The following is a 55,678-nucleotide window of genomic DNA, read 5'->3' as shown; positions in this document are numbered from 1 at the left end:
CGATGAGGATCTGGTCGTAGGAGCGGAGCGTCGCGTCCATGATCGGCTGGTTGCGGGCCAGCGTGATGGCGTTCGTGCCCAGGACCATGACCTTGTCCGGCAGCCGCGAGCGGGCGGCGTCGCTGAGCGCCGGGAAGTCCCGGTGCACGGTGGGTTCGCCGCCGTTGATGTGCAGCTGCTGGAAGGGGATGGTCTCCAGCCGGGTCAGGATGGTGCAGAACAGATCCAGGGACATGTTCTCGCCCTGGGCGCCGTCGGCGAAGATGCAGAAGTCGCAGTGCCGGTTGCACTTCGTGGTGATCTTGACCTTCGCCGTTTTGAGAGTGCGAGGATCCGGCGCACGCGCGGGCATGGCGAATCTCCTTGGGTCAGAGGTGGACGTCGTCGGGCGTGAGGCTGAGGAAGTCCTGGACGGTGGTTTTCTGCTGGTGCCAGCGCGTGAGGGTTGCGCGCAGGGTGTCGACGGTGGTCGGTCCGGTGGGGATCAACGCCGCCATCCGGGCGGCCAGCCGCTGGGCGGCAGTCGCCTCGTCTGCCGCGAGCACGGTCAGGGTGTGCGCGGCGGAGCGAAGTTCCTTCGCCTCCCGCCGGATCAGATACTCGGTCGCCACGCCGGGCGGCGGGTCGAGGTAGTAGAGCCAGCGGGCGACGCGTACACGGAGCATTCCGGCGGTCATCACCCAGTCGGTACGGGCGTGTTCCTGGCCCTGGCCGTCGGCGCGGTCGCCATCGGGAACGCGGCGCATGGCCGCTTCCAGGGCGACATGGGCCGCGCGGAGCAGGTGGCGCGGACTCCGTGGGCGGGTACCGGAGAGATGCTCCGGGCGCCGGAGGAACAGCTCGGCGTATCCATCCAATCCCTCCGGCCGCCACTGGGTGAGAGCCGCCGTCTTTCCGGGGCAGCGCGTCCGTGTCGCGAGCGCGGCGGCGGCGAACCAGCAGGGAGCGAGGTAGTGCCAGGCCACGCAGTGGCGCCGGTACGCGGCTATGTCCTCGACCACGTTGTCCGTGCTGTCCGCGGCCAGCTGGTACCGGCCGCCCATCCGGGCCTGGAGGATTCCCCGGTAGAACCGCTCGTCGACCGCGCACCAGGGCGCCATCTGGGCCTGGGACTTCCAGCGCTGGAAGTCCCGGGCGCTCCCGCTGATCAGCGACCAGGTCGCGAGTTCGGGCGCGGAGACGAGTCGCCGGTCCGCCTCGGTCACGGTGAACGCGAAGCCGGGCGGGTGCTCCAGGAGACGTCGATGGGAGACCTCCCGGCCGACCGCGGCGGCGTGTGCGGCGGCCAGGCGGTGGTTCCACTCTTCCCAGTCGGCAGGTGCCTGGGGCAGGAGGACGCGTACGTCGATGTCGGAGTGCGGAGCCAGCAGGTCGGCCGGCTGCCACTTGTGGGTGAGCATCACGGCCCTGACCCCGTGAGCGTCCAGCTCCCGTTCGTACAGAGCGCCGAGTCCCTGGTAGAGAGGCGGCGCGTCGACCACGACCATCACCGTTCCCCGGTGGAGGCGCGGGCGCAGGAGGGGCCGGCCGCTTCAGTGGGGATGACGGGGAGCAGGGGCATGATCGGAGTGCCTTCGGGACGCTCCATCCGGTCCCAGCGCAGGTCGTAGTCGACGTAGTGGAAGCCCTGCCAGGCGTCGTTGGTGTTGCGGTCGAGCATGGCCTGGAAGAGGTGGGCGAAGGCGTCGCCGAGGGTGCCGTCGGCGAGGTGGGGCTTCAGGGGGATGTCGCGGTTGTGCAGGATGCAGGGTCGTGCCACTCCGGTGGGCGTGATCTTGATTCGGTTGGCGTCGGAGCAGGTGGCGCAGCTGGAGTTGGAGATGAAGCCGATCGACCCTGCCCAGCCGTCGGGACGGAGGTACTGCCCGGGGCTGCGGACGCCCAGCTGGTCCCGGGAGACTTCGCCGGCGTTCGCGAACCACTCCTGGAGGCGGTCGCGGACCTCTGCCTCGGTGATGAACTCGGTGTCGAACAGTGCCTGGGCGGGGCCGATGTTCTGGAGTTCGATCAGGCGGACGGCGACGGGCAGGTCGCGGGCGAGTTGGGCCACGGTGAAGGCGTCGTCCAGGTAGGTGCGCTGAAGCACGCAGTTGATCTTCACGCGCAGGCCGAGGGCGAGGGCGGTGTCGAGGGTGCTCCGGGTGGTGCGCGGGTCGCCGCCGCCCATGATCGCGGCGGAGCGCGCCGGGTCGAGGCTGTGGAGGCTGAGGTTGAGGTAGGTCAGGCCGGCGCGGTGAAGCTGTTCGACGCTCAGCCCCCGGCGCAGGTTGCCGTGGCTGGTCATGCCGATCGCGGTGTCGGGCCCGAGGCCGTCGGCGAGGCCCGCGATGACGTCGAGGATGTCGGCGCGGAGGGTCGGTTCACCGCCGGAGCAGTGTGCCTTCCTGATCTTCCAGGACCCGGCCTCGGTGGCGATGGCCGCGTAGTCGGAGGCGGTCAGGGGCCGGTCCTTGTGCCCGTAGTCCGGCATGCACCGGGGCTTGCAGAAGACGCAGTCCAGGTTGCACAGCGAGTTCAGGGTGAAGGCCAGGTAGGGGTGGTTGCGGCCTGCGGCGGCGAAGGCGGCGGCCAGGTCGTCGTGGTCTGCGGTGGGCATTGGTCAGCCTCCTACGAGCGGAGAGCGGGTGGCGGGCGCCTCGGCCAGGCCGTTGAGGGGCTGGCCCGAGAGGTAGCGGTGCAGGTTGTCGGCGAAGAACGCGACCGCCTCGTCCATGTACGCGCGGCAGAACACCGAGCTTTTCGGGGTGAGTACGACCCGGGGGTGGAGCCGCAGCGGATGGCGGGCGGGCAGCGGTTTCGGATCGAACACGTCCAGGGCCGCGCCGCGCAGGTGGCCGGTGTCGAGGGAGGCCAGGAGGGCTGACTGGTCGACGGTTGCCGCGCGGCCGAGGTTGAGGAAGAGAGAGCGGGGCTTGCACGCCGAGAAGAGGTCGTGGCCGAAGTAGTGGTCCTTCGCCGGGGTCGCGGGCAGCAGATTGACCACTACGTCGGCGATGGACACCGCCTGGTGCACCGCCGTGGTGTGTACCCACGTGATCCCGCCCTCGGAAGCCGCAGGTGGTGTCCGGCGTACGCCGATGACGTTCATGCCGAAGGCCCGAGCGGCCTGGGCGAGGTGGCGTCCGACGCTGCCGCAGCCGACGATGGTCATCGTCGCCCCGGCCAGGTCGAAGAACTCCTCGGCCAGGTCGTCCTTCCACCAGGCACGGTTCCGCTGGACGCGCTGGCTGATGAACAGCCCGCGGGAGAAGCCCAGGACCAGGCCCATGGCGTGCTCGGCCATGGGCTTGCCGTGGAAGCCGTAGGAGCGGGTCAGGGCTACCCCGACGGAGTGCGCCTCGGCGACGGGCAGATGGTTAGTGCCGGCGGCCGGGGAAGCGATCCACTTCAGATGTGGGGCGCCGAACAGCCATGAGGGCGCGAATCGCCACCCGAAGTAGACGTGTGCGTCGGCCAGCTGGTGCGGCACGGCCTCCTCGGTCGCCCTGCGGAACTCGATGCCGGGGAAGGCGGCGGATAGTGCACGCTCGTGCTCGGAGGACAGCCGCCAGAAGGAGTGCGGGGACTCCAGGCTGATGAGCACCACCGGCTGGTTCATCGCGTGCGGCCCTCCGCGGTGGCTGGCTGCGCCAGCGCCCAAGGGGCGATGCGGTCCATGACGGAACCGATGCTGGCGTCGTAGTCATGGCGGGTGCGCACCAGGGCCGCCCCGGCGCTCCGGAGCCGATCGCGTTCCCGCGGCAGGACGGTCAGGGCCCGCTGCAGGGCGGAGGCGAGGGACCTGGGGTCTTGCGGTGCGGCAGTGAAGCCGGTCTCCCCGTCGATGACGGTCTGTGCCAGGCCGCCGGCAGTGGTCGCGACCACCGGGCTGGCACCGGCTGCGAACGCCTCCAGGGGTATCCGGCCAAAGGGCTCCTCGCGAGAGGGAACGATGACCGCGCGCAGGGCCGGGCTGTGCAGCCAGGCACGGATCGCGGGGGTGAAGCGAGTGATCAGAGTCGCGTCCAGGTCGTGCGCGCGGATGTGCGCCGCCAGGTCCTGCTGGTACGAGGAGGGGCGCTGGTGTTCCTCCGAGGTCACGGCAGCCAACAGCAGGTGAGGAACGGGGACACCGCGTTCCTTCAGCAGGCGCAACGTCTCCAGGAGGTCTTCGAAGCCTTTCGTCGGAACCGCGCGGCCCATGGCGAGAAGGAATCCGGCGCGGGCCTTGAAAGGCAGAGGCAGGGCCATGGCCGGCCTGCCCATCTCTTCCCGGATCAGCCCGTTCGGGAGGTTCACGATGCTCGCCCGAGGGACGGCGTAGTTGACGACGAGGTGGCCTCGCATGTGGGAGGAGATGGCCCCGACGCGTCCGCCTCGGCGGGTCGCCGCTCGCAGGGCGTCGCGCTCCCAGCGGACGCGGGAGACATCCTTGGGCCGCGTCAGCGCGGTCGCGGAGCGGGGTACGAGCAGCAGGTCCGTGGTCGGCGACGTGTAGGGGGCGAGCCCGAGGAACGGGATGTCGAGGCCGACGAGGAGGCACCGGCTCGCGCGGGCGGCGATGCGCATGGCCGCCTCGCCCGCCAGGTCGCACAGCTGGATCGAACCGCGGACCGAGTCCGGTGGCGCTTGGACCTTCGGGATCGTGATGACCTCGGCCTCGGCCTGTCGCAGCATCTGCCGCACCTCGCCGGCCCACCGCTGATTGTGCGCTCCCGCGGTCTCCGGCACGTGTGGGGTGATCACTGAGAGGCGGCCTGTCGGCAGGAGCCGGACCAGTGCCGTGAGGAAGGCGCGGTTGCTGAAGCCGGTGCCTGACTCCGCGCCGTAGAAGCCCTCGTGGAGAGCGACGACGACCCTGGGCTGGCGAGCGGCGTCCGGCCCAGCCGTCGGCGGGGGTGGTGGAGTCGCATGGTCGATGCGCACTGTGTGGTGCCTCCTTGGAGGACGGGTTTGGGCAGGCGTGGACATCAGGCGCCGGCGGACGAAGAGCACGGCCTGTGGGTGAGTCGGCACCAGGCACGAGAGCCGTGGGTGCCAGTGGTCAGCGACCAGGCGTCGGCCAAGGCATCGACGATGACCAGTCCCCGTCCTGATTCGGCCTGCTCGTCGGGAGCGGCAGGAGAAGCGGGTGCGGGTCGGGAACAGCCGCCGTCGGTGACGGTGATCTCGACCTCCAGGCCGCCGCTGGCCAGACTCCTGCGGTCGACGCACAGAACCAACGGAGGACTGCCCGAGACGAAGGCGTTCGTCGCGAGCTCCGATCCGATCAGGCGGGCATCGGCAAGTACGTCCGTCTCCGTGCCGCGCAGCGCCAGCGTCACGGCGCACCGGGCGACCTCGGCCGCTTCCGGTCCGTACGGCAGATCCGTGATCAGGGTGGTCGTGCCGTCTCCAGCGACAAGCCCGCGTCCGGGGGCGGAGGTTGGTCGTCCGGCGTCACGGTCCAGCACACCGCCCGGTCGACCTGGGGAGGTGCTCGTGTGCTGTCTCAAGGCCCACCTCTTTCTCCGTCGGCTCGGAAGACGGGCGCCTCCGCCGGGATCCAAGAACACAGGAGAGGGACGGTCAGACAGGACCCGATCAGTGGGTCAACTCGGTCAACTTCCATGCGACGGTGGTGAATCGTCCGTCCAGGGGCATCACCATGGGGCCCGCGAAGTGATGGACGAACCACTGGAGCGAAGGGTGGTCGCACGTGGCACCGCAGACAGGCGAGCCCAATGTCGTACTGGCGGGGTGCCTCGACGAACTCGGGTGGAGCCCGAAGGCGCTCGCTCGCAAGCTCAACCGAGTGTTCGGCGCGGGGACGGTGGCCGAGTCGGCGCCGTACCACTGGCGGGACGCCGGCTCCCTGCCGCGCTCGCCATTGCCGATGATGGCCGCCTACGTGCTCTCCCAGGAGCTGGGTAGAAATGTCTCGGTGGCCGAACTCTGGCAGGGCCGTGTGGGCGACTCGTCAGCGCTCGTCGCCGCGGACACGGATCTCGCGCGACCCTGGACCGTGCAGGGCATGGAGGCGATCGTGGAGGACTGGGTGATGGGAGGGCTCGTCGACCGGCGCCGGTTCCTCGCGATCTCGGGCGCGGGACTCCTCGCGATCGTCGCCCAGTACCTCGACGGCACCGCGGGACGCGGTCAGTACACGCCCCGAATGACGTCGTCGCTCGGCACCGATCCGCTCGTGGACCAGGTCGAGCAGCACCTTCCCATGCTCCAGTTGCTCGATGACGAGCACGGAGGGGCACGTCATCTGCCCTACGTCGGAGCACAGTTCCGGGCTGTCGGGCTGCTGATTCGCGAAGGCGGCCACTCTCCGGCTGTCGCGAGCCGTCTGATCCGCGCGCTCGCGGAGATCGGCCAGCTGGCCGGCTGGATGGCCTTCGACGCGGCCGATCACGGACTGGCGCAGCGCTACTTCGTCACGGCGCTCCGGGCCGCGCATCAGGTAAACGATCTTCCCCTGTGCGCCCACATCCTGGGCGACCTCTCCTTCCAGGCGGCGAGTCGAGGACACCCCGCGGACGCCATCGCCCTCGGAGAGGCCGCCCGCCGTGCGAGTGACGCCGCCCCGCTGGCCGTCCGGGCGTCAGTCCTGTCCCGGCTCGCCTACGCGTACGCCGCCGCCGGCCGTGACAACGACTTCGCCCACACTCGTGGCGCTGCCCGCGAACTGATCGCAAGCCGGGACGGCGGCCAAGAAGAGCCCCGCTGGATGTACTTCCTCACCGACAACCACCTGGACTGTCAGGCCGGTTACGGCCTCATCCAGATGGGTCGTGCACAGCAGAAGGCGGAGAGCGGAAAGAAGAGCCGCCGCTTCCTCGCCCAAGGGACCGAGATGCTCAGATCCGGGGCGTACGACGTCCCGCGCGGCGACCCCAGCCAGCGCCGAGCCATGTTCGAGGGAGCCTGGCTGGCCCTGGGCCACAGCGCCCACGGAGACCTGGAGGCAGCCTGCGAGATCGGCCAGATCGCCGCCGACCGCCTCGATGTCGTCCGCTCGCCTCGCAGCGCGGCGCTGCTCCGCCAGCTTGCCGCCGACCTCCGCCGCCGACAGCGCAACCCTCACGTGCGCGGCTTCCTGCCAGCCCTGGAGGACGCCCTCGCCCAACACGCCCCATCGACGCAACCCGGCCGTTAGGGTCAGGGTCATGACCGCAGGGGAGCGCGTTGTCGTTGTCGGGGCTGGGGTGGCTGGGCTCACCACGGCCGTTGTTCTCGCCGAGGCCGGGGCTTCGGTGCACGTGATCGCCGAGCAGGTGCCGGGGGTCACGTCGCTGGCGGCCGGGGCGATGTGGGGGCCTTACCTGGTCGAGCCGAAGGACAAGGTCGACCAGTGGGGACAACGGTCCCTGGAGATCTTCCGCGAGCTGGCCCAGGACCCGGCGACGGGCGTCCGGCTCACCAGTGGCATCGAGGCGTCCCGCACGGCCGAGGCCGCGCCGGACTGGGCCACCACTTTGCCGGGTTTCCGACCGTGTGAGCGGGCCGAACTTCCGGCCGGGTTCACGGCGGGTTACCGGTTCACCGTGCCACTGATCGACATGCCCACCTACCTCGACTACCTCCTGCGCCGGCTCCGCGATGCCGGGGGCGTGGTCGAGCGGCGACGGCTGACTTCGCTATCGGACGCCGGTCCGGCTTCGGTGATCGTCAGCTGCGCGGGCCTTGGTGCACGCGACCTGGCTCCGGACCCCGACCTCCGGCCCATCCGCGGCCAGCACGTCGTCGTCACCAACCCCGGGCTGACCGAGTTCTTCTCCGAGGACACCGGCCTCTCGCCCGATCTGCTGTGCTTCTATCCTCACGGCGACACCGTCGTCCTGGGCGGCACAGCGATCGACGGCGAGGGCGATCTGGCCCCCGATGACAAGGCGGCGGCCGGTATCCTCGCCCGCTGCGCCGAGGTCGAGCCCCGACTCGCCCAGGCCCGTGTCCTGGAGCACCGGGTCGGCGCTCGACCGACCCGCGCCACGGTCCGTGTGGAGGAAGAGGTGGGGGAGGACGGCACCGTGGTCGTGCACAACTACGGGCACGGAGGTGCTGGCGTCACTCTGTCGTGGGGGTGCGCTGAGGAGACTCGGGATCTGCTGTCGATCGCGTGATCTGCACGTGGAGGAACAGACGTTGCGACGTCCGCAGCGCGGGATCGCTCAGGGCGCCCCGACACGCTTGTAGCCGAACCACAACCGGCCACCGGTCTGCCCGAGCACCTCGTCCACGACGGCCACGAGGGTCTCGACTCTCCCGTCCAGTACCTCCTGTAGGCCGTGGTGGAGGCGTGTGCTGAGCCCTGGCGCGGTTGTCTCAAGGCGGCGTGCCAGCCACTTCCCACCGCCACCCCACGAACCGCCAACGGCCAGTGCCAGCTCACCGGTGCGTCGCACCAGTTCGGTCGCGATGAACAGGCGCTCGCTCTGGTCGTCGCTTCCCGCGAGGTCGTCGAGGAGGTCGGTGATCGCGTAGCGGCGGTCGTCGATCTCTTCCGACGACACCGGGGGTGGTCCGGCGGCGGTCAGCTTCCGGGCCTGTGCGGCGAGGCGGGCTCCGAGTCCATCGGTGTCGAAGAGCAGCAGCCCGTCGGCACACATCCACAGCAGCGGCGACCGGCGCTTGCGCAGCTCCCTTTCGACGTAGGCGTGCCACGTCGCCTCGGTGTGAACGAACATTTCCACCGGCCAGTCGGCGTACTGGAGGCTCGCCCGGTAGGGGGCTGGGGCTCCGTGGAGCAGGACCACGACGTCGAGGTCCGACGTGGCCGTTCGGCGGCCCGTCACGACGCTGCCGCCCAGGAACGCGGCGCGCGCTTCGGGGTGCTGTTCATCTACGACGGCGCGTGCGGCCTCGATCGCCTCCATGGGGCAACTATCAGCACTGCCCACACCGGGCGCACGCCGTTTTCCGCAGCTGGACAGTGAGGTCTCGCGCTCTGCGTCTCAGTTCGCCGGGGGCAGACAGCAAAGATCCACGAATGACTGGTCAGCGCCGCAAGGGCATGTGAACCTGGACGACCTTCTGGCAAAAAGACCAGGTCAGAGAGGTGATTACTCGTGACTGCGGCACCCCAGGGCCCCGGATTCTCCACCAGCGTCGAGGCCCTGCGGCTGCGTGAGTGGCTGCTCGGACCAGGCCAGGCCACGCTCGTGATGGATCAGTTCTCCGCCGACGACTTCCACCTGGTCGTCGACGACCGCGCGGACGTACACGTCAACTCGAAGGATGGATCCTTCTATCTCGGATGGTTTCCGTCCGGCCGTCCTGGGACCGACGGGTTGGGGTGGAAGATCGCCGTCACCGGTACGGCCAAGGTGCGCGGCTACCAGATCTTCTTCGACACCGAGACGCCGGCCGATGTCGTCGCTGCCGCAGTCGCACGCGTGCTGGAGACCTCCCAGCAGCTGTGACTGCCAGAGGCTCCAGCCCCTCGGGCACCCTCGACGTCCGCGCTAGCGGCATCAAAATCACCAAGCTCTTGGAGGCGTTCCTGCATCCCGACTTCCCGATCGGCCCACCCAGCCCGGCGAACGTCCCGTCCGCGTACTGGGTCGGTCCACGGCACCTGGCCGGTGACGACGGACGCCTGTACGACGCCGTCGCCGATACGCTCGCCGGCCTCGGCTGGACGAGCCTGACGATCGTCCGCGGGCGCCAGCAGCCGGACGAGGCGCTGGAGGACCGACAGGTCCTGCGCAGCACCGTCCTGCACATCAGTCCCGACTCCCTGCGGTGGGCGCAGTGGGTCTTGCCGGACGAGCCATTCCACCTGGGGAACCTGCCGATCGCCTGGCAAGTGTCCGCTCGTTCGGACCTGCGCAGCCCGCTCGCCCAGTGGTCGGCCTACTTCACCCCCGAGGTCCCCGGAGAGGTCCTCGGCACCTTCCTCACCGCGCTCGACGCCCGCGATCAGCCTGCCCTGCCGCTCGGTGGCCCCGAGCTGGTCCTCGACGCGGTTACGGCGCACGGGTGGCTGCGGGACGTCGACCAGCCCGGCACGGGCGCGGTGGACCCGACGTTCGCCTCCCACGTCCGCCTCGGCGAGGTGCCGCCCCTCATCCAGGACGGCGACCCCCTGGCACTGGTGGCTGAGGCGGACGAGGCGGCCCTGGCCGGGTGGCAGGCGTGGGCGGAGCCGGTGCTCGGAGCGGGCTACCTGTGGGCGGCGTCCTTCGGCCCCAGCGTGCCGCACGACCTCGTCGCCGCGTTCGTCGGCTCCCTCAGTTCCAGTGCGCCGGTGCTGCGCCGGGTCCTGCCGAAGAGCACGCGCGACCGGCTCCTGCGCGCTCCAGCCAGCTGAGGGCTATCCAACGCATCGAAGCCGGGCCTCCCCTCGGGGAGGCCCGGCTTCATGCTGCTATGCCTTGGTCGACGTCCTCGTGGCGTCACGGCCTGGGGTTGCTGGGAGCGGTCCGTCCCCGCGCCCGGTGTGTCATTCAATGTGACGAGTCGTACCGGCTATCGCTTGGCACGCACCCGCCTCTGTGTCAGATGCCGGCTCGGTCTCGGGAGCCGGTAACTAGCGCGTTGGGCACGCGCCGGCGTGGGGCCCAGGGTCAGAAGGCGTAGGGGGTGAAGGGACGGACTGGGTCGACGATGAGCCCGAGGAGGTGATCGAGCTCGGCTCGCTCGTCCTCATTCATGAGCTCGACGGCGTTGCCGAGCCTCTTCACGGCGAGCCGCTCCCAGAACGGGGCCAGAAACTGGTCGAGGGCATCCGGAGCTTCGTCCATTGAGCGCAGGTAGTCCCGGTATCGCTTGAGCTGTATCTCAATCTCTTCGAATTCGGCGCGAGTAGCCCTGCGGAGGAGGCTCAGCTCGTCCTTGCTGAACGGGCGTCCGTCGAGGTGGTACCACTTGCTGGTCTCACGCTGGCGCTCGACGTCCGTGTCGCAGAGTAGGACGACGATCTCCGGTCGGGCTTGGGTCTTGGGCATACGGGTGCTCCTCATGGGAGTGGGTGGGTGGAGGCATCAATGGTCCGGAGGATCGCCGTTTTGCCCAACCGGCGATCGTCGGCTATGTTGCGCCGCTTTCCGGTCAGCAGCGGCGGCTGGAATGCTTCACAGTGCCCTGCGTCAGCGGCGTGCTGGGCGCCGAGGGCCCCTGGCGTCCACTGCCTCGGGCGGGCGTCTCGTGGGGACTTTCGGGCAGGGCGGGCAGGTGGGCGCTGCGTCGCAGGCGCCAGACGAGGACATCGCTGATGGAGGTCGCGGTGTCGACCTCGCGCCTCCGGGCAGCGTCAGCCAGCAGAGCTGCCAGGTCGTGGCCGGCTCTGCGGGCGTCGTCGAGTGTGGCGGCCAGGGCAGGCCAGCCGTCCTCTGTCCGGATGCGTTCGGCCAGCTCCGGCAGCACCTGGTGGAGAAGGTCGGCTTGCCGTTGCCGAACACGCGGGGCCATACGGCGGCCTCGCTGTGCGAGGGCGGCCATGGATTCACCTGCGGCGGCCTGGTAGGCGGCGCGCAGATGTTCGGCGGCTCGTCGGGCTGCTGCGGCCTGCTGGCCGTGGTGCTTCTTCGCGTGCCAGTTCGCCGCGGCCATGGCGAGGAAGAACGCCATGTCGATGAGCATCGCGGTGGTGGCGCCATCTTCCCCTCGGCCCAGGGCGGGCCCGCTGTGGACGAGATCGCGGGCGGCCTGGCGCAGGGCCCGGTCATGCCCACGTGCGGCTCTCACGTGGGAACGGCTGGCCCGCTCGAACGCGAAGGCTGCCTCGCGGAGTTCAGCGCGGGTGTGGGCGGCGGAGGTCTTGGCGAGCGCGTCCAGGATCTCGCCCGCCGCGGCGATCTGGGCAGCTGCCGTGCCGTCGTCGCCGTGGTCGATGATCATGAGGGCCTGCCAGGTGGCGGCGGAGGCTCGGCGCCGCGCGAACGCGGGGCCGGTCACGTCCGGCAGGGCAGGCCGCTCCGGCCCTGAGCCGTCCGCCGAAGCGGCCTCCGGGGGCAGCGCCCAGCGTTCACGGATGCGGGGCAGGGACAGATCGGGCGCGAGCGTGGAGCCCGCGTAGAACACCGGCTCCTTCTCACCGTTGCGGTCGTCGGGCAGGGCGACCTTGTAGCCGAGCAGGTCGCCGGAGGGCGCGATGCGCTTACGGATCAACAGACCGGCGGCGGCCAGCCGGTCGAAGAACTCCTCCGTGGAGGCGGTGCCGGCGACGGCGCGGCGCACGGTCTCACGCAGTTCCTCACGCGCGGTGCGCTCGCGGTCTTCCCGTTGGGCTTTGTGGCGTTCGGCGCTGGTGGGCCGCTGGGCGGCGGTGCCGTCGCCGGCGTGGAGGCGGCGCAGCCCGTAGTCGTTCTCGATCTTGCGGGCTTCGGCCTGGGAGCGTCTGCCGTCCTGGCGCAGGCGGGCCTGGCGGCCGTCCTCGCGGACGATGGTGGCGATGATGTGGATGTGGTCGTCGGCGTGCCGGACGGCCGCCCAGCGGCACGCGGCGTCGTCGCCGTCGGGGGCGATACCGGTGGCGGCGACCATCCTGCGGGCTATCTCGCCCCACTGCTCGTCCGACAGGATCGGGTCCTCGGGGGCGGCGCGTACCGACAGGTGCCACACGTGCTCGGCGGGCCGCCGGCTCTCGGGCAGGGCCATGACCGGCTGGTCGAGCAGCCGCTGGAGATCGCCGTACGTGGCGTCGGGGTCTCGGCCGGGGTCGGGGGCAAGGCCGTCCCATGCGGCCACCAGGTGCGGGTCGATGTGCTCCTCGTGCGTGCCGGGCCCGTACAGGTAGTGGAGCAGGCCGATGGTGCGCGTGCCCCTGGTGTGGACGCGCGGGATCACGCAGCCGTCCTGTGGTCCAGGTGCTGCTGGGTGAAGGCGTCGACCCGCTTGGCGGCGTGCTGGACGGCGGCGAGGACGGCTGCGGCCTGCGGGGCGTCGGCTCCGGAGTTCAGCGCTTTGGCCACCTGGTTGAGGTTGTTGCCGATCTGCCCGAGGTGCCGCCGCAGCGCGAACAGCTCCTGCAGCATCTCTTTCTCACCCGCGATGTTCGCGGCGGTGCGGTTGAGGTCGCGGGCAGCGTTGAGAGCCGCGCGGGCAAGGAACCCGGCGACGCTCATATGGCACTCGGCGGCTGCTCGGACGAGGAGTTGGTACTCGTCGTGGTTCATGCGGCAGCTGGGCTGGCGCACGCGTTTCTTCTTGTCGCGCAGACGCTCACGCTGCTGCACACGGGGCTTCGACGAAGAGGCGTGAGCGCAGTCGGTGCTGTGGCACGTGCGCGGTTCCTCCCTCTCAGGATGCGATCCGCCCTCGGTCGCATCCTCAACGATCGGCGTCCCCCGGTGCCGATCCGCTCCTGCCACTCCCGGGGCGGGAGAGGCAGGAGCATTGCTCCCGACGGGAGCAATGCTCCTGCACCAACTTGCTCCCGATGGGGCAGGGGTGATCAGCAGGGATTCCCCGTGGGGCATGGGCTCTTCGTGGTGCGGGGCGTGCATGGGGCCCTTCGGGTCGGGGTCTGGTCGGAAGTGCTGGTGCTGCGGGGATCAGCGGAGTGGATCGCCGGCTGCGGCCTTGAGCTGGGCCTTGAACTCGCGGACGACTCGTCCGACGCCGTCGCTGGAGACGGTGTAGCCGGCGGCGCGCAGGGCGTCCTCGACCCGGTCGCGGCCGACGCTGCCGGTCTCCTCGTGCATGCGGCGAGCGTGCTTGAGGATGACCTCGTCGGAGGCACGGGCTTTGCCGGCGTCGCGCTTCTTCCGGGCAGCCCCCTTCCGTTCGCGCTTGCCCGACACGCTGCCCGAGCTGTTGCCCGTGCGCGGTCGGCTGTCCTGCGTCTCTGCCCGTGCGGGCAGCCCGGGCACCGGGCGGGCAGGCTGCGAGCGGGCAGCCGGAGGCACCTCGTCGTCCCCCGGGTCTGATGGGTGCGGTCGGGCAGCGTCCTCTGCCCGCGGCAGTGCTTCCGGGCGGGCGGCGCGCGGGCGGTTGTGCCCGGATTCAGGGGCAGGGGACGAGGCCGGGATGTGCCAGCGCGGCGGCAGTGTGATGAAGGCGAGGCCGAGGGCCTGCTTGCGGGTGGCGAGCTTGCGCAGCAGCAGCTCGTCCTGGAGCGGATCTCCGTCGACGCCGGCCCGCTCCAGCGCCTGGTGCAGTCGCTCTGTCAGGCGTCGTTGCCGTCGCTTGCCGCGCTGTCGGTCGGTCATCGACTCGGCGCGCAGGATCAGGGCGACGGCTTCGCTCAGCGCGCGCTCGCGGATGAGGCGGGCGGCATCGGCGTCCTGGTCGGCGATGCCGAGGCGGGCGAGCAGGCGCTCGCGGGCCTGGCGGACGAGGACGGCGGCCAGGCCGCGCGAGGCGGCGTCAGGGGCGCGGTGGCGCAGCTCGATGCCCATGGCCAGGTGCCACAGCATCGCGGCCATGACGGGGCCGACGAAGGCTCGCACGGTGCCGCCGACGAGCCCGGACTCGGCGTAGGCGGGCAGAACCTGGACGGCGGTGATGACCCAGGTGAGTGTGCCGGGCAGGCCGGGAGCCCGCTTCGGGCCGTTCAGGTTCTGCCGCGCCATCAGGGCGGTGGCGAACAGGGCCAGCTCGGCGGCGGCGAACATCGCGACGCGCTCGGCGGTGCCGTCCATGTCGAGGTAGTCGGCGGCGAACCGCCAGCTGGTGTCCGCGCTGTAGGCGGTGCAGCCGAGCGCGGCCATGGCCGCGATGGGCACCGCGACGGTCCCGCGCCAGCGTTTGCTGCCGGGCGGCCGGCGGCGCTGCTGGCGAATCAGCCATCCGGCGAGCAGGCCCAGCAGCACGAGAGAGATGAGGAGCGCCAGGGTTGTCACCGGGGAGGTGACCCAGTCCGGGCGGAGCGGCGTGCCGCTGTTCCGGGTGGCCAGGGAAACGAGGGTCAGAGAAGGCAGGAGGGTCTCCAAGGTGTAGAGGAACCGGGGAGGGCCGGACGATCACGGCGGAGCGTTGAGCGGTCCTGCCGCGCGGGCCGGCGCAGGCCAGGCGTGAGCGCGCGCGGCGCGGCGAGGCAGGTGGGGAGGCCGGTCAGGCGGAGGGCGCGGTGCGGCGTCGTCGGTCGGGGCCTTTGAGGATGACGCGCTCGGTCATCTCGGCGAGGCGGGAGGCGACACGGTCACCGAGGGCGACGCGTAGCTGCTCCGTCGGGAGGTTGGTGGTGATGAGGGTGGGGAGCATGTGCTCGTACCGGAGATTGATGAGCCGGTAGGTGAGCTCCTCGGTCCACTCGCTGGTCTTGGCCGCACCGAGGTCGTCCAGGCACAGCAGCGGGCAGCGTGCCAGGGTCTGCAGTTCACGTTCGGCGTCATGGCCGGCGCGTGGACGCAGGCGAGCGTGGAAGTCGGCGGTGGTGGTCGCCTCCCAGCGCAGGCGGACGCCACGGGCGAGCAGGGTGCGGATGGCGCCGTACGCCTGGTACGTCTTGCCCGTGCCCGTGGGGCCGGCGATCAGCAGCGACGGGCCTTCGGCGATGCCCGGCCCCCCGGGGCCGGGGCGTCCGGCGCGGGCGATCTCGTCGGCCCAGGCGGTGACCTTCGGGTGGTCGGCCAGGGCTCGGCGGTATCGGGCGGGGATCCTGGCGTCGGCGAGTTCCAGCGCGGTGACGGGCTCGGCGTGCCCTTCCTCGACGGCGGCGGTGGCGAGGTCGATGCCGCGACTGGCAAGGATGCCGTTGAGCCGGTCGGCGAGCGGGCCGACCCGGTGGGGCTCGCGGGTGAGGGTGGCGGTCAGAGGTCACCTCCGTAGGCGGCTTCGACATCGACGGGGTTTGTCCACGCCCTGTGGACAACCGGCGCGGCGGGGGCCGCGTTCATGGCTTCGTGCACGAGGCTCGGCAACGTGCTGGGGTGTAGGCCCTTGGCGCCGTGCAGTCCGAGTCCGGCCCGGATGTGATCGGGGGCTATGCCCTCGTCGAGCAGCTTGCGCGCCTGCTGGCCGAGATGGCCCAGGACGTCCTTGGGTGGCCGGTGTGTGCAAGCGGCGGCGTACTCGGCGATGAGCTGGTTGGCCGAGACGGTGCGAGGTGCGGGGGCGCTCGCGCCCCCCGAAGGGGTATCTCCTAGATCCATGATCCTAGGTCCTAGATCCGGACCGTGAGGCGTCACCGCTCCCGCACCGAGCCCTCCCTGCTTCCTCACGGAGGACTCCGTGAAATCGTCCTGGCCTGCAGGTTCGCCATTCGGAGCGGGATTCACCGCAGGGTTGCGTACTTGCCCGGAGCCCTCACGGAGGGCTCCGGGAGACAGCGGTGCGGGCTCCGTGACGCCAGCCTCCGCAGTCGGCGCATCAACGCCGGGCGCGGTGTGAGCCGGCGTGTCGTGGTGCGGGCAGGCTGGAAGGCGGCTCGCGCTGGGGCGGTTGATCTTCTGATGCTGCCGCCAGGTGACGATGTGCAGGTAGCGCTTGTCATCCGTGCCCTTGTAGCGGCATATCAGCCCGGCGTCGTCGAGCTGGGCGAGGTCCTGCTCGACGGCGGAGGGCGTGTGTTCCGGGCGCAGGACCCACAGTTGCCCGGCGATGATCGCGGCGTGGTCGCGGTGGCGGCCCTGGTCGTCAGCCTGGGTGAGCAGGCCGAAGAAGGTGCGCTCGGCGGTCAGGGAGACGGCGGCCAGGGACTCGGAGACGAAGGCTTCGGGCTTGATGGTGCGGATTCGTGCCAAGAGGGGCGGTCCTCACTCGGTGGCCGGTGGGATGGGTGCCCACGGTTCACCGTCGGTCGGGGGCGGAGACGGGTGTGAAGGGCGGGAATGTACGGCCGTTGACGCGGGAGCGTTGATGGCCGCTCGCGCTTTCCGGGGTGTCGTCAACATAGCCACACCCACGGCGCGCAAGTCCAGCCCTATCCGGCGCAATCTCTCACGGCAGAAATGCCGCTGGAAATCGAATCGGCGAGGGCGGTGCGAAAACGGTAGGGCACGATCGGCGGTTGACCAAATAGTTGCCCCGCACCCCGAGCCAGAAGGATCACATCGGGAAGCCGTTGACGTCCTGCGAGCGACGAAGCTACAACACAACACCCCACGTCAGAGAGGGTCTCTGGTGTTGGGACCCGTTCGGGGATCCGGCCTTGCGCAGCACCCCGACCGCCTCGCTCACCGATTGAGCGCGGCGCAACATAGCCGACGATCGCCGGTTAACCAAACCGGCGAATGCACGCTACAACTGGAGCCATGGCAGCACGATCTCTGGAAATAGGGCCCGCAGGAATGCTGGCGGCTCGCACCATCGAAATCCTCCGTACGGAACGCGGCCTTGGGCAGCGCCAACTCGCCGCACGATGTACCGCTTTGGGCCGTCCTATGTCCAACACGATGCTGTCCCGCATCGAACTCGCCAAGCGGCGATGCGATATCGACGACCTCGTCGCCATCGCCGAAGCCCTGCAGGTATCGCCCCTCGCCCTCCTCCAGGGCCCGGGCGCCACCTGAGTCGCCCACGCATCCCCGCCGCCCTCGCGACCAGGAGCCGCCCCCTTGCACCGACCCACGCCCGCGCCCGTCCCCCACAGGCCGTCCGACGCCCCTCCACCCCGCCTCTACCGCCCCGAGGAGATCGCCGACACCCTCGGCTGCTCGGCCTGGTGGGTCAAGGACCGCGCGCGACGGCGCCTGATACCGCACACCCGGGTCGGCCGCGCCTACCGCTTCACCGCCGAGCACCTCGCCGAGATCATCCGCCTCTACGAGGAGCGGCCGGCGCAGCCCGCGCAGACAGCCGCCCGGGCGACCGAGCCGCTCTCCGAGCCCGGTACGCAGACCGACTCCGCGCAACGTCGCCGCCCCGCCGTGGCGCCGGCGACTCGCCTGCGGGCCCGCCCGCCGCGTCGACAGCAGCAGTACAGCACTGTCGCGTGACCCGATCGCATCTGCCGTAGCCGAGGACAACCAAGAGGGGACAGCGGGACTTGGGTTTCGCGGAGAAGCGCGGAAACTACTGGCGCGGCCGGTACAAGGTCGCGCCCGGCAAGCACAACACGGTCGTCGACGAGAACGGCAAGGCGATCAGGTTCGCCACCAAGGGCGAGGCCCAACGGGCAGCGGCCGAGGCCGAGAACAAGTACCGTCGCGGCGACTGGCGCGACCCGGCCCTCGGCCAGGAGACCTTCGGCGAGTACGCGAACCGCTGGTACGAGGCCCAGGACCTGGCCGCCTCGACCATGCAGAACTACAAGCGCCACATCGAAGAGCACCTGCTCCCCGAGTTCGAGGACAAGGCGCTCGCCGGCATCCTGCGCACGGACGTCGACCTGTGGGAGAAGAAGGAGAAGGCCCTCTACGCGGCCTCCAGCGTCAAGACCTGGCGCTCGACGCTCCACCTGATCTTCGAGGACGCGATCGACGAGGGCCTGATCACGTCCAACCCGGCTGCTCGGCGGCGGGGACGGGGTAAGCGCGCCGGCCGCTCCCGAGACCGTGGTCCGGAGAAGGTGGTCACCGACGCGCTCGGCATCTTGCTGACCGCCGAGCGCGCCGCCCTGCTCTCCGGCCGTGACGACGAGTTCGTCGCCGTGGTCCTCAAGGGGTACACCGGCATGCGCTGGGGCGAGATCGTCGGCCTGGAGACCGCGTTCGTCCGCCCTGGAGCCGTCCGTGTCGAGTGGCAGCTGTACGAGCTCGACTCGGGGGAGTTGGTGCGCTGCCCGCCGAAGGACGACAGCTACCGCACCATCGACTCGATGGACTGGCTGTCCGCGCTGGTCGCGAACCACATCGCCCGCACGAAGCCCAAGCCGTGCCCCTGTCACGGCAAGACCTACGTCTTCCGAGGACAGGGCGCGGCGCGTACCGGGGGCCACCAGGGCGCGAAGCTCGTCGACGTCGCCCGTCGTGCCGACGTTTCGACCGGCACGGTGTCCAACGTGCTCAACCACCCCGAACGCGTCACCGAGGCCACGCGAGCGAAGGTCGAGCAGGCCATCGCGGACCTCGGGTTCGTGCGGGGCGGATTCGTGCCGGAGCATGCCGCCCACTGGCGCAGGAACGGTTTCGCAACCTGGCTGTTCACGCCGGCGGTCTCCGGCTGGTACCCGAAGAAGGCGCCGCAGGAGCCACGGCCGGTGCCCTTGCTCGGCGAGCCGTGGCCCGGCGTCCCGGCCCGGGGACGGGGTGCCAGCGATCGGGCTGACGCCTGCTGGCTCCCGATAGCCAAGGGGCTCACGCCCCACGGCCTTCGCCACACCCACCGGACGATGATGGAGGACTTGGGAACCGAGAAGGTGCTCATGGACGAACGCATGGGCCACATCGACGGCTCGGTCTCGGCGCGCTACGCCCACGTCACCTCAGGCATGCGCAAGCGCCTAATGTTCGGACTGGCCCAGCAGTGGGAGTCGGCGCTCGATGCCCGGCTGGCGATGTGTCCTACGTCACCGGTGCGCGTCCTCGATGGACTTCTGCGAGCGCGCCAGCGAGCGCTTCAGTAGTCAGAAGTCGAGTGGCGGATCTGGTGAGAAATGGGCCTCGAACGAAGCGCGGTCGAGGCCCACATCATGCGCTGTCCTTGAGCGCCCGAACAGCTACCAGCGCCGCTCGGCCCGTACAACGAGCCCTCCACCGTGCAGTGCAAGGCCCACGCCAGGGCCAAGCCGAAGGACTCGCGGGGCTCATGGCTAGTCCGTCACCCTGCTCGGTCACTCGTACCTGTACTCCAGGATCACGGCGGTTCAGGGTGGCCTACAGCGACCCAGTCACGGCGATCACCTCAGTCTGGCGACGCGGTCGAGAGATTGCGGCGCCAGGGAGGCCGGACTACATGTAACCAAGCTTCTCCAATCGGGCTCCGAGCCTTGCCGCAGCGGCCTCGTTCTGCTTCTCCAGATCCATGAGGGAGGTCTCGTATCGGTCGCCCCATGAGCGGTAGATATCGACCAGTCCCTGTCGTTCCGCGGCAACGAGCTTCTCCACTCGGGAGCGGAGATCCTCACCAAGAACGTCGAGCACTCGTTCGCGCGCCAGGTTCTGGGGGAGATACGAAGACCGCCCGCCGTCGGCCGTGGCCCATCGATCGATCACCCCAGAAAAGCCCCGGAGGTCCAGGCTTCTGAGGTCGTCGTGCCGGTCCGACCACCATGCCGCGAAGGCTCCGGTCAGCTGGTACCGGTCCAGAATCCGCGCCGACAGCAGTTCCTCACAGAAGGAAGCCATAAGCCGGGGACGCAACATCAACAGCCGTGCTGTGCCCGCTAGCTCGGCAATGCGTGATGCCGTTTCCTCCCACCAAGAACGACAGCGGTCGATGAACTCTTCCTCTCGGGCAGCAGCGAGGACCGAGATGCGTGCTGCGGTCGCCTCACAGCCGTCGCTCAGGAAATCGAGATAGCCGGAACCTTTCAACGCGAACAGGTCAGCGAGGTCGATGCCGTGAGCGTGGAACTTCGCCATTTCCACATCAACTTCGCTTCTTGGCACACCACCGAACAGTGCCGCGCGAACGTCCAGCGGTGGCTCGGGGGGCGGAGTGGTGTCCACGTAGCGCCGGATGTTGAGGTTGAAGTCGTTGTCCGCGATCTCCTCGAGCGAGACCGCCCGTGCGAATCCGGGGATGTCCGCCCACTCGCGGAAAGCATTCACGATCTTCTCAATGTTCTGCGGCTCCAGGTGGTTCTGCGACCGCCCCGTGACCAATTCGCGCTCGGCGTTGATGAACAGCACCTGGCCGCGCTGATCCGCTGGTGTTCCGTTCGTGCCCCGCAGAACCAGGATGCAGGCGGGGATGGCCGTGCCGTGGAAGACGTTCGGGCCAATACCGATCACTGCTTCGAGCCGGGCGTCCTCGACGATGCCTCGGCGGATCTCCGCTTCTGCTCCACCCCGGAACAGCACACCATGCGGGGTGACCACTGCTCCGATTCCGTCCGGGCGGAGTGTGGCCAGCACATGCTGGACGTTCATCAGGTCGGCGATCTTAAGCTGCCCTGATGCCCCGCCGTACTTCATCCGCTCCGGGTGCCTCATCTCCTTCTCGGAGTACTTGATCGAGAAGGGAGGATTGGTAAGCACACGATCGAAGCGTCTGACGCGCCCGTCCTCCCCTGAGTGAAGTGGATCGGTCAGTGTGTCGCCGCAGAGCACCGAACTGTCCGTGATGCTGTGCAATAGGAGGTTCAGCCGGGCCGTGGACCACGTTGCGCCGTTCACTTCCTGCCCGAAAAGGGCGAGGCTCGCGCCGTCCCCGCCGTGCTCGTCGACGTACTGCCTGGCCTGGACGAGCATGCCTCCCGAACCGGCGAACGGGTCGTAGACCGACTGCCCCTCCTCCGGTCGGACCAAGCGCACCATCAGCCGGACCACAGAGCGGGGGGTGAAGAACTCCCCACCCCGTTTCCCCGCGCTGTCAGCGAACGCGCTGAGGACAAAGTCATAGGCACGACCGACCTCATCGCCGAACTCCAAGTTGTCGTCGCTCAGCAGAATGTGGTCGAAGTGATCGACCAGTGCCTTCAACTCGGCACGGCCCAGCCATCTGTCGAAGTCGAGAGCCTCGAAGACACCCTTCAATACCTCAGGGTTGCTCCGCTCGAGTTCCCACAGGGCTTCGTTGAGTACGTGACCCAGCGCCTTGCCCTCGTAGCCGATGATGTGCGACCAGCGCGCCCGCTCGGGCACTCGGAGAATACCGGGCTGGTCCGAGGCCCGCTTGAGGACCAGCATTCCGGAGATGACATCACGGTACTGCGAAGCATCCATTCTGCCTCGCAGGATGTCGGCGGCGCCGAAGAAGGCGCTTTCCAACTGCGCGACGGTAAGGGGACTCACCTGTGCCTCGTTCCTTGAATCAGCTCTCCGAAGATGGCCGGCCGTAGTGCCTCAAGGCGGTCGGCCATCAGCCGCTGGATCCTGATCCGGGCGTCGACATCGGCCAGGGCCTCGACGACGGAGCGCTGCCGGTCCAGCGGCGGAACCGTGACCGGCAACTCCTTCAGCATCGTGGAGTTGAGCGACGGGACGGTACCCGGGAGGGACTGTCCCAGCAAGGCCCGTTGCACGGGCGGATAGGACAGATATGACACGAGGTACGCGGGCAGGACGAACTCACGCCGGGGCCTGAGGCGCAGACAGGACGAGCTGTAGAACCATGTGGCGTGTTCTTCCTCGATCAACGCCAGCCGACCGAGCGCCCCTTGCCGCACGACGAGGAGGTCGCCTTCCCGCAGCGCGAACCGGGAGAGCCGCTTGGCCTCACTCCACGGCACCCGGCGCAGCCGCCGGGTATCCACCGTGTGGTGATCGGTGAGATCCGGCGGCGATATCACCGGCACCCCGTCCGGACCGTCTTGCAGGCTTTCCAGCAAGGAACCGGACGGACCGGCCGTCACCTCGCAAATACTCCCGAGGGGGACCTGGCCCCGAGTCATGGACTCCTCCTCTCTGCGCACACTCCTCCGTCTCTCTTCCCGGCACTCACGCTTTGCTGTGCTCCCTACGCGCCAGCGGTGGGGGCGCGGCGTGTATGCGCACCGTGCCCCCACCGCCGACAATCAGGCGACGCGCGTCCAGTGCCGCATGGCAGCCCGCAGCAGCTCCTGCACGGCAGCGGCCAGCAGAGTCGTGACGACCGCGATCAGCGCCGCCGTGCCGTGCCCCACGAGGGAGGCACCGAACACGGCCACGACGATGATCACTACGAGCGGCACCACGGCCGCTCTGGCCCGAGGCGGGAGGGAACGTGCATGATGGACATCGACAGTCCTCACGAGGTTGTCCTTTCTGTCTTCGCACACTGTGCGGGGTCGGTTGAGCCGCACCCCCTGCCGGGCCTGGAAACCATGCAGGGTGGTGCGGCAGTTCACGTGTCACACGCTGTTGCCTGCGGTGCCGGACTAGGAACTGCACGCTTCCCCTGCCCCCACCGCGCACGAAGTCCGAGCCGTGCCCGCCCCTCGATGACTTCAACCGTACATTCGCGGAGCTAGCTTCGCAAGCAACGTCCGGTCCAACTTCCCTTCATTGATTGGCGAGTTGATCCATCCCTGCCTGGTCGGCGCGGAAGGGTCGCTGGGTGGCCGAGTTGACGCCGCCACGTCCGCCGGTACATCCCATACGCGGCCTCGGAGATCGTCGGGTCCAGTTCGAACTGCGCCCACGACTGCTGACCCATCGCTCCCCTGTGCGCGGTGACCGGTGCCGTCAATGCACATGTCCCAGATACTGTGGGGGAGTTGCCGAGAGGGGGTGGGGGTTCGGATGAAGCAGGGCGATGCCGAGTACCTGTCTGCGCTGGACGGGACGATGGAAATCCTTCGGCGCTGGGCACGAGAGGGCCGTACCGACGGCTGGTACAAGTCCCTCAGCGAAGAACTGAAGGCGAAGGGGCACAATGTCCATTACCGCGGCCTGATCATCAGCCTCTTGCTGGGTGACGCCTGCCGCCGAGACAGTCAGGGGCTTGAGCCGATGCTCTCGTCCATCGTGATCCTCAAGGCAACCGGCAGGCCCGCCGGCCAGTTCTTCGAGTTGGCCAAAGGGGCGCCGTTCTACCGGACGGCCGCGGAGTGGACCTGGGAACAGGAGCGCTCTCGCGTCTTCGCGCGCTATCGCGAGCGCTGATCGGTGTCGGCGTCGCTGCCGGAGTACTGCCGACGTGGCCTCGCACGGCAGCCCAAGATCTGACTCTTGCTGCTGATGGTGTGCCGAGATCGCAGGGTCGACGGCATGCGTTTGAGCACATCCCTCCGGACCCACCGGGAGGCGGAGCGACAGAGGAACTGGCGACTGGCCGAGGATGTCGGAGGAGTTCGACGGCCGCAGCAGGTCGATGGGCTCGGCGCAAGGAATCCGGGAGCCGCCGGGGAGTCGGATCCCGAACTTGGCTCCCAAACGGCTCCCAAAACGGCCCCCGGAACCACTCAGGGGCCCGACCCGCTAAGCGGATCAGGCCCCTGACCTGGTACTACGGCGTCGGGGTGGCGGGATTTGAACCCACGACCTCTTCGTCCCGAACGAAGCGCGCTGCCAAGCTGCGCTACACCCCGGTGTCGCTGCTGTCGCGGCGACGACGTTTACTCTAGCCCACTGGTGGCCGGAGACGAAATCCGGTTTTCCGGCGGCGGCGCGACGGGTCGGGGCGGACGTGGTCGGCGAGGATCAGGAGGAGGGCCAGGCCGAAGAAGGCCAGGCCGAGCAGGAGTGCGTTGGCGAGGGCGCTCTTGTAGCCGAGGTGGGCGACGTCCAGGAACGGGTACAGGTAGCGCGCGTCCGCGGTCGGTGGGAGCAGCGCGCCGCGGGCCAGGGTGAAGATCAGGTACGCCAGGGGGTAGAGGAGCCAGCGCGTGGCGTGCTGCAGGCTCAGGGGGGCCGGGCGGGTCAGGAGCAGCCAGTCCAGAAGGGCCGCGATCGGGGTGACCGTGTGCAGCACCTGGCTGGCGAGTGCGGACCAGATCGTGGGCCTGTCCGTCATCGAGAAGGGGCCCGGCTCGTTCACCAGGAGCACGTGGTAGACCAGGCTCGCGATCAGCGCGTAGAACAGGGTGCCGCCGGTGATCAGCGGGGGCAGCGGGTAGCGGGCCGTTCGGGCCCGCCAGGCCGACAGGGCGAAGGTCAGGGCCAGCAGCACGTTGGCCTGGATGGTGAAGTAGCTCAGGACCCGGGCGGGGCTGCCGAGGGTCAGGTCCATGGCCACCGCTGCCGCGGCCGTCAGCGCCACCAGCAGACGGTAGCGGGCCGCTACGGGGCGGCGTACGGGGGCGACCACGGCCGCGGCGGGGACGAAGGACGGTGCCAGGGTCGGCTTGCCCGGCACCGGGGGGAGGTCCGGGATCTCCTTGGGTATCGGCGTGATCATGCCCTCACGCTAAGCGGGTGGGGCAGAAGGGGCGATACGGGATGGTCCGGGCGGGGTATGGCTGGGGTTACGCCTCGGGCGATGCCTCCCTCTCCACCAGCGTCAGCAGCGTCGCCTCCGGCGGGCAGGCGAACCGTACCGGCGTGTAGCGGTTCGTACCGCAGCCCGCTGACACGTGCAGGTACGACGTCCGGCCCTCCGCCGTGTGCCGTGACAGGCCCTTCACCCGGTCCGCGTCCAGGTCGCAGTTGGTGACCAGGGCGCCGTAGAAGGGGATGCACAGCTGGCCGCCGTGGGTGTGGCCGGCCAGGATCAGCGGATAGCCGTCCGCCGTGAACGCATCCAGGCTGCGCAGATACGGCGCGTGGACCACGCCCATCGAGAAGTCCGCCGAGGAGGACGGGCCACCCGCCACGCGCGCGTACCGGTCGCGCTTGATGTGCGGGTCGTCCAGGCCCGTCAGCTCGATCTCCAGGCCCTCGATCTTCAGGGTGCCCCGGGTGTTCGTCAGGTTCAGCCAGCCCGCCGCGTCGAAGCTGTCGCGCAGCTCCTCCCAGGGGTTGTGGATGGCGCCGACCACCGGCGGGTTGCCGTTCAGACCGTGGTGGCCCCTCACCTTCTCCACCAGGTAGCGGGCCGGGTTGCGGAGCCTGGGGCCGTAGTAGTCGTTCGAACCGAAGACGTACGCCCCCGGGAACTCCATCAGCGGGCCGAGTGCGTCCAGCACCTCCGGCACACCCTCGGTGTCGGAGAGGTTGTCCCCGGTGTTGATCACGAAGTCGGGGCGCAGGCCCGCCAGTGAGCGCAGCCAGCGCTGCTTCTTGCGCTGCCCGCTCACCATGTGGATGTCGGAGACCTGCAGGACGCGGAGCGGGTGCGCCCCCGGGGGCAGCACCGGGACCGTCACCCGGCGCAGCCGGAAGGAACGGGCCTCGAACCCGGCCGAGTACAGCAGTCCGGCGGCGGCAACCGCCGTGATTCCCAGGGGTACTCCGTATCGTGCGCGCATACGACACATGGTGTCAGAACCGGCTGCCGCCCCGCGTTCACCTGTGGACGACCCCGACCCGGCGCGGCCTGCGATCGGCACCGACGGTCCCGGTCGCCCACCACGCCCTGGAAATGTACGGGCAGTCGCCTCACCGCACCTGCGACAATCAGAGGCATGACCACGCTCAAGTCGAAGCTGCAGGAAGACCTCAACGCCGCGATCAAGGAGCGCGACGAGCTCCGCTCCTCGACGCTCCGGCTGACGCTCGCCGCGATCACCAAGGAGGAGGTCGCGGGCAAGGAGAAGCGCGAGCTCTCCGACGAGGAGGTCACCAAGGTGATCACCCGTGAGGCGAAGAAGCGGCGGGAGGCCGCCGACGCGTTCGCTCAGGGCGGTCGCGCCGAACAGGCCGAGCGGGAGAAGGCGGAGGGCGAGGTGCTCGCCACGTACCTGCCCAAGCAGCTGTCCGACGACGAGCTGCGGCAGATCGTCGCGCAGGCCGTGGAGGAGGCGAAGGCGGCGGGCGCCGAGGGCCCGCGCGCCATGGGGCAGGTCATGAAGATCGTGAACCCCAAGGTGGCCGGCCAGGCGGAGGGCGGCCGCGTCGCCGCCGTGGTCAAGCAGCTTCTCGCGAGCGGCTGATCCGGCCGCCTGCTCGCAGGCACATACGTCGACGGGGGCGCCCCTCACCCAGAGGCGCCCCCGCTGTCATGAAGGGGCTACCCCCTTCGCCCGCCGGGGCCGTTCCCGTTGCCGCCGTTGCCGTTGCCCTGGAAGAGGCCGTCGGGGAAGGAGAAGGTGGGCGTGGGGATCTGGCCGCCCGTGGTTCCGCCGGTGTCGGTCGCCCCTCCGGTGGGCAGGCCGCCGATCAGTCCCCCGATCGTCTGCCCGCCGTTGCCGTTGCCGTTTCCGTGGCCGTTTCCGTTCCCGTTGTTGTCGCCGTTGCCCTTGTCGCGACCGTGGTCGTCCGGGATGTCGACGAGGTTGAAGTCCGGGGCCGGCTTGCCCGCCAGCGCACCCGTCATCATGTCGCGCCAGATCGGGCCCGGGACCTGGCCACCGAAGACCTTGTCATAGCTGACGCCGCCGATGGTGATGTGGGTCATCTGCCGCTTGTGCGCCGGGTCGCCGACCCAGACCGCGCCCGCCATGTTCGGCGTGTAGCCGACGAACCAGGCGGCGTACCGGAAGTCCGTCGTACCGGTCTTGCCGGCGCTGGGACGGCTGCCGAGTCCGGCCTCCGTACCGGTACCGTCCTCGACGACGCCCTTCAGGAGCGTGTTGACCGTGTCCGCGGTGGTCTCCGACATCGCGCGCGAGCACGTCGACTTCGGGACCGGCAGGGACTTCTTCTCGTTGCCGACGGTCTGCGTGATCGACTCGATCGCGACCGGTGTGCAGTAGGTGCCGCGGTCGGCGAAGGTCGCGTACGCGCTCGCCATGGTCAGCGGCGACACCTCCTGGGTGCCGAGCGCGATCGACGGGGCCTGGGCGATGGGCGCGCCGTCAGCGCGGTGGAAGCCCATCTTCTTGGCCGTGTCTATGACCGGGCAGATGCCGATGTCGCTGATCAGCTGCACGTAGTAGGTGTTGACCGACTTGGCGGTCGCCTCCTTCATGCGGTACGGGCCGTGCTCCGTCTCGTTCTCGTTGGTGAGCTTGGTGCCGTCCGTGTTCTTCCACTGCTTGCCGTCGCAGGCGGAGACCGGGCTCGGGTACTCCATCTCGTACGGCGACGAGTACTCCTGGGTCGCCGGCTTGCCGCCCTCGATGGCGGCCGCGGCCACGATCGGCTTGAAGGTCGAACCACCCTGGTAGCCGGCGCCGCCGCCCATGTCCTTGTCCACGGACAGGTTGATCTGGGTCTCGTCCTTGCCGAAGCCGTACGGACGCGACTGGCCCATCGCGAGGATCTTGCCGGTGCCCGGCTCGACGATGGTCGCGGCCGTGGCCACCTCGTCGCTCTTGTTGACGTGGTCCTTGATGGACTTCTGCACCGAGTCCTGCGCCTGCGGGTCGAGCGTGGTGCGGATCGTCAGTCCGCCCTGGTTCCAGATCTTCGCCCGCTCCGCCTGGGTCTTGCCGAAGATCGGGTCGTTCAGGAACGCCTCGCGGACGTAGTCGCAGAAGAAGCCCGCGCCCTTGACGGCCGTGATGCAGCCGTTCTTCGGCTGGCTCACGTGCAGGCCGAGGCCGGTCGCCTTGGCCTTGTCGGCGTCCGCCTGCGAGATGTCGTGCAGGTCGGCCATGCGCTGCAGCACCACGTTGCGCCGCTGCTTGGCCTCCGCCGCGTCGTTCACGGGGTCGTAGCGCGTCGGCGACTGGACGAGGCCCGCGAGGAGCGCTGACTCCTGGAGGTTCAGGTCCTTGGCGTGCTTGGAGAAGTAGCGCTCGGAGGCGGCCTCGACGCCGTAGGCCTGCTGGCCGAAGAACGTGATGTTCAGGTAGTTCTCGAGGATCTTCTTCTTGCCGAGCTTTTCCTCGATCTGGATCGCGTACTTGAGCTCGCGGATCTTGCGGCCGAGGGTCTGCTGGGTGGCCTGGGCGACCTTGGTCGGGTCGTTGCCGGCCTCCTCGATGAAGTAGTTCTTCACCAGCTGCTGGGTGAGCGTGGAGGCGCCCTGGGCCACTCCGCCGCTCTGCGCGTTCTTGTTCAGCGCGCGCAGGACGCCCTTCAGGTCGATCGCGCCGTGCTCGTAGAACCGCGAGTCCTCGATGGCGACGATCGCCTTCTGCACGTACGGCGAGATGTTCTTGAGGTCCACCACCGTGCGGTCGCGCGAGTAGACCGTGGCGATCTGGCCGCCCTGGCTGTCCAGGATGGTCGTGCGCTGGCTGAGCTGGGGGCTCTTCAGATTGGCCGGGATGTCGTCGAATCCCTGGACCGACCCCTTGGCCACAAGTCCGAGCGCACCCGCGGCGGGCAGCGCGATGCCGGCCATCACAGCCCCCGCGAGCACACTCACTCCGAGGAACTTGGCGGCCTGCTGCACGGGGGACTGCCCCCCGCCCGAGCGCTTTTTTGGCATGAGGGCAGCCTACGTTCTCATTCGCCGGACACGCGTACAGGCCTTGGCCTAAGCTGCTCCCAACTGTCACAGCAGTAGGGCCACGTATCAAGTACGTCCGGCGACCCCGAATCGTTCCGGTGTTCCTCGAACTTTTTTGGCAGATGCGTGCCCGGATTCGCCTTGTGTGTCACCAGGCGTCCGTTGTGGCACCCCCGAACTGCCCTGGTCTGTCCGGAAAGTCGCGTTCGTTACCAGCTCACTCCCACGGGTGATCTGCCGTTTACCCATAGTCCGTTCGGACCATTCAAGATTGGGCCCGAAGGGGGTGTTGCGCTGTCCCCTCCTTCCGTAACGTCCTCAACTGGCGGCGGTGAATATGCCGCTGCCGCCGTGGGGGAGCCTCGATTCGGGAGAGGACGGCGCCGGTATGGGCTGGGTAACCGACTGGAGTGCGCAGGCGGCCTGCCGCACTACCGATCCGGATGAACTGTTCGTTCAGGGAGCAGCGCAGAACAGGGCCAAGGCGGTGTGCACCGGGTGTCCGGTACGCACGGAATGCCTGGCGGACGCGCTGGACAACCGCGTCGAGTTCGGCGTGTGGGGTGGCATGACGGAGCGGGAGCGCCGCGCACTGCTGCGCAGGCGGCCGACCGTCACCTCCTGGCGTCGCCTGCTGGAGACCGCGCGTACGGAGTACGAGCGCGGGGCGGGCCTGCTGCCCCTCGGTGAGGAAGAGGTGTACGAGAACTACGCGGCGGTGAGCTGAGGGCGGCCACCGTCCGAGGCGGGCGCCCGCCGCCGGCGGGCAACGGACACCTCATGGTGCCCTAGGCGTGCCTTCCACTCCGACCTGGGTCTCTTCGCGGGTGTCCTTCAACGGGCCTCTTCGAGGGCCCTCTTCAAGGACGGTACCGCCAGGGGCGGGTGTGTCATGGCCTGCGGGGCCGCGCGTCTGTGCCACGGGCGGCGCGGCACGACCGGGCGGGCGCGCCGACACGGGCGGCGCGCAGGCGTCAGCAGCCCTGCCTGCCGGGCCCTGCGAGGCTGACTGCCGCGCCCTGGGGCTCGTGCATGGCCGTACACCTGCCTCAACCCTCCGAGCGCCCGGGCCTCCGGCGGTCGTATACCGGTCTCGGCTGCGTCCCGGCGACCGCGTCGGGCTCCTCACGCGTATGCCTCGCGCTCCTCGGGCCGATCGGGCTGGTTGGCCGCGAGGCGGTCACCGATGTCCCGTAGCCCCGCGAGGTCGTGGACGTCGCCGGGCAGTGCGGCCACTTCCGCCACGGCCACCTCGGGGTGGAGCGCGGTGAAACGGTCACGCGTGCGCTGTTCGCGGGAGAGCAACTGCATACGCTCGGCATGCAGTCGCAACAGGCCCATGGTGAGGTGCTCGACGCTCCGGTCCTGGTCCGTGGCGGTGGGGGAGTCCGCGCCGGGGCCAGATGCTCCGGATGAGGGGGATTCTGAACTGCCGTACGTGTCGGGAGCGTTACGAAGTCCAGCTTTCCCGCCCCGCTGATCCACAATGCCGGACTCGTCAAGATTTTCCGCGGCGGCGAGCGCCCGCTCGGCCGACAACTGGGCGGCGTCGCTGCCGTGGACCCGGTTGAGCACCAGGCCGGCCAGCGGCATGTCCTCGGCGGCCAGGCGCTCCACGAAGTACGCGGCCTCCCGCAGCGCGTCCCGCTCCGGGGCCGCCACCACCAGGAACGCCGTACCGGGCGCCTGCAGCAGCTTGTAGGTGGCGTCCGCGCGCGTGCGGAACCCGCCGAACATGGTGTCCATGGCGGCCACGAACGTCTGGACGTCCTTCAGGAGCTGACCGCCGAGCAGCTTCCCCAGGGCGCCCGTCATCATCGACATGCCGACGTTCAGGAACTTCATCCCCGCGCGGCCGCCCATCTTCGCCGGGGCCATCAGCACCCGGATCAGCCTGCCGTCCAGGAAGGACCCGAGCCTCTTGGGGGCGTCCAGGAAGTCCAGCGCCGAGCGCGAGGGCGGTGTGTCGACGACGATGAGGTCCCACTCGTCGCGCGCCCGCAGCTGCCCCAGCTTCTCCATCGCCATGTACTCCTGCGTGCCCGCGAAGCCCGCCGAGAGCGACTGGTAGAAGGGGTTGCCCAGGATGGCGGCCGCCCGCTCCGGATCCGCGTGCCCCTCGACGATCTCGTCGAAGGTGCGCTTCATGTCGAGCATCATGGCGTGCAGTTCGCCGCCCGCGGCGTCGTCGATGCCCTTCACCCGCCGCGGGGTGTTGTCGAGCGCGTCGATGCCCATGGACTGGGCGAGCCGGCGGGCCGGGTCGATGGTGAGCACCACCACCTTGCGGCCGCGCTCGGCGGCGCGCAGCCCGAGGGCCGCCGCCGTGGTCGTCTTGCCGACTCCGCCGGAGCCGCAGCACACGACGATGCGGGTCTTCGGATCGTCGAGGAGCGGGTCGATCTCCAGGACGGGCACCGGGTTCAACGCGCGCGTGGAGCCCGTGTCGTGGGCGTACGGCGCATCGTGGGCCGGATCGGCCGCCTCGGCGTGGCGGTGGGCCGTGCCGTCGTGGGTGTCGTCGTGCGTGGATGCCGTGTCGGCCTGTGTGGGGGCCTGGTCGTCGTGCGTGGGGGCCGGGTCCGAGTTCATGAGATCCCTTGCTGACGCAGTTCCGTGGCCAGTTCGTACAGGCCCGCCAGGTCCATTCCCTCGGCGAGCAGCGGCAGTTCGTGCAGGGGCAGGCCCAGCCGTGTGAGAACGGCCCGCTGCTCGCGCTCCAGGCCGAACCGCTCCGCGTACTCGTCGGCCTGCTTCAGCAGCGGGTCCACCAGCCGCTCCGCGAGTCCGCCGCGCCGCGCGCCGCCGAGCCCGGCGCCCGAGAGGGACTGGGCGATGGCCGTCCGCGGTGCCGCGTGCGCGAGGTCGAGGTCCGCCTGGTCCAGGACCGTCGGCCGCACCATGTTGACGATGATCCGGCCCACCGGGAGCTTCGCCGCGCGCAGTTCGGCGATCCCGTCGGCGGTCTCCTGGACGGGCATCTCCTCCAGGAGCGTCACCAGGTGCACGGCCGTCTCGGGCGACTTCAGCACCCGCATCACGGCCTGGGCCTGGTTGTGTATCGGGCCGATCTTGGCGAGGCCGGCCACCTCGTCGTTCACGTTCAAAAAGCGGGTGATGCGGCCGGTGGGAGGTGCGTCCATCACCACGTAGTCGTACGCGAACCGGCCGCTCCTGTCCTTCCTGCGGACGGCCTCGCACGCCTTGCCGGTCAGGAGCACGTCCCTGAGGCCGGGCGCGATGGTGGTGGCGAAGTCGATGGCGCCGAGCTTCTTCAGGGCCCGTCCCGCGCCGCCCAGTTTGTAGAACATCTGGAGGTAGTCCAGCAGGGCCAGCTCGGGGTCGATGGCGAGCGCGTACACCTCGCCGCCGCCCGGGGCGACCGCGATCTTCCGCTCCTCGTACGGAAGCGCCTCCGTCTCGAAGAGTTGGGCGATGCCCTGTCTGCCCTCGACCTCGACCAGAAGGGTGCGTTTGCCCTCCGTCGCGAGGGCGAGCGCGAGTGCCGCGGCGACCGTGGTCTTTCCGGTCCCGCCCTTACCGCTGACGACCTGGAGCCTGCTCACGTCCTCGAGCCTAACCAGTTCGCGCGCGGGCTACGCGGGAGGCTGTGGACAACCGTGGTCCCGGTCGGCCTCCCGCCCGGTCGCCCGCGCCGTCCCGGCCAGGCCCGCGCGGCGGCCGCGGCGGCCGTTCCGTCCGGCTTTCCGCCAGGTCGTGGGCACGATGGTGACCGACCGAGTGTCCCTTGGGCCACAGCGGCTACAGTCGGCCCCATGACCAAGTGGGAATACGTCACCGTGCCGCTGCTCGTCCACGCCACGAAGCAGATCCTGGACACCTGGGGCGAGGACGGCTGGGAGCTCGTCCAGGTCGTGCCCGGGCCGAACAACCCCGAGCAGCTGGTGGCCTACCTGAAGCGGGAGAAGCAGGCGTGAGCGCGGTCGAGTCCCGGATCGCCGAGCTGGGCCTGACCCTGCCGGAGGTCGTGCCGCCGCTCGCCGCCTACCAGCCCGCCGTGCGGTCGGGGCCGTACGTGTACACCTCCGGGCAGCTCCCGATGGTGGACGGCAAGCTGCCGGTGACCGGCAAGGTGGGCGCCGAGGTCACCGCCGAAGAAGCCAAGGAGCTGGCCCGTACGTGCGCGCTGAACGCGCTCGCGGCGGTCAAGTCCGTGACGGGCGACCTGGACCGCATCGCGCGCGTGGTGAAGGTCGTCGGCTTCGTGGCGTCGGCCTCCGACTTCACGGGCCAGCCCGGTGTCGTCAACGGCGCCAGTGAACTGCTCGGCGAGGTCCTCGGCGACAAGGGGGTGCACGCCCGCAGCGCGGTCGGCGTGGCGGTGCTGCCGCTGGACGCGCCGGTCGAGGTGGAGATCCAGGTGGAGCTGACGCAGGAGTGATCGACCCTCGCCGGCCACGCGAGGGCGATGACGTCCTGCAGAGGGCGAGGACGATGTCCCTCGGGGGGCGATCGTCGCCTCTCGAACATCCGCTCACTACGGGATAGCCTCCGCCCATGGCGAATGGGCAGTGGTTTCCCCCGGAGTGGCCAGAGCGGATCCGCGCGCTCGCGGAGGGCACGCTCACCCCGGTCACCCCGAAGCGCGCGGCCACCGTCATGCTCCTGCGGGACGACGGCGGCGCACCCGCCGTCCACATGCTGCGCAGACGCGCCTCCATGGCCTTCGCCGGAGGCGCGTACGCCTACCCGGGCGGCGGTGTCGACCCGCGTGACCACGACCTGAGGATCGGCTGGGCGGGCCCCACGCGCGCGTGGTGGGCTCAGCGCCTCGGCGTCGACGAGACGTCCGCCCAGGCCATCGTCTGCGCCGCCGTACGGGAGACGTACGAGGAGGCGGGCGTACTGCTCGCCGGCCCGGCCCCGGACACGGTCGTCGGCGACACCACCGGCGCGGACTGGGAGGCGGATCGCGCGGCCCTGGTCGCCCGCGACCTGTCGTTCGCGGAGTTCCTCGAGCGCCGGGGGCTGGTCCTGCGCTCCGACCTGCTCGGCGCGTGGACTCGCTGGATCACCCCGGAGTTCGAGCCCCGCCGCTACGACACCTGGTTCTTCGTGGCCGCGCTCCCCGAGGGGCAGCGCACCCGCAACGCCTCCACGGAGGCCGACAGCACGGTGTGGATCCGCCCGGCCGAGGCCGCGGCCGCGTACGACAGGGGCGAACTGCTGATGATGCCGCCCACCATCGCGACCCTGCGCCAGCTGATCGGCTGCGCGACCGCCGCCGAGGCGCTGAAGGCCGCGCCGGGCCGCGACCTGACCCCCGTCCTGGCCACGGCCCGCCTGGAGGACGGCCGGATCGTGCTGTCCTGGCCCGGCCACGACGAGTTCACCAAGCACATCCCGACGGGCCAGGCGCCCGTATGACCCACGCGACCCACGCGACCCACGCGACGGAAGGTGCCCTGGCATGACGGACGCCGCAGCCCTCCCCGGCCGGCCGCGCGGCGCGGTCCTCTCCGGTCCGGCCACCACGCGCGCGGTGAACGTCCTCGCGCCCAACGCGTCGGCGATGACCCTGGACGGCACCAACACCTGGATCGTCTCCGAACCCGGCTCCGAGCAGGCGGTGGTGATCGACCCCGGACCGCTCGACGAGGGGCACCTGCGCACCGTGATCGACACGGTCGAGAAGTCCGGGAAGCGGGTCGTGCTCACCCTGCTCACCCACGGCCACCCCGACCACGCGGAGGGCGCCGCCCGGTTCGCCGAGCTGACGGGCACGAAGGTACGCGCACTGGACCCCGCGCTGCGCCTGGGCGACGAGGGACTGGGCCACGGGGACGTGATCACGGTCGGCGGCCTGGAACTGAGGGTCGTGCCGACGCCGGGCCACACCTCCGACTCCCTGTGCTTCCACCTCCCGGCCGACCGGGCCGTGCTGACGGGTGACACCGTCCTGGGCCGCGGTACGACGGTGGTGGCGCACCCCGACGGCCGCCTGGGGGACTATCTCGACTCCCTGCGCCGCCTGAGGTCGCTCACGGTCGACGACGGCGTCCACACGGTGCTCCCGGGCCACGGGCCCGTCCTGGAGGACGCCCAGGGCGCCGTGGAGTACTACCTCGCCCACCGCGCCCACCGCCTGGCTCAGGTCGAGACGGCGGTCGAGAACGGCCACCGCACCCCGAGCGAGGTCGTCGCCCATGTGTACGCGGACGTGGACCGCTCCCTGTGGCCGGCGGCGGAGCTGTCGGTGCGGGCACAGCTGGACTACCTGAGGGAGCACGGCCTGATCTGAGCCCTGGGTGCGGGGTTCTGACGCCGTGCACGCGCGCGTACTCCGCCGTTCAGGCCTGAGCGGGTCTCTGGGGCGGCAGCCCCGGTGGACGACAACGGGCCCCGCCTCACCGAGAGACGGGACCCGGAGCCGTACGGCCGAGGCCGAGCGTCAGCGCGACCGCTTCGCCAGCCGCTCCACGTCCAGCAGGATCACGGCCCGCGCCTCCAGGCGGAGCCACCCGCGCTGGGCGAAGTCCGCCAGCGCCTTGTTCACGGTTTCGCGGGACGCGCCGACCAGCTGGGCCAGTTCCTCCTGCGTGAGGTCGTGCACGACGTGGATGCCCTCCTCGGACTGCACGCCGAAGCGCCGCGAGAGGTCCAGCAGGGCGCGGGCCACACGGCCCGGCACGTCCGAGAAGACCAGGTCGGACATCTGGTCGTTGGTCTTGCGCAGCCGCCGGGCGACGGCGCGCAGCAGTGCCGCGGCCACTTCGGGCCGGGCGTTCAGCCACGGCTGGAGGTCGCCGTGGCCCAGGCCCAGCAGCTTGACCTCGGTCAGCGCGGTGGCCGTCGCCGTACGCGGGCCCGGGTCGAACAGCGACAGCTCGCCGATCAGCTCACCGGGGCCGAGGACCGCCAGCATGTTCTCGCGGCCATCGGGGGACGTGCGGTGGAGCTTGACCTTGCCTTCCATGACCACGTAAAGGCGGTCACCGGGGTCGCCCTCGTGGAACAGCGAGTCGCCGCGGGCGAGGGTCACCTCACTCATGGAGGCGCGGAGCTCCGCGGCCTGCTCGTCATCGAGCGCCGCGAAGAGCGGGGCGCGCCGCAGAACGTCGTCCACGAGTTCTCTCCTTGTCGACCTGCTCAGGGGATCTTGTTCCCCCGGATACCAGGGGACCGTGTTCCCCATTTTGCCGGACGGTCCAAACAGTGTGATCTGTCACAAGGATGCCGCACCGATGGGCCGGGGTACGCGGCAGGGGTCCAATTGGATGCTGATCTTCCGGGTGCGGGGCGGATGTCGGTGCCGGGCCTTAGGCTGGCCGGGTGTCCAAATCGCCGGTGAGAGCACAGGCCAAGGGGGCTGGACGGGTGGTTGCACGTCGCGATTCCGCTATGGGCGAACAGGGCCCTGGCGGCGGAAGGAAAACGGCAAAGACGGCGAAGACGGCGCCCGAGGAGGCGCCGGAGCAGCGCCCTGCCGCGAGGACGGCCACCAGGAAGACCACGGCCGCCACCAAGAAGGCCGCTGCGGCGAAGAAGGCTGCTCCCGCCAAGAAGGCCGCCCCGAAGAAGAACGCTGCCCCCGCCGAGAAGGCCGCCCCGGCGAAGAAGGCGGCCCCCGCCGCGAAGACCGCCCCGGCGAAGCGGACGGCCGCCGCGAAAAAGGCCGCCGCGCAGAAGGCGCCGGCCAAGAGGGCCCCCAGGAAACCGGCCCACGCCGAGGCCGTCGCCGCCGACGGCACCGTCGCCCTCAAGAACGTCCCCGCGAAGACCGTCGCCGCCAAGCCGCCCACGAGCGAGTCGCGCACCGCCCTCGTCCGCCGTGCCCGCCGTATCAACCGCGAGCTCGCCGAGGTGTACCCGTACGCCCACCCGGAGCTCGACTTCGAGAACCCCTTCCAGCTCATCGTCGCGACGGTCCTGTCCGCGCAGACCACCGACCTCCGGGTGAACCAGACGACCCCGGGGCTCTTCGCCAAGTACCCGACCCCGGAGGACCTCGCGGCGGCCAATCCGGAGGAGGTCGAGGGGATCCTGCGCCCGACCGGGTTCTTCCGGGCCAAGACCAAGTCGGTGATAGGGCTCTCCAAGGCCCTGGTGGAGCAGTTCGGCGGCGAGGTCCCCGACCGCCTCGAAGACCTCGTCAAACTGCCCGGTGTCGGCCGCAAGACCGCCTTCGTGGTGCTGGGCAACGCCTTCGGCCGCCCCGGCATCACCGTCGACACGCACTGCCAGCGGCTGGTGCGGCGCTGGCAGTGGACCGACGAGACCGACCCCGACAAGATCGAGGCGGCCGTCGGCGCGCTCTTCCCGAAGAGCGACTGGACCGACCTGTCCCACCACGTGATCTGGCACGGCCGCCGTATCTGCCACGCCCGCAAGCCGGCCTGCGGCGCCTGCCCGATCGCCCCGCTCTGCCCGGCCTACGGCGAGGGCGAGACCGACCCGGAGAAGGCGAGGAAGCTGCTCAAGTACGAGAAGGGCGGCTTCCCCGGCCAGCGGCTCAAGCCCCCGCAGGCGTATCTGGACGCGGGCGGAAAGCCGGCCCCGCCGCAGGGTGCCGGATGACGGCCGTGCGCGGTGCGGCACGCCACCCGGGGCAGGGACGTGTCGCGGCGGGCCGCGGGGCGCGACACCCACACGAGGGATGCGCGGAACGATCCGTGGTACCGCGGGCGTTGGGATCGGCAGAACGGGGGTGGCGATGACGCACGTGAGCAACACGGGCCACAGGCACGACACCACGGACGGCGGGCGGCTGCGGCTGAGCACGGAGGGCCTGCCGGACTGGCTCGACCCGGTCGTACGGGCCGCACGGACCGTCGAGCCGCTCCAACTCAGCCGTTTCCTGCCGCCGGAGAACGGCGCGGGGCGCCAGTCGGCCGTGCTGATCCTGTTCGGTGAGGGCGAGCGCGGCCCCGAGCTGCTGCTGATGGAGCGCGCCGGGTCGCTGCGCTCGCACGCCGGGCAGCCCTCGTTCCCCGGTGGCGCCCTCGACCCCGAGGACGGCGACCCGAAGGGTGAGGGACCGCTGCGGGCGGCCCTGCGGGAGGCCGAGGAGGAGACCGGGCTCGACCCGGCCGGCGTGCAGCTCTTCGGCGTCCTCCCCAAGCTCTACATCCCGGTCAGCGGCTTCGTCGTGACACCGGTCCTCGGCTGGTGGCGGGAGCCGAGCCCGGTGGGCGTCGTCGATCCGAACGAGACGGCGCGGGTGTTCACCGTGCCCGTGGCGGATCTCACGGATCCGGCCAACAGGGCCACCACGGTCCATCCCAGCGGCCACCGAGGCCCGGCATTCCTGGTCGAATCGGCCCTCGTCTGGGGCTTCACGGCCGGCGTCATCGACCGCCTGCTGCACTACGCCGGCTGGGAGCGCCCCTGGGACCGCGACAAGCAGGTCCCGCTCGACTGGCGCGCATGACAAGGTGACCCCCGTGCTGTCGTGGTGTTTTCCCGGGGAGCGGCGTGCCGCCGTGCCGCCGTGCGCTGAGCCGTGTCCCCGGCCGGACGACGGCGACCGGAACGTGACGAGGCGAGGCGAGGCTTGAAGCAGTGAACGTGCTGGACATCCTGTTGATGGTCGCCGCCGTCTGGTTCGCGGTCGTCGGCTACCGCCAGGGCTTCGTCGTCGGCATCCTGTCGGTGATCGGATTCCTGGGCGGCGGTCTCGTCGCGGTCTACCTGCTGCCGTTCCTGTGGGACCGGGCGACGGGCGACCACAAGGTGAGCACGACCGTCGCCGTCGTCGCCGTCGTCGTGGTGATCGTCTGCGCGTCCGTCGGCCAGGCCCTGACCACCCACCTCGGCAACAAGCTGCGCAGATACATCACCTGGTCCCCGGCGCGCGCCCTGGACGCCACGGGCGGCGCCCTCGTCAACGTGGTGGCGATGCTCCTGGTCGCCTGGCTGATCGGCTCCGCCCTGGCCGGTACGACGCTGCCGACGCTCGGCCGCGAGGTCCGTGGCTCCAAGGTGCTCCTCGGCGTCTCCCGCGCCCTGCCGGCGCAGGCGGACACCTGGTTCGCGGACTTCTCCTCGGTCCTCGCGCAGAACGGCTTCCCGCAGGTCTTCAGCCCGTTCGCGAACGAACCCATCAACGAGGTCCAGCCGCCCGACCCTGCCCTCGCCAGGAGCGCGGTCGCCGTGCGCGCGCAGCGCTCCATCGTGAAGGTGATGGGCACGGCGCAGAGCTGCGGCAAGGTCCTCGAAGGCACCGGTTTCGTCTTCGGCGACCGCCGTGTGATGACCAACGCGCACGTGGTGGGCGGCGTCGACGAGCCCACCGTCCAGATAGGCGGCGAGGGACGGAAGTACGACGCGAAGGTCGTCCTGTACGACTGGCGGCGCGACATCGCGGTACTGGACGTGCCCGACCTGGACGCCCCGGTGCTGAAGTTCGCGTCCACGGACGCGACCGGAGGCAGCGGCGCGATCGTCGCGGGCTTCCCGGAGAACGGGTCGTACAACGTCCAGCCCGCGCGCGTCCGCGGCCGCATCACAGCCAACGGCCCCGACATCTACCACCGCGGCACGGTGCGCCGCGACGTGTACTCGCTGTACGCGACCGTCCGCCAGGGCAACTCCGGCGGCCCGCTGCTCACCCCCGACGGCAGGGTCTACGGGGTGGTGTTCGCGAAGTCCCTGGACGACGCCAACACGGGGTACGCGTTGACGGCGGACGAGGTCCGTGAGGACATCGCCCAGGGGCGTGCGGCGAACCAGCAGGTGGACAGCGACAGCTGCGCCCTGTGAGGCCCGGCGGGCCAGGAGCGGCCGTGGACGGGCGCCGGCTCAGCCGCGCGGGTGGCGCAGACGGACCGAGACCCAGCGGGCCCGGCGGCGCAGAATGCGGGGGATCCCCACCTGGGTGTCCGTGCCCGCCAGTTGCGGGGTGCCCCTCTGGTGGGAGCCCGGCGCGGTGGCCGAGCGGCGGTTGCGTGCTACGTCACTGTAGTCGTGCGTCCAGCCCATACCCGGACGTCTGCCCCCGCCCCAAGGTCGATAACCGCCTCCGGGCCGCCCAATTGGCCTATGCGGCGGGCATGTGGCCGTTCGTGGAACACGCGTTCTCGTCCGGATAGCGGGCGGATGCGCCGCGTCACCGGCCGATTCCGGCCGCGTTCCGGCCGACAGGCCGATTCCGGATGGTCTGGCGGCGGGTCAGCGGTCGGGTTCGGGGTCCTTCAGCCAGTTGATCAGCTCCGAGGAGAACGCCACCGGGTCCTCCTCGTGCGGGAAGTGCCCGAGACCGTCGAACAGCCGCCAGCGGTACGGCGCCTCGACGTACTCGCCGGACCCGGCCGCGCTCCTGGTCCGCATCACCGGGTCCAGGGAGCCGTGCAGATGCAGGGTCGGGACCCGTACGGGCCGCTTCATACGGCGGTTGAACTGGATGCCGTCGGGCCGGGCCAGGGAGCGCACCATCCACCGGTACGGCTCGATGGAGCAGTGCGCCGTCGACGGGATGAGCATGGCGCGCCGGTACACCTCCACGGCCTCGTCGTCCGGCAGCCGGGGTCCCGACCAGTCCCGGATCAGCTGCCCCACCAGAGCGGCACCGTCGGCGGTGAGCCGGCGCTCGGGGATCCAGGGCCGCTGCAGTCCCCAGATGTGGGAACTCGCGGACGACTGCTTGACGTCACCGAGCATCGCCGAGCGCCAGCGCCGCGGATGCGGCATCGAGGCGACCGCCAGCCGCCGTACGAGCTTGGGACGCATGACGGCCGCCGTCCAGGCCAGGTAGCCGCCCAGGTCGTGGCCGACGAGCGCGGCGTCGGGCTCGCCCAGGGACCGTACGACCCCGGTGATGTCGAGCGCCAGATTCGCGGGGTCGTAACCGCGCGGCGTACGGTCGCTGCCGCCCACCCCGCGCAGGTCCATCGCCACGGCCCTGAAGCCCGCGTCGGCCAGCGCCACCAGCTGGTGCCGCCAGGTCCACCAGAACTGGGGGAAGCCGTGCAGCAGCAGGACCAGCGGTCCGTCGCCCAGTTCGGCGATGTGGAAGCGTGCGCCATTGGCCGCTACGTCCCGGTGCGTCACCTTTTTCCCGCCGGGGACGTCAAGTCGTACGACCGAGGGGGATTGCGCCGAAGGGGTGGCGGGGTCCGTCATGAGGACGAGCGTGCCACAGGCTCGACCGCCTTGTCGGCCTGCTGGGGCTCACGCGGGTGCGGCTTGGCGTTCTGCAGGACGCCGGCGGTCTGCTTCATCGACGCGGCGACCTTCTGCGGACCCTTGCTCTTCTTCGCCTTCTTCGCGAACACCAGGCCGATGAGCCCGAGCAGGCCGGCGACCACCACGTTCGCGCCGAAGGAGAGCAGGAAGCAGACGGCCAGGTTCCAGCCGCTCCACGTCCGGATGCCGTACGCCAGCGCGAAGTTCAGCATCGGCAACGAGAACAGCAGGACCGCGCCCGCGGCCGAGAATGCGCCGCCGCTCATCGCGCCGCGCTTGACGTCCTGTTTGAGCTGGGCCTTGGCCAGCGCGATCTCGTCGTGCACCAGTGCGGACATTTCGGTCGTCGCCGAGGCGAACAGCTGGCCGATGCTGCGTTCGGCGCCGACCGGGCTGCCGTCGGGTGCGCTCATCGCGATCTCCCTGCTCTCTGCGTACGGGCTCCGCGGACGCTGCGGAGTGTGGTGATGTGTCAGATCATGCCGGACGCTCGTTCTCCTCGCTTGCCCTGCCCGCCACTTCGGCAAGCGCGCCGTCAGCGCCTGCGGCGGGCGGACCGGCGTCCGTGCCGCGCCCGGCCGACTTCAGTGCCGCGAGCCTGCGGTGCTCGGCGGCCTTGCGCTCGTGGATCTCGGCCATGCGCAGGTGGTACCCCGGGTCGTCCTCCTCGTAGACGTCCGGGATGCCGTCCAGGTCGTCGTCGCGGTCCTCCTCCGCGCACAGGGCGCGGTACTTGGCGTTGCGTATCTTCAGCAGCACCGTCGCGCAGGCGGCCGCGATCAGCGATCCGGTGAGGACGGCGGCCTTCACCTCGTTCCCGAGCGCCGGATCGCCGTCGAAGGCCAGTTCGCCGATGAGCAGCGAGACGGTGAAGCCGATACCGGCCAGGGAGGCGACCGCGAACACGTCGGCCCACGCGAGGCCCTCGCTCAGCGAGGCCCGGGTGAAGCGGACCGTCAGCCACGTACCTCCGAAGATGCCGACCGCCTTGCCGACGACGAGGCCGAGCACGACGCCGAGCGTCTCCGGCCGGGTGAACACGTCCGCGAGCCCCCCGCCCGAGACCGCGACGCCCGCGCTGAACAGGGCGAACAGCGGCACCGCGAGTCCCGCCGACAGGGGGCGTACGAGGTGTTCGATGTGTTCCCCGGGGGAGCGCTCCTCGCCCTCCCGCCGGTGGCAGCGCAGCATCAGGCCCATGGCCACACCGGCGATGGTGGCGTGGATGCCGCTGTTGTACATCAGTCCCCAGATCACCAGTGCCAGCGGCACGTACACGTACCAGCCGCGCACCCCCTTGCGCAGCAGCACCCAGAACACGGCGAGGCCGACGACGGCGCCGCCGAGGGCCGCGAAGTCCAGGCCGTCCGTGAAGAAGATCGCGATGATCAGGATGGCGAACAGGTCGTCGACGACGGCCAGGGTGAGCAGGAAGGCGCGCAGGGCGGAGGGCAGGGAGGTCCCGATGACCGCGAGGACCGCCAGCGCGAAGGCGATGTCGGTGGCGGTGGGGACGGCCCAGCCGGCGAAGGACCCGCCGCCGGCCGCGTTGGTCAGGGTGGAGACGAGCGCGGGCGCGGCCATGCCGCACAGGGCGGCGACCACCGGGAGGGCGGCGGCGCGGGGGTCGCGCAGATCGCCCGCGACCAGTTCCCGTTTGAGTTCGATCCCGGCGACGAAGAAGAAGATCGCGAGGAGACCGTCCGCGGCCCAGTGCTGGACGGACAGGTTCAGGCCGAGGGAGGCGGGGCCGAGGTGGTAGTGGCCGACGCTCTCGTAGCTGCTGTGGAGACCGGGGATGTTCGCCCACACCAGGGCGGCCACCGCGGCGAGCAGGAGCAGCACGCCGCCGACGGTCTCGGTGCGCAGCGCTTCCGCGACGAAGGTGCGCTCGGGCAGGGACAGACGTCCGAGAAAGGTGCGGGTGCGGGACGCGGCCACGGTGGGGACCTCCGGGTCGGTACGGCAGACGAGCGGTCGTCACGGAACGTGCGGACCGCTTGCCGACCAGACTTCCCGGCACACCTTGAGCCGTCCATTTTACCTGATCATTACACCCCGGTGCTCCTGGGGGTGTGAAAGGGGCGTGACAACGGGGCGCCCGGCGTACGGCCGGGCGCCCCGTCGGGGCCGGGATTCTCAGTCCTCGCTCGGTGCCGCCGGGAGCTTGGCCTGGATCAGGTCCATCACCGTCGAGTCCGTCAGCGTCGTGACGTCGCCGAGCTGGCGGTTCTCCGCGACATCGCGCAGCAGGCGCCGCATGATCTTGCCGGAGCGGGTCTTCGGCAGCTCCGCCACCGGCAGGATCCGCTTGGGCTTGGCGATCGGGCCGAGCGTGGCACCCACGTGGTTGCGCAGCTCGGCCACCAGGCTTTCGGTCTCCGCGGCCGTACCGCGGAGGATCACGAAGGCGACGATCGCCTGGCCCGTCGTCTCGTCCGCCGCGCCGACGACGGCCGCCTCGGCGACCGACGGGTGGGACACCAGCGCCGACTCCACCTCGGTGGTGGAGATGTTGTGCCCGGACACCAGCATCACATCGTCCACGCGGCCGAGCAGCCAGATGTCGCCGTCGTCGTCCTTCTTGGCGCCGTCACCGGCGAAGTACTTGCCCTCGAACCTCGACCAGTACGTGTCGATGAAGCGCTGGTCGTCGCCCCAGATGGTGCGCAGCATCGACGGCCACGGCTCGGTGAGCACCAGATAGCCGCCGCCTCCGTTCGGCACCTCGTTCGCCTCGTCGTCGACGACGGTGGCGGAGATGCCGGGCAGCGGCCGCTGCGCGGAGCCCGGCTTGGCCTCGGTCACGCCGGGCAGCGGGGAGATCATCATCCCGCCGGTCTCGGTCTGCCACCAGGTGTCCACGACCGGTGTGCGGTCCCCGCCGATGTGCTTGCGGTACCAGACCCACGCCTCGGGGTTGATCGGCTCACCGACCGAACCCAGCACCCTGAGCGAGGACAGGTCGAACTTCGCGGGGATGTCGTCGCCCCACTTCATGAACGTACGGATCGCGGTGGGCGCCGTGTACAGGATGGTGACCCCGTACTTCTGCACGATCTCCCAGAAGCGGCCCTGGTGCGGGGTGTCCGGCGTGCCCTCGTACATGACCTGGGTCGCGCCGTTGGCCAGCGGGCCGTAGACGATGTACGAGTGCCCGGTGACCCAGCCGACGTCCGCCGTGCACCAGTACACGTCGGTCTCGGGCTTGAGGTCGAAGACGGCGTGGTGGGTGTACGCCACCTGGGTGAGGTAGCCGCCGGAGGTGTGCAGGATGCCCTTCGGCTTACCCGTCGTACCCGAGGTGTACAGGATGAACAGCGGGTGCTCCGCCTCGAAGGCCTCGGGCGTGTGCTCGGCGGACTGCCGGTCCACGAGCTCGTGCCACCAGATGTCCCGGCCTTCGCTCCAGGCGACCTCCTGGCCCGTACGGCGTACCACGAGCACATTCTCGACGTTGTCCACGCGCGCGACCGCGTCGTCGACGGCCGGCTTGAGCGCGGACGGCTTGCCGCGCCGGTAGCCGCCGTCGGCGGTGATGACGACACGCGCGTCGGCGTCCTGGATGCGGGTGGCGAGCGCGTCCGCCGAGAAGCCGCCGAAGACGACGGAGTGGGCGGCGCCGATGCGGGCGCAGGCCAGCATCGCGATCGCGGTCTCGGGGATCATCGGCATGTAGACGGCGACCCGGTCGCCCTTGCGGACACCCAGTTCGAGGAGGGCGTTCGCGGCCTTGGAGACCTCGTCCTTGAGCTCGGCGTAGGTGATCGAGCGGCTGTCGCCGGGCTCGCCCTCGAAGTGGAGGGCGACGCGGTCGCCCAGACCCGCCTCGACGTGCCGGTCGACGCAGTTGTACGCGACGTTGAGTGTGCCGTCCTTGAACCACTTGGCGAACGGCGGGTTCGACCAGTCCAGCGTCTCGGAAGGCTCCTTGGCCCAGCTCAGCCGGCGGGCCTGCTCGGCCCAGAAGCCGAGCCTGTCAGCCTTGGCCTGTTCGTACGCCTCCGCCGTGACGTTGGCGTGCGCGGCCAGCTCGGCGGGGGGCGCGAACCTGCGCTCTTCCTTGAGCAGGTTGGCCAGGCTTTCGTTGCTCACGACATCTCCCTTTCCCAGGGTGTCCGTTGTGTCCCAGGCCACAGCTCACCAGACCGGAGGGCTCGGTGACAAGGGCCGACCGGAAAATGGTTTAGACCTGTCGTGGTCCGCGGCCGAACGTTCTGCCCCAGGTCACGTGCGGGCCGCCCGCCCGGTTCACATGGCGGGTTCGCTCGGCGACGCATCTCACATTCGCCCGAGGGGGGTCCAGAGGGGATTCGGATGGGGTCCGGGAGGGTCCGGAGGGGATCCGGGAGGGCCCGGAGGGGATCCGGGAGGGCCCGGCGGGCGTGTCGTCACGATGGTGCGCGGCGCGGCGCGGCGCCGACCGGCCCGGTCCGCGCCGCGCAACCACCGCCGTGTCACGCCGGGTGGCGTAGGTCCCCGGCCGCCCCCACTCGGGTGAAGACGTCGTCGCCGCCCTCGGACGGCGCCAGCAGATACGCCTGGGCCTCGCCGACGTGGAAGTACATCCCGTGCAGTTCCAGGGTGCCCTCGCCGAGCGCACGGGCCACGGACTCGTGCGCCCGCAGATGCTCCAACTGCTGCACCACATTGGTCAGGCACAACTGTTCGACCGTGTCGGCCGGCTCACGCCCGGCCATCCGGGCCCACGGCCGCTCGTCGTCGGCCATCCGCTCCAGGCTGGGCAGCCCGTGCCGCAGCCACCGCCTCAGCGGGGTCTGGGCGCCGTCCGCGTCCGAGGTGAGCAGGGCCTGCATCGCGCCGCACCCGGAGTGCCCGCACACCGTGATGGAGCGCACCTTCAGTACGTCCACCGCGTACTCGATGGCGGCCGCCACCGAATCGTCCCCGCTCTCCGCGCCGGGCAGCGGTACCAGGTTGCCGACATTGCGGACGACGAAGAGGTCGCCGGGGCCGCTCGAGGTGATCATCGAGGTGACGAGCCGGGAGTCGGCGCAGGTCAGGAACAGGTGCGACGGCCGCTGCCCCTCACGCGCGAGACGGGCCAGCTCACCACGCACCAGCGGGGCCGTGTTCTGCTGGAAGGCGCCGATGCCGTGCGCGAGTTGCCGCCCGCTCGGTCCGGGAGCCTCGCCCGGTGCCTCCGGGCCGTCGCCTGCGGACGCGGTCGGTGGGCGTTCGCACTGGTGGTTGCGCCAGGGCGTCCAGGGCCGGCACCGGCATGCCGGCGGCCCGGCGGACTCCGCGCCCGAGTCGGCCCGGGCCGAGCTCAGCGAGGGCATCGCGATCGGGGAGCCGTCCCGGCCGGTCAGGGCGACCGTGCCGCCCCGCGCGCGGTGGGTGCGCTGCCAGTCCTGCAGCGACTCGTGCGCAGCGTGGTCCATGAACGACCCGTCCAGCTCCACGACGGCCTCCGCCCCGGCGGGCACCAGGTGCAGTGTCCGGCTGAGCCGGGGAACCGCGAGGAACGTCAACTGGCCTCGCACACGTACGTGATGGACTCCCTTCCGCTGCTCGTGGGTGATGCGGGTGCGGGTGAGGCGGTGCAGGGCGACGGCGACGGCCGCTGCCACGCCCAGCGCCACGCCCTGGAGGACGCCCAGGAGGACGACGCCGAGTGTGGTGACGGCGTACACCAGCACCTCGCGGTGACGGGTGACCGTGCGGATGTGGTGCAGGGACACCATCTGGATGCCGACGGCCATCACCAGTGCGGCGAGCGAGGCGAGGGGGATCAGCTCGAGCACCGGGACCATCAGCAGCGCGGCCACTACCACCCAAACGCCGTGCAGCATCGTGGAGTTCCGGCTGACCGCTCCGGAGTTGACGTTCGCCGTGCTTCTCACGGCGACGCCCGCGATCGGCAGTCCGCCGAGCGCTCCCGAGACGATGTTCGCGGCGCCCTGTCCGAGCAGCTCGCGGTCCAGGTCGGAGCGGCCGAGGTGCGGATGGCGCCGGGCCGCGAGCTTGTCCACGGCGACGGCGCCGAGCAGGGACTGCACGCTGCACACCAAGGTGATGGTGAGGACGGCGGCGGCGATGCCGAGCGCCGGCCCCTCGGGCAGTCCGGCCAGGGCGTGGCTGCTCCAGGACGGCAGGTCGACCCTGGGCAGGGTCAGCCCGACGAGCGAGGCGGTCGCGGTGGCGCCCGCCACGGAGACGAGGGGGGCCGGGACCCGGCGCAGCAGGTGCCCGGTCCGTCCGGGAAGCCGTGGCCAGGCCAGGAGCAGGGTCAGGGTCAGCACGCTCACCGACACGGCCGCCGGGTGCAGGTGCGCCAACTGGGCGGGCAGCGCCCGGAGGTTGTCGAGGACGGCGCTCTGCGGGGTGCCGCCGAGCACGATGTGCAGCTGGGCGACGGCGATGGTGGCGCCGATGCCGGCGAGCATGCCGTGCACGATCGCGGGGCTCACCGCCAGTGCGGTGCGCGCCACGCGCAGGCAGCCGAGGCCCAGTTGCGCGAGACCGGCGAGGACGGTGATGGCGCATGTCGTACGCCATCCGTAGCGGTGGATGAGATCGGCGGTGACCACGGTGAGGCCGGCGGCGGGGCCGCTGACCTGGAGCGGGCAGCCGCCGAACCGGCCGGCGACGATTCCGCCGACGGCCGCGGCGACGAGGCCGGCCTGGAGCGGGGCGCCGGTGGCGAGGGCGATGCCCAGGGACAGGGGGAGGGCGATCAGGAAGACGGCGAGGGAGGCGGACAGATCGGCGCCCGCGACGCGGAAGCGGCGGGGCGGGGCGGTCGGGGGGCTGTGGGGCGGGTGTACGCGCTTCGGCCGAGTCGAGTCGGCGGCGCGGGTGGGGATGCAGGCGGGCATGGTCCCGTCTCCTCCGGTGCGGCGCGGTCGCGGAACTGGTGGCCCCGGCGGGGGCCAGGGGTCGGGCGCGGCCGTGGGTCACGGCGTAAGCGGCGGGATGTCTCACTGCTTCGGTAAATGAATCGTAATGGACAGTAAAGGAAAGGTATCTGATATAGGGGCAAATGGGGCATCGAATCACTCAAAGGGGTGAAGCGGTAATTTCATCGGCTTGTCATACAAATTCCTTCAGTGTTCCGTGCGACCTTGGCTTGGCCGCGCAGGGGCACGGGCTCTGCCTGTGTCTGCCGCGTCGCACCACACCTGCTCAGCGTGGCCCGACCGAAGGAAGAAGGTGGGTGGAAGATGACCGCCACCCCGAGAACCGCCATCCCGAGAACCGCCACTCCGAGAACCGCCACTCCGAGAACCGGAACCCCCTCCCGCAGGACCGCCACGGGCGTCGCCCTGGCCGCCGCCTGCGCCACCGCGCTGGCCGGCTGTTCCCTCGGACCGGCCCGTTCCGAGCAGAGGCCGCCGAAGGGGGCCGGTGCCGGTGCCGGGGCTCCGGGCAGCGCGGTCCGCCTGATCGGCGACGGCTCCACCGCCTACACGGGCGCCCAACCGCATCTGCCGAGACCCGAGCGCCTGAAACCCGGCCGGAGGCCCCCGCAGTTCGTGGTCTTCTCGTGGGACGGGGCCGGTGAGGACAGCCAGAAGCTCTTCTCGCACTTCCGCGAGGTCGCCAGGGCCAACAACGCGACGATGACGTTCTTCCTGAGCGGTGTGTACATGCTGCCCGAGGAGAAACGCGACCTGTACCGGCCGCCGCAGCACTCGCCCGGTCGCTCGGACATCGGCTTCAACGACGAGAAGGGCATCAAGGACACCGTCGAGCAACTGCGGCTGGCGTGGCTCGAGGGCAACGAGATCGGCACCCACTTCAACGGACACTTCTGCGGCCCCGAGGGCGGGGTCGGCCAGTGGTCGGTGGAGGAGTGGAAGGACGAGATCGCGCAGGCCAAGGCGTTCGTGAAGTCCTGGAAGACCAACTCCGGCCTCAAACAGGAGCCTTCGCTGCCCTTCGACTACGACAAGGAGCTCATCGGTGGCCGCACGCCCTGTCTGGAGGGGCAGCAGAACTTCATGAAGGCGGCCCGGGAGCTGGGTTTCCGCTACGACACCTCCGGCGTCCACGAGCAGGTCTGGCCGAAGAAGAAGGAAGGGCTGTGGGACCTGTCGATGCAGCTCGTGCCCTTCCCGGGACACACCTACGAGCAGTTGACCATGGACTACAACTTCATGGTCAACCAGTCGGGCACCCAGACGCAGGGCGACCCCGACAAGTTCGAGGAGTGGGGCAACCAGATGCGGGACGGCCTCTACCAGGGCTTCCGGCGGGCGTACGACGGAAACCGCGCGCCCCTGATCATCGGCAACCACTTCGAGTCCTGGAACGGCGGCACCTACATGCGTGCCGTCCAGGGTGTCGTCGAGCACGTCTGCAACGAGCCCGAGGTGCGCTGCGTCTCGTTCCGCCAACTCGTCGACTGGCTGGACGCACAGGACCCACAGGTCCTGGAGAAACTGCGCACCCTGAAGGTGGGCGAGGCCCCGGCCGAGGGCTGGGAAAGCTTCCTGGCCTCGTCACCGGCCCCGGCACCGAGGGGGGTGCCGGGAGCACCGCCGGCCAAGCGGTAGACGGGGCGGCCGTCGCTCACACCGCGGCCGTCAGGGCCTCGCTGAGGACGAAGCCCGGGTCGATCTGGGCCGCAAGGTCCGCACCCGTGCGCTCGTTTCCCCAACTGGCCGCGTTCTTCCGGTGGAAGTGCACCATCTGGCGTGTGTACCGCTCCCAGTCGCGCAGTTCGTACGTCGCGTCGGCGGCCGCCTGGAGCACGCGAAGGGAGCGGCGGCTCGCGTCCTCCAAGGACTCGAACCGGGGCGGGCGGCCCTTCTCCATGGACCGCACCCAGTCCGAGTGCCCCACCGTCACGAGCAGGTCGTCACCCACGTGGGCGCGGAGGAAGTCGATGTCGTCCCGGCCCTGCACCTTGTTGCCGACGACCCTCAGGATGACCCCGTAGTCCCGCGCGTACTCCTTGTACTGGCGGTAGACGGAGACCCCCTTCCGGGTCGGCTCGGCGACCAGGAACGTCATGTCGAAGCGGGTGAACATGCCGGAGGCGAAGGAGTCCGAGCCCGCCGTCATGTCGACCACCACATACTCGTCGCGGCCGTCCACCAGGTGGTTCAGGCACAGCTCCACCGCTCCCGTCTTGGAGTGGTAGCAGGCGACCCCCAGGTCGGCGTCCGTGAAGGGGCCGGTGACCATCAGACGGACGGCGCCGCCGTCGAGATCCACCGGACGCGCGCAGGCCTCGTAGACCGGGTTGTCCTCCCGCACCCGCAGCAGCCGCGACCCCTCTCCGGGCGGCGTGGTCTTGATCATCGTCTCGGGGGAGGCGATCCGCGGATTGGTGCCTCGCAGATAGTCCTTGATCAGCGGTAGCTGCTCGCCCATGGCCGGCAGCGCCGCGGCCTCGTCCTCGTCGAGCCCGAGCGCGAGCCCGAGATGCTGGTTGATGTCCGCGTCGATGGCGATGACGGGCGCCCCGACGGCGGCGAGATGGCGGATGAACAGGGTGGACAGGGTCGTCTTGCCGCTGCCGCCCTTCCCGACGAAAGCAATTTTCATATTCACGAAGCGTAGCGCCGCGGTAGCTGTCCGTGGCATGCCTGTGGAAAGAAGACCACCCCTTCGAAGGAGGGGCCGCGGGGTGCGTAGGGTCGTACCCATGAGTACGACAGGTGCGTCCGCCGACCCGCTGGCGGCCCTGGGGGCGTTGCCCGGGGTCGCCGAGTCCGTGGAATCCGTGCGCAAGGCCGTGGACCGGGTCTACGGGCACCGGATCATGCGGCGCCGCAGCAATGAGATCACCTCCGAGGCGGCACTGCGTGGCGCTCGCGGCTCGGCCGCGCTGTCCGGCGCCGACTGGGCCCTGGAGGAGGTGCGGCGGCGCACCGACTTCAGCGGTGACGACGGCGCCCGTACGGTCGGGGCCGCGCTGCGGCTGACCGCAGAGGCGGGGCAGCTGCTGTCCATCTGGCGGCAGTCACCCCTGCGGGTGCTCGCACGGCTGCATCTGGTGGCGGCGGCGGATCCCGACCCACGCGTGGGGCGCCCCCGGCAGGACGGTGAGGGCGTCGACGAACCGCTGGTCGAGCTGCCGCTGCCGGACGCGGCCGAGGTCTCCGGCCGCCTCGAGGGACTCTCCGAGCTGATCATCGCGGGCAGCTCCGCGCCCGCCCTGGTGACCGCCGCCGTGGTGCACGGCGAACTGCTCGCCCTGCGGCCCTTCGTGTCCCACAACGGCCTCGTCGCCCGGGCGGCGCAGCGCATCGTCCTGGTGGGGAGCGGACTCGACCCCAAGGCGATCTGCCCGGCGGAGGTGGGCCACGCGGAACTGGGCCGGGCCGCCTACGTCGCCGCCCTGGACGGCTATGTGTCGGGCACCCCGGAGGGCATGGCGGCCTGGATCGCCCACTGTGCAAAGGCGGTCGAACTCGGCGTCCGCGAGTCGACGGCGGTCTGCGAGGCGCTGCAGCGCGGGGCCGCTTAAGTATGCATGGGAGAAGGCCCCCGAGGGGGCCTTCGGCAATGGTTGCGGCGGTACGAAGTCTCGTACCGCCGCTGGCATGTTCACCGAGTTACCAAGCGTCCTCGATGGTCGCCCATCAGGTCGGGAACTTTGCCCGTCACCTGGTGCGGCTGGCCCGTAATCGACGGGTCGACGTCGCGTGGGTGCCCGGTGTTCATGCTCGGTCCGTGGGGCCAATTGCGTTTAAAAGGTGATCCTTTCGGATGTCCTTTGGTCTCGCGGGCCGTTAACCCCTTTGTACTCCAGGGCACGGACAAGCGGAAGCCCTTGATGCAGTTCTTTACTTTTAGGTTCAAAGAGGTGCGAATCGGGCGGGAGTGTGCTTCTCCGAGGCGTCCGGAGTTCACACGAGGGGTGCGCGGCGCCGGCTCGCGTACCAGACGAGTCCTGCCGTGGCCGCCGCCGCGCCTATCGCCGCCACCGCGAGGAGCGCGGGGCGCGGCGGTACCGACAGCCGCTGCTTCAGCCGCACCGGGCGGTGGAAGTCGAGAATCGGCCATCCCCGCGCGAGTGCCTCGCGGCGCAGCGCCCGGTCGGGATTGACGGCGTGCGGATGGCCGACGGCCTCCAGCATCGGCAGGTCGGTGATCGAGTCGCTGTACGCGTAGCAGCGCGCCAGGTCGTATCCCTCCGACTCCGCGAGTTCCCTGACGGCCTCAGCCTTCGTCGGCCCGTAGGCGTAGTACTCCACCTCGCCCGTGAAGCAGCCGTCGTCGCCCACGACCATCCGGGTGGCCACCACCCGGTCCGCGCCGAGCAGTTCACCGATCGGCTCGACGACCTCGGCGCCCGACGTGGACACGATCACCACGTCGCGCCCGGTGCCGTGGTGCTCCTCGATGAGGGAGGCGGCCTCGTCGTAGATGATCGGGTCGATCAGGTCGTGGAGCGTCTCGGCGACGATCTCCTTCACCTGCCGGACGTTCCAGCCGCGGCACAGCGCGGACAGGTACTCCCGCATCCGCTCCATCTGGTCGTGGTCGGCGCCGCCCACCAGGAACACGAACTGGGCGTATGCGGTACGCAACGCCGCCCTGCGGTTGATCAGTCCGCCTTGGTAGAAGGACTTGCCGAAGGTGAGAGTGCTCGACTTCGCAATGACCGTCTTGTCCAGGTCAAAGAAGGCCGCTGTGCGGGGCAAGGAGTGGTTTTCCACGGGCTTGAGCATAGGGGCCCACCATTCGGCGTAAGGTGGGGCGTGTGGGTTTGCCTGAGAAGGCTCTCGGGTACACCATGGAAGTCACGGATCGTTCGCGACCGTGCTAACCCGGTCCGACTCCTCCCCCCCCGAGTCGGCCGTGGGGACGACCCCCGCTCTCCCCCCCGGCGGGGGTCGTCGCATGTCCGGGTGGGTTTTTCTGTTTTTCGACGCGATTCCGCGGCCCTCCGACGGCCCCTGCGACGCGCGATGGCCATGCTCATGACCTGTAACGCTGTGTAGTCCCAGCGCTGCTCTGCGGATGCCGCCGAGCCCTCACCGGTATGGGTGAACGCGATATTCACAACCGCTGAGTTGTCCACAGTTATCGATCAAGATCCACACGATTTCCGGGATCGCTGCACCTTGATTCCAGCGCGTCCGGCCGACGGCGAGTTCCCGCCGGTTCACGGCAGCCAGTTCATGGCCCGTGCACGGCGGGTTCCGTTTGTCGGGCGCCTAGGGCCGGTTCGTATCGGCCGGTCATATGGAGGCCGGTTGCCGGTTCTCCACCCGGGCGGGAAGCGCGGGCCGAACAGGCCCGCGGACGCGCCCGAAGGAAGCAGCGAAGGGGGCTGGAAACCGTGGCGGGAGCCATCACACACGAAGGACCGGCCGCCGCCGAGGGGCGGCGGAGCGGACCGCTGATCGTCACCGAGGACGCCGAACTCCTCGACGACCTGCTGCGCCTGTGCGCGGCAGCGGGCGCCAGAGCGGAGGTGCACCCGGGAGTGCCCGAGCAGCGGGGCGGCTGGGAGGCGGCACCCCTGGTCCTGGTCGGCGACGACGCGGCGCGCCGGGTGTGCGGGGCCGTGCGCAGACGGGGAGTGGTGCTGGTCGGCCGGGATCAGGACGATCCCGGAGTCTGGCGGCGCGCCGTCGAGATCGGCGCCGACCACGTCCTGCTGCTGCCGGACGGCGAGCAGTGGCTGGTGGACCGCATCGCCGACGTGGCCGAGGGGGTCGGCCGTCCCGCGCTCACCGTCGGCGTGATCGGCGGGCGTGGCGGGGCCGGCGCCTCCACGCTCGCCTGCGCCCTCGCCGTCACCTCCGCGCGTGAGGGCAGGCGCACCCTGCTCGTGGACGCGGATCCGCTGGGCGGCGGGCTCGACGTACTCCTCGGCGGGGAGACCACGGAAGGGCTGCGCTGGCCGGCGTTCGCCGCCTCCCGGGGACGGGTGGGAAGCGGCGCCCTGGAGGAGTCCCTGCCCCAGGTGCACGCGCTGCGGGTGCTGAGCTGGGACCGCGGCGACACCGTGGCCGTCCCGCCCCAGGCGGTCCGCGCGGTCCTCGCCGCGGCGCGGCGGCGCGGCGGCGCTGTCGTCGTCGATCTCCCGCGCCGTGTCGACGAGGGGGTCGCAGAGGTCCTCGCCCAGCTGGACGTCGGGATCCTGGTGGTCCCCGGAGAACTGCGGGGCGTCGCGGCCGCGCGGCGGGTGGCGTCCGCGGTCGGCATGGTCCTCGGCGATCTGCGGATCGCGGTACGGGGGCCGTACACGCCCGGGCTGGACGACCGGGAGGTGGCGCGACTGCTGGGGCTGCCGCTGGTCGGCGAGGTGCCGTACGAGACACCACCGGCGGACGGTTCGGTACCGCCCGGGGGAGCGGCGCGGGGGTCGCTCGCCCGGTTCTGCTCGGCCTTCTGGGAGCGGGCGCTGGCCGAGGCGGGTGACCCCGTATGAGCACGGGCTGGGGCGCGACGGCAAGCACAGCGGGGCCCGCCGGGGTGGACGCGGGTGCCGGCGGCGCGGTGGGGCCCGGCGAGCGGACGCGGCTGCTGGACGGAGTGCGGCAGTGGCTTGCCGAGAGCGGGGCAGAGCCGACCCCCGCGCGCGTGGCGCAGGCGCTGCGGGAGCAGGGGCGGGTGCTCGGGGATGCGGAAGTGCTGGGTGCGGCCCGGCAGTTGCGGTCCGAACTGGTCGGCAGCGGCCCTCTGGAACCGCTGCTCGCCGACCCGTCCGTGACCGACGTCCTGGTGTCCGCGCCGGACCGGGTGTGGGTGGACCGGGGCGGCGGACTGGAGCTGACGGAGGTGTCCTTCCCGGACGCGGCGGCCGTACGGCGCCTCGCGCAGCGGCTGGCCGCCGTGGCCGGGCGGCGGCTCGACGACGCCCGACCGTGGGTCGACGCCCGCCTGCCGGACGGCACCCGTCTGCACGCGGTGCTGCCGCCGGTCGCGGTCGGCTCGACATGCCTGTCCCTGCGGGTCGTACGGCCCCGGGCGTTCACCCTCGACGAACTCGTGGCGGCGGGCACGGTGCCGCCGGGCGGGGACCGGGTGCTGCGGGGGCTCATCGCCTCCCGGCTCTCCTATGTGATCAGTGGCGGAACCGGTTCGGGCAAGACCACGCTTCTGAGCGCGCTCCTGGGCGTGGTGGGGCCGACCGAGCGGATCGTGCTCGCCGAGGACTCCGCTGAGCTGCGGCCCGACCACCCGCACGTGGTGCGTCTGGAGGGGCGGCCGGCGAACCAGGAGGGCGTGGGGCTCGTCGAGCTCCAGGACCTGGTGCGGCAGGCACTGCGCATGAGACCCGACCGGCTCGTCGTCGGCGAGGTGCGCGGGCCCGAGGTGGTGTCCCTGCTGGCCGCGCTGAACACGGGCCACGAAGGCGGCTGCGGCACGCTCCACGCGAACGCGGCGGCCCAGGTGCCCGCCCGGCTGGAAGCGCTCGGCACGGCGGCGGGCCTGGACCGGGCCGCGCTGCACAGCCAGCTGGCGGCCGCCCTGTCGGTGGTCATCCACCTCGTGCGCGACCGGACCGGGCGGCGCCGGATCGCGGAGGTGCATGTGCTGGAGCGGGACGTGTCCGGGCTCGTGGTGACGGTGCCCGCGCTGCGGTGGGGACCGGAGGCCTTCACACGCGAGCGGGGGTGGGAGCGGCTGCGGGACCTGCTCCGGGACGGAAGCGAGGGGAGTGAGGTGGAGGTGCTGTGAGCGGGGTGGGTCGGATGGCAGTCGGTGGGACGGGGCTCGGGCAGATGACGGCTGGGGGTGTGCCGGGGATCGGTCATCTGACGGTCGGTGTGGGCCTGGTGTGTGCCGGGGTGGCGGCCTGGATGGTGAGCGGCCCGAACATGGCGGCCCGCCGCGCCCGGTTGCT

General features: G+C 70.5%; 52 protein-coding genes and 1 tRNA gene (2 of these 53 cut by a window edge). 22 read left to right on the top strand and 31 right to left on the bottom strand.

All coding sequences use genetic code 11. The features are described 5' to 3' along the window. The 6 genes in view from ACIRC0_RS16810 to ACIRC0_RS16785 are tightly spaced (at most 44 nt apart) and all read right to left on the bottom strand, a layout consistent with a single transcriptional unit that may run on beyond the window. Positions 1-352, bottom strand: partial view of a radical SAM protein gene (locus ACIRC0_RS16810; RefSeq protein ID WP_403616853.1) — the 5' portion only. 440 nt of this gene lie to the left of the window's left edge; the window shows 352 of its 792 coding nt (coding positions 1-352); it begins with the start codon at positions 350-352; the stop codon falls past the left edge of the window. A gap of 16 nt (positions 353-368) precedes the next feature. Beyond that, entirely contained in the window at positions 369-1,487 is a 1,119-nt protein-coding gene (locus ACIRC0_RS16805; RefSeq protein WP_403616850.1) for a hypothetical protein, read from the bottom strand. Continuing rightward, positions 1,487-2,596 (bottom strand): radical SAM protein, encoded by a 1,110-nt coding sequence (locus ACIRC0_RS16800; protein WP_403616848.1) that lies wholly within the window; start codon positions 2,594-2,596, stop codon positions 1,487-1,489. Before ACIRC0_RS16800 ends, ACIRC0_RS16805 begins: the two co-directional genes overlap by 1 nt. Positions 2,597-2,599: 3 nt before the next feature. Further along, positions 2,600-3,598 carry a D-2-hydroxyacid dehydrogenase gene (locus ACIRC0_RS16795; protein WP_403616846.1) on the bottom strand — a complete coding sequence of 333 codons (999 nt, stop codon included), beginning with the start codon at positions 3,596-3,598 and terminating at the stop codon, positions 2,600-2,602. Beyond that, complete coding sequence (locus ACIRC0_RS16790) at positions 3,595-4,905, bottom strand: glycosyltransferase family 4 protein (RefSeq protein ID WP_403616844.1); 1,311 nt, start codon at positions 4,903-4,905, stop codon at positions 3,595-3,597. The genes ACIRC0_RS16795 and ACIRC0_RS16790 overlap by 4 nt, the downstream gene beginning before the upstream one ends. 44 nt (positions 4,906-4,949) lie before the next feature. Then, positions 4,950-5,303 carry an ATP-binding protein gene (locus tag ACIRC0_RS16785; RefSeq protein WP_403616842.1) on the bottom strand — a complete coding sequence of 118 codons (354 nt, stop codon included), beginning with the start codon at positions 5,301-5,303 and terminating at the stop codon, positions 4,950-4,952. A gap of 374 nt (positions 5,304-5,677) precedes the next feature. Between ACIRC0_RS16785 and ACIRC0_RS16780 the strand changes: the two genes are divergently transcribed. Together ACIRC0_RS16780 and ACIRC0_RS16775 are read left to right on the top strand one after the other, a co-directional pair. Further along, complete coding sequence (locus tag ACIRC0_RS16780) at positions 5,678-7,123, top strand: carph-isopro domain-containing protein (protein ID WP_403616839.1); 1,446 nt, start codon at positions 5,678-5,680, stop codon at positions 7,121-7,123. 10 nt (positions 7,124-7,133) lie between these two features. Next, entirely contained in the window at positions 7,134-8,087 is a 954-nt protein-coding gene (locus ACIRC0_RS16775; protein ID WP_403616837.1) for an FAD-dependent oxidoreductase, read from the top strand. A gap of 48 nt (positions 8,088-8,135) precedes the next feature. Here the strand turns inward: ACIRC0_RS16775 and ACIRC0_RS16770 are convergent, their stop codons facing one another. Then, positions 8,136-8,840, bottom strand: a complete 705-nt coding sequence (locus ACIRC0_RS16770; RefSeq protein WP_266399254.1) for a nucleotidyltransferase domain-containing protein — start codon at positions 8,838-8,840, stop codon at positions 8,136-8,138. Positions 8,841-9,032: 192 nt separating this feature from the next. On the opposite strand from ACIRC0_RS16770, the gene ACIRC0_RS16765 reads away from it, so the two are divergent. Continuing rightward, the gene (locus tag ACIRC0_RS16765) at positions 9,033-9,386 is read left to right on the top strand and encodes a DUF317 domain-containing protein (protein ID WP_403616834.1); all 354 of its coding nucleotides are present in this window, start codon (positions 9,033-9,035) and stop codon (positions 9,384-9,386) included. Positions 9,387-9,454: 68 nt separating this feature from the next. Further along, positions 9,455-10,276: a DUF317 domain-containing protein gene (locus ACIRC0_RS16760; RefSeq protein WP_403617348.1), complete on the top strand. Its 822-nt coding sequence runs from the start codon at positions 9,455-9,457 to the stop codon at positions 10,274-10,276. 256 nt (positions 10,277-10,532) lie between these two features. On the opposite strand, the gene ACIRC0_RS16755 is transcribed toward ACIRC0_RS16760, so the two are convergent. The 6 genes from ACIRC0_RS16755 to ACIRC0_RS16730 form a co-directional block, all read right to left on the bottom strand. Further along, entirely contained in the window at positions 10,533-10,913 is a 381-nt protein-coding gene (locus ACIRC0_RS16755; RefSeq protein WP_403616832.1) for a hypothetical protein, read from the bottom strand. A 103-nt stretch (positions 10,914-11,016) separates the two neighbouring features. Then, positions 11,017-12,753, bottom strand: a complete 1,737-nt coding sequence (locus ACIRC0_RS16750) for a relaxase/mobilization nuclease domain-containing protein (protein ID WP_403616829.1) — start codon at positions 12,751-12,753, stop codon at positions 11,017-11,019. Continuing rightward, positions 12,750-13,103 carry a plasmid mobilization protein gene (locus tag ACIRC0_RS16745; RefSeq protein WP_403616826.1) on the bottom strand — a complete coding sequence of 118 codons (354 nt, stop codon included), beginning with the start codon at positions 13,101-13,103 and terminating at the stop codon, positions 12,750-12,752. Before ACIRC0_RS16745 ends, ACIRC0_RS16750 begins: the two co-directional genes overlap by 4 nt. Before the next feature lie 357 nt (positions 13,104-13,460). Beyond that, the gene (locus ACIRC0_RS16740) at positions 13,461-14,750 is read right to left on the bottom strand and encodes a hypothetical protein (RefSeq protein WP_403617347.1); all 1,290 of its coding nucleotides are present in this window, start codon (positions 14,748-14,750) and stop codon (positions 13,461-13,463) included. 211 nt (positions 14,751-14,961) lie between these two features. After that, positions 14,962-15,663, bottom strand: coding sequence for an ATP-binding protein (locus ACIRC0_RS16735; protein WP_403617346.1), 702 nt, complete (start codon positions 15,661-15,663; stop codon positions 14,962-14,964). Beyond that, positions 15,660-16,592: a hypothetical protein gene (locus ACIRC0_RS16730; RefSeq protein WP_403616823.1), complete on the bottom strand. Its 933-nt coding sequence runs from the start codon at positions 16,590-16,592 to the stop codon at positions 15,660-15,662. The genes ACIRC0_RS16735 and ACIRC0_RS16730 overlap by 4 nt, the downstream gene beginning before the upstream one ends. A gap of 510 nt (positions 16,593-17,102) precedes the next feature. Between ACIRC0_RS16730 and ACIRC0_RS16725 the strand changes: the two genes are divergently transcribed. The 3 genes from ACIRC0_RS16725 to ACIRC0_RS16715 are packed head-to-tail and all read left to right on the top strand — an operon-like array spanning position 17,103 to position 19,354. Beyond that, the gene (locus ACIRC0_RS16725; protein WP_087774237.1) at positions 17,103-17,360 is read left to right on the top strand and encodes a helix-turn-helix domain-containing protein; all 258 of its coding nucleotides are present in this window, start codon (positions 17,103-17,105) and stop codon (positions 17,358-17,360) included. Positions 17,361-17,405: 45 nt separating this feature from the next. After that, entirely contained in the window at positions 17,406-17,786 is a 381-nt protein-coding gene (locus ACIRC0_RS16720; protein ID WP_053212832.1) for a helix-turn-helix domain-containing protein, read from the top strand. Between the two features lie 50 nt (positions 17,787-17,836). Continuing rightward, positions 17,837-19,354 carry a LacI family DNA-binding transcriptional regulator gene (locus tag ACIRC0_RS16715; protein ID WP_403616820.1) on the top strand — a complete coding sequence of 506 codons (1,518 nt, stop codon included), beginning with the start codon at positions 17,837-17,839 and terminating at the stop codon, positions 19,352-19,354. A 325-nt stretch (positions 19,355-19,679) separates the two neighbouring features. Here ACIRC0_RS16715 and ACIRC0_RS16710 read toward each other — a convergent pair whose 3' ends face one another. From ACIRC0_RS16710 to ACIRC0_RS16700, 3 genes are all read right to left on the bottom strand, one after another. Next, entirely contained in the window at positions 19,680-21,662 is a 1,983-nt protein-coding gene (locus ACIRC0_RS16710; RefSeq protein WP_403616817.1) for an N-6 DNA methylase, read from the bottom strand. A 20-nt stretch (positions 21,663-21,682) separates the two neighbouring features. After that, on the bottom strand, positions 21,683-22,285 hold the full coding sequence (locus ACIRC0_RS16705; RefSeq protein ID WP_279571457.1) for a restriction endonuclease subunit S: 603 nt from the start codon (positions 22,283-22,285) through the stop codon (positions 21,683-21,685). Positions 22,286-22,408: 123 nt separating this feature from the next. Further along, positions 22,409-22,564, bottom strand: a complete 156-nt coding sequence (locus ACIRC0_RS16700) for a hypothetical protein (RefSeq protein ID WP_369151539.1) — start codon at positions 22,562-22,564, stop codon at positions 22,409-22,411. 550 nt (positions 22,565-23,114) lie between these two features. Between ACIRC0_RS16700 and ACIRC0_RS16695 the strand changes: the two genes are divergently transcribed. Next, positions 23,115-23,477, top strand: coding sequence for a hypothetical protein (locus ACIRC0_RS16695; protein WP_027734931.1), 363 nt, complete (start codon positions 23,115-23,117; stop codon positions 23,475-23,477). Between the two features lie 351 nt (positions 23,478-23,828). Here the strand turns inward: ACIRC0_RS16695 and ACIRC0_RS16690 are convergent. From ACIRC0_RS16690 to ACIRC0_RS16680, 3 genes are all read right to left on the bottom strand, one after another. After that, a tRNA-Pro gene (locus tag ACIRC0_RS16690) sits at positions 23,829-23,902 on the bottom strand. A gap of 32 nt (positions 23,903-23,934) precedes the next feature. Then, positions 23,935-24,711: a Pr6Pr family membrane protein gene (locus ACIRC0_RS16685; RefSeq protein ID WP_403616812.1), complete on the bottom strand. Its 777-nt coding sequence runs from the start codon at positions 24,709-24,711 to the stop codon at positions 23,935-23,937. A 67-nt stretch (positions 24,712-24,778) separates the two neighbouring features. Then, positions 24,779-25,720 carry a metallophosphoesterase gene (locus ACIRC0_RS16680; protein WP_403616809.1) on the bottom strand — a complete coding sequence of 314 codons (942 nt, stop codon included), beginning with the start codon at positions 25,718-25,720 and terminating at the stop codon, positions 24,779-24,781. Positions 25,721-25,876: 156 nt separating this feature from the next. On the opposite strand from ACIRC0_RS16680, the gene ACIRC0_RS16675 reads away from it, so the two are divergent. Then, entirely contained in the window at positions 25,877-26,344 is a 468-nt protein-coding gene (locus ACIRC0_RS16675) for a GatB/YqeY domain-containing protein (protein ID WP_403616806.1), read from the top strand. Positions 26,345-26,421: 77 nt separating this feature from the next. Here the strand turns inward: ACIRC0_RS16675 and ACIRC0_RS16670 are convergent, their stop codons facing one another. Then, entirely contained in the window at positions 26,422-28,731 is a 2,310-nt protein-coding gene (locus ACIRC0_RS16670) for a transglycosylase domain-containing protein (RefSeq protein ID WP_403616803.1), read from the bottom strand. A gap of 409 nt (positions 28,732-29,140) precedes the next feature. On the opposite strand from ACIRC0_RS16670, the gene wblA reads away from it, so the two are divergent. After that, entirely contained in the window at positions 29,141-29,479 is a 339-nt protein-coding gene (wblA, locus tag ACIRC0_RS16665; RefSeq protein WP_403616801.1) for a transcriptional regulator WblA, read from the top strand. A 398-nt stretch (positions 29,480-29,877) separates the two neighbouring features. Here wblA and ACIRC0_RS16660 read toward each other — a convergent pair whose 3' ends face one another. Both ACIRC0_RS16660 and ACIRC0_RS16655 read right to left on the bottom strand, forming a co-directional pair. Then, positions 29,878-31,344 carry an ArsA family ATPase gene (locus tag ACIRC0_RS16660; protein WP_403616798.1) on the bottom strand — a complete coding sequence of 489 codons (1,467 nt, stop codon included), beginning with the start codon at positions 31,342-31,344 and terminating at the stop codon, positions 29,878-29,880. After that, positions 31,341-32,318 carry an ArsA family ATPase gene (locus ACIRC0_RS16655; RefSeq protein ID WP_403616795.1) on the bottom strand — a complete coding sequence of 326 codons (978 nt, stop codon included), beginning with the start codon at positions 32,316-32,318 and terminating at the stop codon, positions 31,341-31,343. Before ACIRC0_RS16655 ends, ACIRC0_RS16660 begins: the two co-directional genes overlap by 4 nt. Positions 32,319-32,528: 210 nt before the next feature. On the opposite strand from ACIRC0_RS16655, the gene ACIRC0_RS16650 reads away from it, so the two are divergent. The 4 genes from ACIRC0_RS16650 (at position 32,529) to ACIRC0_RS16635 (ending at position 35,014) form a co-directional block, all read left to right on the top strand. Further along, a complete protein-coding gene (locus ACIRC0_RS16650) occupies positions 32,529-32,690 on the top strand; it encodes a DUF4177 domain-containing protein (protein WP_003981536.1) in 162 nt (53 codons plus the stop codon). Beyond that, positions 32,687-33,154, top strand: a complete 468-nt coding sequence (locus ACIRC0_RS16645; RefSeq protein WP_403616791.1) for a RidA family protein — start codon at positions 32,687-32,689, stop codon at positions 33,152-33,154. Before ACIRC0_RS16650 ends, ACIRC0_RS16645 begins: the two co-directional genes overlap by 4 nt. A 116-nt stretch (positions 33,155-33,270) precedes the next feature. Further along, the gene (locus tag ACIRC0_RS16640) at positions 33,271-34,140 is read left to right on the top strand and encodes an NUDIX hydrolase (RefSeq protein WP_403616788.1); all 870 of its coding nucleotides are present in this window, start codon (positions 33,271-33,273) and stop codon (positions 34,138-34,140) included. A gap of 43 nt (positions 34,141-34,183) precedes the next feature. After that, complete coding sequence (locus ACIRC0_RS16635; RefSeq protein WP_403616785.1) at positions 34,184-35,014, top strand: MBL fold metallo-hydrolase; 831 nt, start codon at positions 34,184-34,186, stop codon at positions 35,012-35,014. 150 nt (positions 35,015-35,164) lie between these two features. Here the strand turns inward: ACIRC0_RS16635 and ACIRC0_RS16630 are convergent, their stop codons facing one another. Then, on the bottom strand, positions 35,165-35,839 hold the full coding sequence (locus ACIRC0_RS16630) for a Crp/Fnr family transcriptional regulator (protein ID WP_103837943.1): 675 nt from the start codon (positions 35,837-35,839) through the stop codon (positions 35,165-35,167). Positions 35,840-36,114: 275 nt separating this feature from the next. Here ACIRC0_RS16630 and nth point away from each other — a divergent pair, with 275 nt between their 5' ends. From nth to ACIRC0_RS16615, 3 genes are all read left to right on the top strand, one after another. Further along, positions 36,115-37,290 (top strand): endonuclease III, encoded by a 1,176-nt coding sequence (gene nth / locus ACIRC0_RS16625; protein WP_403616782.1) that lies wholly within the window; start codon positions 36,115-36,117, stop codon positions 37,288-37,290. A 136-nt stretch (positions 37,291-37,426) separates the two neighbouring features. Further along, a complete protein-coding gene (locus ACIRC0_RS16620; RefSeq protein ID WP_403616780.1) occupies positions 37,427-38,143 on the top strand; it encodes an NUDIX hydrolase in 717 nt (238 codons plus the stop codon). A 131-nt stretch (positions 38,144-38,274) separates the two neighbouring features. Continuing rightward, positions 38,275-39,474: a MarP family serine protease gene (locus ACIRC0_RS16615; protein WP_403616777.1), complete on the top strand. Its 1,200-nt coding sequence runs from the start codon at positions 38,275-38,277 to the stop codon at positions 39,472-39,474. Between the two features lie 39 nt (positions 39,475-39,513). On the opposite strand, the gene ACIRC0_RS16610 is transcribed toward ACIRC0_RS16615, so the two are convergent. The 6 genes from ACIRC0_RS16610 to ACIRC0_RS16585 form a co-directional block, all read right to left on the bottom strand. Then, positions 39,514-39,693, bottom strand: a complete 180-nt coding sequence (locus tag ACIRC0_RS16610; RefSeq protein ID WP_103837946.1) for a hypothetical protein — start codon at positions 39,691-39,693, stop codon at positions 39,514-39,516. Between the two features lie 189 nt (positions 39,694-39,882). Beyond that, positions 39,883-40,833 carry an alpha/beta fold hydrolase gene (locus ACIRC0_RS16605; RefSeq protein WP_403616775.1) on the bottom strand — a complete coding sequence of 317 codons (951 nt, stop codon included), beginning with the start codon at positions 40,831-40,833 and terminating at the stop codon, positions 39,883-39,885. Further along, complete coding sequence (locus ACIRC0_RS16600; protein WP_403616772.1) at positions 40,830-41,309, bottom strand: phage holin family protein; 480 nt, start codon at positions 41,307-41,309, stop codon at positions 40,830-40,832. The genes ACIRC0_RS16605 and ACIRC0_RS16600 overlap by 4 nt, the downstream gene beginning before the upstream one ends. Before the next feature lie 64 nt (positions 41,310-41,373). Further along, positions 41,374-42,837 (bottom strand): Na+/H+ antiporter NhaA, encoded by a 1,464-nt coding sequence (nhaA, locus tag ACIRC0_RS16595; protein WP_403616769.1) that lies wholly within the window; start codon positions 42,835-42,837, stop codon positions 41,374-41,376. A 198-nt stretch (positions 42,838-43,035) separates the two neighbouring features. Next, a complete protein-coding gene (gene acs, locus ACIRC0_RS16590) occupies positions 43,036-44,991 on the bottom strand; it encodes an acetate--CoA ligase (protein ID WP_403616766.1) in 1,956 nt (651 codons plus the stop codon). A gap of 362 nt (positions 44,992-45,353) precedes the next feature. Further along, the gene (locus tag ACIRC0_RS16585) at positions 45,354-47,738 is read right to left on the bottom strand and encodes a SulP family inorganic anion transporter (protein ID WP_403616763.1); all 2,385 of its coding nucleotides are present in this window, start codon (positions 47,736-47,738) and stop codon (positions 45,354-45,356) included. A 345-nt stretch (positions 47,739-48,083) separates the two neighbouring features. On the opposite strand from ACIRC0_RS16585, the gene ACIRC0_RS16580 reads away from it, so the two are divergent. Continuing rightward, positions 48,084-49,418 (top strand): hypothetical protein, encoded by a 1,335-nt coding sequence (locus tag ACIRC0_RS16580; RefSeq protein WP_403616758.1) that lies wholly within the window; start codon positions 48,084-48,086, stop codon positions 49,416-49,418. Between the two features lie 16 nt (positions 49,419-49,434). On the opposite strand, the gene ACIRC0_RS16575 is transcribed toward ACIRC0_RS16580, so the two are convergent. After that, complete coding sequence (locus ACIRC0_RS16575; RefSeq protein ID WP_403616755.1) at positions 49,435-50,415, bottom strand: ATP-binding protein; 981 nt, start codon at positions 50,413-50,415, stop codon at positions 49,435-49,437. Positions 50,416-50,515: 100 nt separating this feature from the next. Between ACIRC0_RS16575 and ACIRC0_RS16570 the strand changes: the two genes are divergently transcribed. Next, a complete protein-coding gene (locus ACIRC0_RS16570; RefSeq protein ID WP_403616753.1) occupies positions 50,516-51,340 on the top strand; it encodes an oxidoreductase in 825 nt (274 codons plus the stop codon). 382 nt (positions 51,341-51,722) lie between these two features. On the opposite strand, the gene ACIRC0_RS16565 is transcribed toward ACIRC0_RS16570, so the two are convergent. Beyond that, positions 51,723-52,547 (bottom strand): HAD family hydrolase, encoded by an 825-nt coding sequence (locus ACIRC0_RS16565; protein ID WP_403616750.1) that lies wholly within the window; start codon positions 52,545-52,547, stop codon positions 51,723-51,725. Between the two features lie 614 nt (positions 52,548-53,161). Here ACIRC0_RS16565 and ssd point away from each other — a divergent pair. The 3 genes in view from ssd to ACIRC0_RS16550 are tightly spaced (at most 44 nt apart) and all read left to right on the top strand, a layout consistent with a single transcriptional unit that may run on beyond the window. Then, a complete protein-coding gene (gene ssd / locus ACIRC0_RS16560; protein WP_403616748.1) occupies positions 53,162-54,259 on the top strand; it encodes a septum site-determining protein Ssd in 1,098 nt (365 codons plus the stop codon). After that, positions 54,256-55,512 (top strand): TadA family conjugal transfer-associated ATPase, encoded by a 1,257-nt coding sequence (locus ACIRC0_RS16555; RefSeq protein ID WP_403616746.1) that lies wholly within the window; start codon positions 54,256-54,258, stop codon positions 55,510-55,512. Before ssd ends, ACIRC0_RS16555 begins: the two co-directional genes overlap by 4 nt. Positions 55,513-55,556: 44 nt before the next feature. Continuing rightward, a protein-coding gene (locus ACIRC0_RS16550) for a type II secretion system F family protein (protein WP_403617345.1) crosses the window boundary here: on the top strand, positions 55,557-55,678 show its beginning. Its footprint extends 754 nt past the window's final position; only the first 122 of its 876 coding nucleotides appear in the window; the start codon lies at positions 55,557-55,559; its stop codon lies beyond the right edge, outside the window.

Source organism: Streptomyces sp. NPDC093984, assembly GCF_044764595.1.
GTDB classification, from domain to species: Bacteria; Actinomycetota; Actinomycetes; order Streptomycetales; family Streptomycetaceae; genus Streptomyces; species Streptomyces cynarae.
The sequence above is the reverse complement of the archived record's forward strand: the minus strand, read 5'-3'. Positions and strand labels throughout refer to the sequence as shown.

What these genes read in the sequence shown, in the direction of transcription:
- ACIRC0_RS16805 (WP_403616850.1), bottom strand. Translation starts at nt 1,487, where the DNA reads ATGGTCGTGGTCGACGCGCCGCCTCTCTACCAGGGACTCGGCGCTCTG.
- ACIRC0_RS16800 (WP_403616848.1), bottom strand. Translation starts at nt 2,596, where the DNA reads ATGCCCACCGCAGACCACGACGACCTGGCCGCCGCCTTCGCCGCCGCA.
- ACIRC0_RS16795 (WP_403616846.1), bottom strand. Translation starts at nt 3,598, where the DNA reads ATGAACCAGCCGGTGGTGCTCATCAGCCTGGAGTCCCCGCACTCCTTC.
- ACIRC0_RS16775 (WP_403616837.1), top strand. Translation starts at nt 7,134, where the DNA reads ATGACCGCAGGGGAGCGCGTTGTCGTTGTCGGGGCTGGGGTGGCTGGG.
- ACIRC0_RS16770 (WP_266399254.1), bottom strand. Translation starts at nt 8,840, where the DNA reads ATGGAGGCGATCGAGGCCGCACGCGCCGTCGTAGATGAACAGCACCCC.
- ACIRC0_RS16755 (WP_403616832.1), bottom strand. Translation starts at nt 10,913, where the DNA reads ATGCCCAAGACCCAAGCCCGACCGGAGATCGTCGTCCTACTCTGCGAC.
- ACIRC0_RS16725 (WP_087774237.1), top strand. Translation starts at nt 17,103, where the DNA reads ATGGCAGCACGATCTCTGGAAATAGGGCCCGCAGGAATGCTGGCGGCT.
- ACIRC0_RS16705 (WP_279571457.1), bottom strand. Translation starts at nt 22,285, where the DNA reads ATGACTCGGGGCCAGGTCCCCCTCGGGAGTATTTGCGAGGTGACGGCC.
- ACIRC0_RS16695 (WP_027734931.1), top strand. Translation starts at nt 23,115, where the DNA reads ATGAAGCAGGGCGATGCCGAGTACCTGTCTGCGCTGGACGGGACGATG.
- ACIRC0_RS16685 (WP_403616812.1), bottom strand. Translation starts at nt 24,711, where the DNA reads ATGATCACGCCGATACCCAAGGAGATCCCGGACCTCCCCCCGGTGCCG.
- ACIRC0_RS16680 (WP_403616809.1), bottom strand. Translation starts at nt 25,720, where the DNA reads ATGCGCGCACGATACGGAGTACCCCTGGGAATCACGGCGGTTGCCGCC.
- ACIRC0_RS16675 (WP_403616806.1), top strand. Translation starts at nt 25,877, where the DNA reads ATGACCACGCTCAAGTCGAAGCTGCAGGAAGACCTCAACGCCGCGATC.
- ACIRC0_RS16670 (WP_403616803.1), bottom strand. Translation starts at nt 28,731, where the DNA reads ATGCCAAAAAAGCGCTCGGGCGGGGGGCAGTCCCCCGTGCAGCAGGCC.
- wblA (WP_403616801.1), top strand. Translation starts at nt 29,141, where the DNA reads ATGGGCTGGGTAACCGACTGGAGTGCGCAGGCGGCCTGCCGCACTACC.
- ACIRC0_RS16660 (WP_403616798.1), bottom strand. Translation starts at nt 31,344, where the DNA reads ATGAACTCGGACCCGGCCCCCACGCACGACGACCAGGCCCCCACACAG.
- ACIRC0_RS16650 (WP_003981536.1), top strand. Translation starts at nt 32,529, where the DNA reads ATGACCAAGTGGGAATACGTCACCGTGCCGCTGCTCGTCCACGCCACG.
- ACIRC0_RS16640 (WP_403616788.1), top strand. Translation starts at nt 33,271, where the DNA reads ATGGCGAATGGGCAGTGGTTTCCCCCGGAGTGGCCAGAGCGGATCCGC.
- ACIRC0_RS16635 (WP_403616785.1), top strand. Translation starts at nt 34,184, where the DNA reads ATGACGGACGCCGCAGCCCTCCCCGGCCGGCCGCGCGGCGCGGTCCTC.
- nth (WP_403616782.1), top strand. Translation starts at nt 36,115, where the DNA reads ATGGGCGAACAGGGCCCTGGCGGCGGAAGGAAAACGGCAAAGACGGCG.
- ACIRC0_RS16620 (WP_403616780.1), top strand. Translation starts at nt 37,427, where the DNA reads ATGACGCACGTGAGCAACACGGGCCACAGGCACGACACCACGGACGGC.
- ACIRC0_RS16610 (WP_103837946.1), bottom strand. Translation starts at nt 39,693, where the DNA reads ATGGGCTGGACGCACGACTACAGTGACGTAGCACGCAACCGCCGCTCG.
- ACIRC0_RS16605 (WP_403616775.1), bottom strand. Translation starts at nt 40,833, where the DNA reads ATGACGGACCCCGCCACCCCTTCGGCGCAATCCCCCTCGGTCGTACGA.
- ACIRC0_RS16600 (WP_403616772.1), bottom strand. Translation starts at nt 41,309, where the DNA reads ATGAGCGCACCCGACGGCAGCCCGGTCGGCGCCGAACGCAGCATCGGC.
- ACIRC0_RS16585 (WP_403616763.1), bottom strand. Translation starts at nt 47,738, where the DNA reads ATGCCCGCCTGCATCCCCACCCGCGCCGCCGACTCGACTCGGCCGAAG.
- ACIRC0_RS16580 (WP_403616758.1), top strand. Translation starts at nt 48,084, where the DNA reads ATGACCGCCACCCCGAGAACCGCCATCCCGAGAACCGCCACTCCGAGA.
- ACIRC0_RS16575 (WP_403616755.1), bottom strand. Translation starts at nt 50,415, where the DNA reads ATGAAAATTGCTTTCGTCGGGAAGGGCGGCAGCGGCAAGACGACCCTG.
- ACIRC0_RS16570 (WP_403616753.1), top strand. Translation starts at nt 50,516, where the DNA reads ATGAGTACGACAGGTGCGTCCGCCGACCCGCTGGCGGCCCTGGGGGCG.
- ACIRC0_RS16565 (WP_403616750.1), bottom strand. Translation starts at nt 52,547, where the DNA reads ATGCTCAAGCCCGTGGAAAACCACTCCTTGCCCCGCACAGCGGCCTTC.
- ACIRC0_RS16555 (WP_403616746.1), top strand. Translation starts at nt 54,256, where the DNA reads ATGAGCACGGGCTGGGGCGCGACGGCAAGCACAGCGGGGCCCGCCGGG.